This is a genomic window from Fictibacillus sp. Mic-4 (assembly GCF_049843615.1).
Taxonomy (GTDB): Bacteria; Bacillota; Bacilli; order Bacillales; family Fictibacillaceae; genus Fictibacillus_A; species Fictibacillus_A gelatini.
The window spans coordinates 1-44,879 of record NZ_JBBHZM010000030.1; the positions used below are offsets into that span (position 1 = coordinate 1).

Consider the following 44,879-nt stretch of genomic DNA (forward strand, 5'->3'; position numbering starts at 1 on the left):
GGATTTATTTTCCGAAATACTAAAATCCGTAAATGGTTCGTGCGTATATGGAACTGTCATAAGTGTATACCTCCAAATTGTTTTTTCACCAATAAAACTAATGCAAGTTTAATGCCAAAATCAAAAATAACCCGGTAGAAATAGATTTTAGGAATTGCGTGCAAAATAAATTTGCATTCAACATCTTATTTTTGCATAACACAGGCAAAATAAATTGGCAGTTATCCTCCGAAAACGAAGGTTCGGTTACGAAAAATTATTTCAATGAAAGAAGGTTTTTTCATACATCTTCTATTGTAGGAGAAACTAAAATGGTGTATAAATGATTTATTCAAATTTAATCATGATCCAGGAGTTTGATTATGTATAGTAAAATAAAACGGCTTTTAATCGGTAAACCATTAAAGTCCAATGAATTGCACGATCAAAAACTGAATAAATTAAAGGCACTCGCCATTCTTTCTTCGGATGCCTTATCTTCAGTGGCCTACGGTCCTGAACAAATTTTGATTGTTCTGGCTACCGTCAGTGCTATCGCATTTTGGTATTCGTTGCCGATTGCCATTGGTGTTCTTATTTTATTAGCCGCGCTCATTTTATCGTATCGCCAAATTATTTACTCTTACCCTCATGGCGGCGGCGCGTATATGGTCGCTAAAGAAAATTTAGGGATGAACTTTGGCCTCATCGCCGGAGGATCACTATTAGTCGATTATATATTAACGGTTGCGGTTAGCGTTTCAGCCGGTACGGATGCGATTACGTCGGCTTTTCCAACACTTCATCCATACAGTGTGATTATTGCGGTTTGCATCGTCATTATCATTACCCTTCTTAATTTAAGAGGATTGACCGAATCAGCAACCGTCCTGGCTTATCCCGTTTACTTGTTTGTGATTGCACTTGCAATTTTAATTGTTGCCGGCATTTATCAAGTAGCAACCGGACATGCCCCGGCTCATGCGCACACTGCGGTAGGAACGCCGGTTGCGGGTGTCGGTTTATTCCTTTTATTAAAGGCTTTTAGTTCAGGCTGTTCGGCATTAACCGGGGTAGAGGCGGTTTCAAACGCCATTCCAAACTTTAAAGATCCCGCTCCGAAAAATGCGGCGGCAACGCTAGTCATGATGGGTTGCATTTTAGCGTTTCTATTTTCCGGAATTGTCTTTTTAGCCTATTGGTATGGCATTGCGCCTTCCGCAAAAGAAACAGTCATGTCTCAGCTTGGCGCCTCGATCTTTGGACGAAATATTTTTTATTATTTCATCCAGGCAACGACTGCGCTGATTTTAGTGCTGGCCGCTAACACCGGCTTTTCAGCATTTCCATTGCTTTCGTTTAATCTCGCGAAAGATAAATTTATGCCAAGGCCGTTTACGGTAAGAGGCGATCGCTTAGGTTATTCGAACGGAATTATTACATTAGGTGTAGCATCCATTATTCTTATTCTCATTTTTAAAGGGAACACCGAAAATCTTATTCCTTTATATGCCGTTGGGGTGTTTATTCCGTTCTCGTTGTCTCAAACCGGGATGATTCTGAAATGGATCCGTGAAAAACCGTCTGGCTGGATGGTCAAATTAGCGGCGAACCTTTCCGGAGCCTTAATTTGTTATTTAATATTAATCATCTTTTTTGTTACAAAGTTTAGCAAAGTGTGGATCGCCCTTATTTTTATTCCGCTTGTCGTTTTCATCTTCCACAAAATTCACGAACATTATATAGCGGTTGGCGATCAATTAAGGGTCGATTTATCGAAAAAGCTAAAAGATACACCGATTAATGAAAATGTAGTGATCGTACCAGTCGCTGGCATTACGAAAGTCGTCGCACAATCGTTGAACTATGCGAAATCATTATCGGATAATGTCATTGCCGTTTATGTCGGGCAAAGTCCGGAAGCGATCGAAAAAATGGAGAAAGAATGGGAACAATGGGATACAGGAGTGCGGCTTGTAACCTTGCATTCCCTTTACCGAAGCATTCTTACTCCTTTAAGCAAGTTTATTGATACGGTCCAATATAAAACCGAACAAACAGGAGTAAAAACCGCGATTACCGTTGTCATGCCGCAATTTTATACCAAACGATGGTGGCAAAGCTTCCTCCACAATCAATCAGGACTGTTAATCCGTGCCTATTTGGTCCGCACGAAAGACATCGTCATCGCAACCGTTCCTTATCGGTTTAAAAAATAAAAAAGCGCCGTTGTGGCGCTTTTTTATTTTTCTTTCATACATAAGATCCCTCTGGAATTATAGAAGAACAAAATGCTTCATATCTTTGTTCGAAGTTAAGTTTTCTTTAATTTTTCGCATTACTTTCGGAAACATATTAGGGCTACAGACAATAAAGCAAAGATTTCCGACAATAAGTGAGTTCAAACGGACAATAAATTGCTTTTATCGGACAATAAAATTAGTATTATTTGCATTTATTGTCCGAAACGCAAGGGTTATTATCCAAAAAGGAGTACTTATTATCCGAATATCATTAGTTACTGTCCAAATTAGAGCACTTACTATTTTCCAAGGACAAAATAATGTAATACATTTGGATAAATCGTGGTTTGTCAGTATCGCGAATTGCTGAATCCCGTTATTCAGTGTAAAAAACTGACAAAAGCGTTTAACTTTTGTCAGCTTTTTCGTTTCATTATAGTTTTGTCCGTAAATCCCATAGTTCAGGGAAGAAGCGGTGGTCGAGGACCTTTTTCAAATATTTCACACCGGATGATCCTCCGGTTCCCATTTTAAATCCGATGATTCGTTCGACCGTTTTCATATGACGGAAACGCCATTGTTGCAGCCAGTCTTCCAGATCGACAAGCTTCTCTGCCAATTGATACAAATCCCAATACGTATCAACATCGCGGTAAACAGCAAGCCATGCCGCTTCAACTGAAGGATCTCCTTCATAAGGTTCCGTCACGTCCCGGTTTAAGACTTCCGGGTTAATTGGAAAACCTGCTTTCGCCAATGCCTGGATGGACACATCATAAAGGCTAGGAGCTTGAAGCGCCTCCGTTAGACGTTCGTGCAACACCGGATCCTTTTTGTAAATTTCAAGGACGTGGCGCGTCTTATAGCCAAGCGCGAACTCAATCATCCGGTATTGATATGATTGGAATCCTGAAGCCTGGCCCAACTTTTCGCGGAACTCCATATATTCAGAAGGGGTCATCGTTGCCAGAACATCCCATGCTTCAATAATTTGCGACTGAATTTTCGATACGCGCGCAAGCATTTTAAACGCCGGCTGAAGTTCATCTTTTTGAATGGAAGCGATCGCCGCCCCGACCTCATGCAAGATTAATTTCATCCACAATTCGCTCACTTGATGGATGATGATGAATAACATTTCATCATGGTGCCCGGACAGTCTTTTTTGGCTGTCAAGCAGGCTGTCTAACTGCAAGTACTCCCCATATGTCATTCGATTAATAAAATCGGTATGGATCCCTTTCTCCGCAACTAAATTTTCCTTATGGTGCACGTTTTTTTCCGTCATCGATGCACTTCCTTTCTATTCATCAAACGTTTGTTTAATGTGCTTGTTCCCACCTGTAACTTGCGGCAGGCGCCTATTTTAAGGATCGTTAAGCGACTACCCCTCTTTTATTTTCAAACTTTTTATATTGCTCTTCCATCATAATTTTCTTCAATATTTGTACGGTATGCCATACATCCGCATACGTATTGTAAAGGGCGACAGGCGCAAGGCGAATGCCATTTGGCGCGCGGAAATCAGGAATCACCCCATTTTCTTTTAACGCTTTGCAAATTCGCGCAGCTTCTGCATGTTCTAAATAAATATGCCCGCCCCGCCGTTCGTCGTCAAGCGGATTCCCGATCGTAAAGCCCATGCCATCGAGTTCACTCAAGATTAAATCGATCATGTAGCGTGTAATTTGGAGCGATTTTTTTCTTAAGCGCTCGATTCCTGCTTCTTGAAATATTTCAAGCGAACCGATTAGCGGCGCTACGCTTAAAATATGCGGTGTGCCCATCTGGTAAGCCCCCGCATCTTCGGCAGAAGTCAGTACGTGCTCCATGTCGAATTGTTTATCTTTCCGGGAGCTGAACCAGCCGGCAAGCCCCGGCGTGCGGTTAAAATGCTTCCGGTTTACATAAAGGCCGGCTACGCTGCCCGGGCCGGCGCTTAAATATTTGTAATTGCACCAGAACGCAAAGTCAACGTCCCATTCCTTAAAGTCGTGCGGGATCGCGCCGATTGAATGGCATAAATCAAATCCAATAAGAATGCCGCGCTTATGGGCTTCTTCCGTCAGGCGCTTCATATTTAAAATTTGTCCGCTCCGGTATAAGACGCTCGGCAGGACGATAAGGGCAATATCATCCGTCATTGCATTGATCACGTCATCCTCGTCAATCGTCCGTCCATCGCGGCTTTTCACCTGAACTAACTGCTCATCCGGGTTCAGGCCTTTTAGTTTAATCTGGCTCTGTAAGGCATAAATATCGGTTGGAAACGTCAATTCATCTGCTAAAATTTTCGTCCGCTTCCCGACCGGCTCATAAAACGTCGCCACCAATTGATGGAGGTTGACTGTCGTGGAACCGGTTACAATCACTTCTTCAGGCAGAGCACCGATGAGTGGAGCCATTAAGCTCCCTAATTGTTCCGACAAGTAGAACCATGGATGTTCTCCTTCCGTCCATCCATCAATGCCGAACTGCTTCCAAGAATCAAGTAGCTTAAGCAGAGAAGCTTCCGCCCGTTTTGACATTAAACCGAGTGAATTCCCATCAAGATAAATCGTTCCTTCTTTTACATAAAACTCATTTCGGAATGAAGCTAACTCGTCCTGTAGGTCTAATTGAAGCGCATGTTCATAAGACGAATCAAACGTTTTCACATCCATTGCAGTCCCTCCGTTCGAATTTTCAGTAAGGTCTAAATTCACTATACTACGGAAACTGACATCATGTCAATGACATCATATCATTGACTATGGATCATCATTTTTTTACAATAAATAAAAATAAGGTCGGAGGAATTTCAATGGAGAAAGAGCTTTCAACACGCAAGTTGCGTTCGATGCAAACGAGAGAGAATTTGTTAGAAGCCGGCCGCGACATATTTCTGGCGGAAGGATTTCAAAAAACAACGATTTCCCAGATCATTAAAAAAGCCAATACCGGTTATGGCACGGCATATGTTCATTTTAAAAATAAAGATGATATTTTCATTGAATTAATGGAAGATGTCATGAACAAGTTTTATGGAATTGCCGAACTATCTTTCGAGCCTCAAACAGGCGAGGAAGCCTATCAATTGATCGAACATCAAGTAGGGCGTTTTTTAGAAATGGCAAATGAAGAACGGCGGATGATGCAGGTCATTGAGGAAGCGATTAGAGCATCGGATGATGTCAGACTGAGGTGGCAAACCATTCGCGAACGGTTTATCGAGCGCATTGCGCAGGACATTACCTATTCTCAAAAAATCGGGTTGGCCCGTACTGATGTTGACAGTCATTTAGCGGCCCGTGGTTGGTTTTATGCCAATGAAATGTACTTATGGGATATCGTTCGAAATGAGCACGGATATTCCGTCAAAGACATTGCCCATCACCTAACAGCGATGTACACTGGCGGGCTTTATAAGAGGTGAGGGATTCGAATAAATTAGTAAAACCCGGCAAAAACCGGGTTTTTTATTTTTTATGCCGTTGTCTTCTCTTTTTCTTTGTTCTTTTCTTTTTTGCCGCTGAACTTTCCGATAACGACAACAAGGATCGCTAAGGCAATCGGTATGACATAATGCCCGATTGGAAATACCGTTTCAATATAGTGCCCGACCGCTTTGTCGCCTAATGCCATTTCACCGGCCGTGTAACCGAGCAAAGCGGCTCCTAAAATAACAATAATCGGAAAACGGTGCATCAAGTTCATCAACAGTTGGCTCGCCCAAATAATTAACGGAATGCTAACGGCTAGCCCAATTCCGATAAGCCAGAGGTTGCCTTCTGCCGCGCCGGCGATTGCGACCACATTATCTAAACTCATAACCAGGTCGGCAATGATAATCGTTTTAACGGCAGCAGCAATCGTTGAGCCGCCTTTTAAATCTTCATCCCCTTCATCCCCTTTAAGCAGGTGAATCGCAATCCAGACGAGCAATACCCCGCCAATTAGCTGAAGGAACGGTATGTTGAGCAACCATACAACGACAAATGTGAGAATGACGCGTAAAAGAATGGCGCCGAAGCTCCCCAGAAATACGGCTTTTTTCCGCTGGTCGATAGGAAGGTTTCGGCATGCGAGCGCAATGACAACCGCATTGTCGCCGCTCAATACAATGTTAATTAAAATGATTTTAAGAAGGCCAACAAAAAAATCCCCATCCATAATGCAACACCCCTGAAAAAATAGTAGAGAAAAAAATAAAAGACTTTTGCTTTTTTACACAGGAAAGATACGTCTCCTCTGTAAAAAAGCAAAAGTCTCGCATAGTAAAGTCATATGATGACGGTACTTACAAAGCCGGGAACCAGATGGTCTCCGAATTGACGACTTTGTATCAAGAACCAGACGATTCTTGCCGCTACTCCCCTTTGCATATTTAATTTGTCTTTACAAATTAGAAATTATACCATAAGAATACTCCTAAATGCCAATTTTGTCTATAATTAATTTTCAAAACACGCCTGGATGCTTATTCCTGCTTTCATAAGAGTTTGATGTATGTTTCGTGCAAATTCGAGTGCATGAACACCGTCTCCATGAATGCAAATCGTGTCCGCGTGAATCTCGACGTCAGTTCCTTGCAATGAGCGGACGTGGCCTTCTTTGACCATTCGAATTACCTGGCTCACAGCCTGTTCTTCATCGGTAATAAGCGAATTTTTTTGCCTCCTCGGTGTAAGCGTTCCGTCCATTTGATATGTGCGATCAGCAAACACTTCATTGGCCGTGCGAAGCCCGACCTTTTCTCCAGCGCGAACAAGCTCGCTTCCGGATAGCCCGAATAAAACCAGCTCCGGATTGACGTTGTAGACGGCCCTGGCGATTGCTTCTGCAAGTTCCGGGCTTTTCGAGGCCATATTGTATAATGCCCCGTGCGGTTTTACATGGCACATCTTTCCGCCTTCTGCCTGAACAAAAGCATGTAAAGCCCCAATCTGATAGACAACAAGACAATACGCTTCATCTGGGGAAATATCCATATTTCTGCGCCCAAAACCGGCCAAATCCGGAAGCCCGGGGTGTGCCCCGACCGCCACACCTTTTTCAAGCGCCATTTTCACGGTTTTTTTCATCGTCGCCGGATCTCCCGCATGAAAACCGCAGGCAATATTCGCAGACGTCACAAAGTCTAATAGGTCGTGATCGTTCCCTTTTTGATAAGGGCCGAAACTTTCACCCATATCGCAATTCAAATCCACTTTAAACACGCTTAAAGCCTCCCGTCTTCATTAATTCAATGCTGCATTTCAGCTGATTGATCGCTCTTTCTCTTAAGAGAAGCGCGTAATGGGCTTCCTTTACGGTTGTGTTTTGAAAACGGAGCGTATCACCCGGCTTTTTCTGGGCGAGAATCGGAAGGTCAATTGTCGCCACATAGCCGATTTTCGGATAGCCACCCGTTGTTTGCCTGTCCGCTAAAAGAATGATGGGGCTTCCTCCGGGCGGAACCTGGATCGTTCCTGCTGATACAGCTTCTGAAACTTGCTCTTTCGGCTTTTTTAATTGCAAATCCGGACCGGAAAGCCTGTATCCCATTCGGTCGGACTGGGGGGCAATTTGAAACTCATCTTCAAAAAAACGTGTTCGGCTTTCTTCCGTAAAGTCTTTAAATTCCGGACCACCAATCGTTCTAACAGATCGGTTATCATACGAAGGAATGGCATTTTCGCCAATCGACCAGTTGGCTGTCGAGAAAGGGGCGTCTCCTTTTTTATCGAGGCTGAAACAATCTACACTCGTTTTTCCTATTGGAAGCCGGTCACCGGTCTTTAATGCTCGCCCTTCCAATCCTCCCAGCTTTGCCCGGACATACGTGCTCCGGCTTCCCATAACAATAGGCACATCGATTCCACCGGCAATCGCAACATATGCGCGGCACCCTTTTTTGGCATGACCGAACGCTAGCACACTTCCTGCCTTCACCCATACGGGACGCCACGATAGCACCGGCTTGCCGTTTATTTTCGGGGATAAATCACCGCCGCTGATGGCGATAAGGTGGTCTTCATGAAATAGAAGCTTCGGTCCGATAAGTGTTGCCTCAATTACTGCCGCCCCTTCTTCATTGCCGACGAGCAAATTGCCCATTCTTAAAGCAAAAGGATCCATCGCACCGCCGACAACAACACCGTGCTTTTGATAGCCGGTTCTTCCTGAGTCTTGAATCGTTGTCGATAAGCCGGACTGGAGTATTTCAATGCTCATCTAGTCGCCCACCTCCAAGCGTTCAAACTCTTCACGTGAAATCGGCTGAAACCGGACGACATCACCCGCACGCAATAGACTTGGCTGATCTTCTTCCGGGCGGAATAATTTTATAGGTGTTTTCCCAATGAGCTGCCAGCCGCCAGGACTTTCAATCGGATAGACGCCTGTTTGTTTTCCGCCAATTCCAACACTGCCAACAGGAATAGAAACTCTCGGAGACGGACGCCTTGGGACAGCGAGACGTTCATCCATCCCCCCTAAATAAGGGAACCCGGGCGCAAATCCGATCATATAGACCATGTATTCCGTTCCGGAGTGGATTCTGACCACCTCTTCTGGCGTTAACCCGGCATGGTTTGCAACTTCTTTTAAATCCGGGCCGAACTCCCCGCCATAGCAAACCGGAATGTCAACCACTCGTGATTCGCTTTGCTTTCTGGTTGAAAGTTTAGATAGAATTTGTTTCAACGTTTTCACAACAGCTTCATAAGGGAATTCATTTATTGACTGATTGTAAATCTTGAGCGGGTCATAAAAAACGGCCACCGTCGTAAAGCCCGGCACATATTCGGTCATTCCGTCAAAAGGGTGTTCTTCCAGATAGGCGGATAAAGCCGTTACTTTCTCATGCGTCTTTCGGTCGATTTCTTCTCCCATATTGACAATCATGCCGGAATCCCCGAGCGGTGTAAATTCGTAGTGCTCCATTTTTTGACCCTCCTTTTCTTGTTCTTTATGCCTTCATCATAGCTTTGGAAAATAAAAAACGATGGTTGGAAAATAAATCAGCATGATCGGAAAGTAAATTTCAATGTTTGGAAAATAAATCATGATTTTCGGACAATAAACAATTGATTTCGGACAATAAACGGCTTCCCAGACTAAAACTTATGCTTCATTCAGGCGATTCAGAGCCAAAAATGTGTGAATTTTTGAATTTTAACTTTATTTTCGAACAATTTTAGTGAGTTTGCCCTCCGATTTCAACTATATCGCGCTCATATGTTACAGCAGCGCGAATTGCGGCCTTTAGCCCTTTTACGATCGTCTCCAGCGCCATGCTTGGCTGCCCCGGATGGTGCACTGCTTGCTCGGGCAATAGCGGGATATGGATAAAACCGCCGCGAATCGGATGTTTTGCCTTTGCGACATAATTCATTAACCCATAAAAAAGATGGTTGCAGACAAATGTGCCCGCCGTTTGAGAGACGGAAGCCGGGACGCCCTGCTTCTTCATTTCTTTGACCATTGCTTTAATTGGCAATGTGGACCAATATCCGACAGGCCCGCCTTCTACAACTGGCGTATCGATCGGCTGATTGCCTTCATTATCTGGAATCTGGGCGTCATTTACATTGATGGCCACACGTTCGACTGTAAGATCAGGGCGGCCACCTGCCTGTCCGACACAAATGACAATATCCGGATTTGTTTCTTCAATGGATTTATACAAAACATCAAGCGATTTTGCGAAAACAGTCGGTATTTCCCGCACCTCGATTTGATATTCTTTTGCGAAAGACCCTTCTAATTGTTTGACCGCTTCTAAAGCCGGATTAACCGGTTCTCCGCCAAACGGATCGAATCCTGTCACTAAAACTGTCTTCATCGTGAATGCCCCTTTCAATCCGAATCCAAATAGTTTTTCCGCCATCCGAGCCGTACGGAGATTTCTTCCGCCGCTCCTTTTACCTGGCGAACCAATTCAGGAATCCGTTCGTCGTTCAATCGGGATTCGGGACCGGCAATGCTGAGCCCTGCAGCGAGGTGGCCCGTATGATCAAATACGGGAGCAGCAATCGCGACGGTATCATTCTCTAATTCTGAATAGCTGATCGTATACCCTTCTTCTCTAGCATCCTGTAATGCTTGCTGCAATCTTTTTTTATCCGTAATCGTCCCGGCACCGACCGGCTTTAGCTCCGTCTCGTTTAAATAGGTTTCACGCTCTTCTCTTTCAGAAAATGCGAGGATGATTCTCGAGCACGCTCCTGCATATAAGGGCGACCTTCTTCCGATCTTCGTATAAAGGCGAACAGGGTGCGGAGTGTCCACTTTTTCAATGTACATCGCCTCGGTTCCGTCTTTGACGATTAAGTTGACCGCTTCCTGCACCTCATCACGCAATTTTTTCATAACGGGCAAGGCGATTTGCCGGATATCCAAACGATCGGCAACTAATTGGCCAAACTGTAAAAACAATAATCCAAGTGAATAGTTTCCTTCTTCATCTTTTTGCAATAATCCCATGCTCTCTAGCGAACCCGCCATTCGATGAACGGACGTTTTCGGCATGCCGGACAATTCAACCATTTCATTGAGATTCAATGTTGCGTGGCGGACGAAAAGATTGAGCAGGTCCATCGATTTAACGACCGTTTTGTTTTTATTTTGCATCTTGCATTCTCCCAACAGCCTGAAATTTTATAGTGAAAATAAATACATTAAGACAATATTGACTCCTAAAATAATGAGCGCAGTCGGAGTTTGAACTTTTATCACCCGGTTTTTATCCTTTAAATCAAGCAATGCCGCCGGAACGATGTTAAAGTTTGCGGCCATCGGCGTCATCAATGTCCCGCAATAACCGGCAAACATCCCGATCGCGGCTACATGGTTGGCGTTAACCCCAAATTGATGGATCAAAAGAGGAATCGCAATTCCCGCTGTCATGACTGGAAAAGCCGCAAAAGCATTGCCCATGATCATCGTAAATAGCGCCATTCCGATACAATACGCGACCACGACCCAGAAAAGGGAGTGAGTTGGAATAACGTGGCCTACTAGCTTTGAAACAACCGTCCCGACCCCGGCGCTGGCAAAAATCGTCCCCAATGTCGCAAGCATTTGCGGAAGGACAGCGGCCCAACCGATCGACTCCAATAGACGTCTCGATTCTTTAATCGCAACAGCCGGCTTGCTCTTTGTCATCAGCAGCCCGACGATCAGCGCCACAACCGTTGCCGCACCTAACGAAACTAATGTCAAATTCTTCTGGTCAAATAAAAAGGTTCCGAATACTTTCACCCCTTTTAATCCTGTCGTTCCCGCAACGGTTAAAATCGGAATCAACAATGCAGGGACAAACAGCCATTTCCCCAGACGTTTTTGATTTTGCTTTCTTTCCTCAAGGCTCGCTTCACCGTAACTCCCCTTGCCTAATCCTCCAAATCCGACAAGCACTACTAGAACGATGGCGAGAAGCCCCATATAAAACGACGGAATGACCTTTCCAAGTAAAAGCGATATCCCGTATAACAAATAGAATAGCCCGGATGTGAGGCGACGCGGATTGTTCCGGTCAAAAAACGTGTAAATGCTGCCCGCTATGGCAATGATCCCTAAAAATATATAAACAAGTTCAATTGAAATAAACAACGGTTACGCCTCCTTCTTTTTCGAAACTTCAGAGCTTTCGTAGTTTCGAAGTTTCCGGTCTAATGAACGGTCAAGCAAGAATAAGCGAATGAAGTGCACAATAAGGGCGCAAATCGCGGTAGGAATGGCCCATAATGCCATTTTCAATGGATCAGACGCGATGTGGTTTTGAGCAAAAAATCCTTGCATTAACAAAATCGCGCCAACTGCGACAAAGACATCCTCTCCGAAAAATACGCCGATATTGTCCGCAGCAGCGGCATGCGCGCGAATGTTTTCCTTCACATCTTCAGGCACTTTTTTATACTTTGCTTCCGCCGCTCCCTCTGCCATCGGAGCGATGAGCGGGCGAACCATCTGGGCATGGCCGCCGATGGAAGTAAGGCCGAATGCAGCCGCTACTTCACGAATGAAAAAATAGAGCATAAGAATGCGTCCGGCCGTTGCCGCCTTGATTTTGGAAACGACTGATTCCGCCTGTTCACGCAATCCGAATCGTTCAAGCAGCCCGATCACCGGCAGCGTGGCAATAAAGACGGCCATATAGCGGTTGACCGTAAACGCCTCGCCAAACTGCGAAATGATTTCGTATAACGATTGATGAGCGACAAGCCCTGTCACAAGCCCAGCCACTGTTACAACCAATAGCGGGTTTAAGCGAATAATGAAGCCAATAATGACAATTGCGACCCCGATAAGTACCAATCTAGATCTTCCTTCCTTTATTGGTGTTCCGAAATTCGGAACACCAATTCCAAATTATTAATTTAATGATAATATTCGCAAAACTAAAAATCAATTACATTCTTTCGGAATTTGCAGAAAAATGTTGGAAAATGAAAAAAGGCAGATTAGCTAATCCACCTTTTCAAAAAAATTTCTTTTTATAATGAACAAGCGCAAGCAACGGCCAGATGTAGTCGTAGCTATGGTAGTGAATGTAAAATGCACCCGCCATTCCCTTTCCTTTCGGATACTGCCTGATCCATTTTTCTTGTCCTTCTCCACCGGCTAAAAAACGGATTCCGCGTTCGATTTCAGGCGTCGTATCCCCTGAGGCGGCAATTAATGCATCAAGTGCCCACGCCGTATGGGTCCGCGTGCTAACTCCTAGTGGAATATATCTTTTTTCAATATCGCTCCTGCAAGATTCCCCCCATCCACCATCCGGATTTTGAGTTTTCTTTAACCATGTAACCGCTTTTTGAATCGATGGATGATCATGTGGCACACCGACTGCCCGCATTCCCGTGACAGCCGCCCACGTACCGTACAAATAACAAATCCCCCAGCGACCGAACCATGAACCGTCTTCCCTTTGAGAATCGAGCAGCCACTTTATTCCGCGCTTAATCATTGGATAGTGCCGATTTAAATACGTGCAATCTCCTAAAAAGCCAAGCGTCCTTCCCGTTAAATCGGGTGTTGACGGATCAATCAATATATCCTGTCCTTCTTCAATTGGCAGCAATGTAAGAAATTCTTTATCTACATTTCTCTCAAAAGCCGGCCAGCCGCCGTCACTGTTTTGCATCGAGAGCACCCAGTCCATTCCCCTCTCCCATGCCCGCCGATAAATGGCATTCTCCGGCGCTAATCGGCGAATCGCTCTTAATGCGGCGGTCGAGTCATCGACATCAGGATTGATTGTATTCATGTCGGAAAATCCCCAGCCCCCCGGCTTCGCATGAGGATTGTGTACGGCCCAGTCCCCATATTTATTCTGCTGCCGGGAAAGAATATATTGATTTGCCTTTTGAATGACCTTTGTTGAAGGAGAAAGGCCCGCTTCTTGAAGCGCATAGCTAATTAACGTTGTATTCCATACGTTTGCCGTCGTGTATTGCGCATGAAGGTTGCCACCAATTTGGCAGATCATCGATTTTAAGCCTTGAACAGCCCGGCGGATAATCGGGTCTGTTTTCGCATATCCCCGGGCAAGTAAAGCAAAAATCATTAAAAACGTTGCACTATAAAAGCATTCGAACGTTCCATCAGGCTCAATTCGTTTAAGCATGTACTCTTCGGTCCGTTTTAAAGCGGCTTCATGCGATTGATCGGGATCAACGATGCTTTGAATCCCATGTTTGATTAAATTCAAAACGGAGTGCCATTCCAAATTTTGATCGTCATTTAATCCGAAGTCCCCAAAAAAGGCCCGATTTTGCCCTATAAACAAATCAGACAAATCCGGCGATTGTTCAGACTTTATGCTGTACTTATAGTCGGCAAGAATAAGAATGGGGGCAAAGTTCACTCTCCCAAAGACGGACAAATCAAAGAAATTGACCGGAAATGAAAGTGGTAGAAGCATCACTTCAACGGGAATTGAAAAATAAGCCGGCCATTCATATTGCCCGGTGATCGCCAGCATGATTTTCGTAAATGTATGCGCCTCTTGAATGCCACCTTTTGAAAGAATAAACTGTTTCGCCCGCAGCATTTCAGGTTCATGTCTCTTTCGGTAACCGGAAAACAGAAGGGCATAATATGCTTCCACCGTCGTTGATACGTTCCCATCTCCTTCATCATAAAAAAGCTTCCACGCGCCATTAGATTCCTGTTTTTTTACTATTCGGTTGACTAATGAACGGATTAATTCTTCATCATTGATTTCCAACATCCGAAGCAAAATGATCAAATAACAATCCGAAGAAATTCCTGTCTCAAACGGATAGCCCCATGAACCATCCGGCAATTGATCTTCGTAAAACCGATTCGCAATCCGGTTGATTTCAGCCTCCACTTCTTGCCACAACAACCAATCACACCTTCCTCAAAAAATGTTCATCTTCATACATATTCCTCTAAAACTATGATCATTCTTGAAAAAATGGCATAAACTTTTTTCGGGTGAACCTATAAGCCTAATGCTACTGCCCTTTCAGCTAAGAAAGTTCTTATTTTCAAGAATCCATTTTCGCCTGTAAAAAAATAAAAAAATAGAAGCAAACTTCTCTAGTGGGTAGTGTGGTGCTATTTTCATGGCATTTGGACAATAAACAGTGGATTTCCGACAATAAATCGTTTCCATCGGACAATCAATGGCCTGTGTCGGACAATAAAATGAGTAGTTTTTTCACTTATTGTCCAAAAGTAAAATTTTATTGTCTAAACCGGATGATTTATTGTCTAAATAAGAGCACTTATTGTCCGAGAACGAAATCATGTAACGATTCGTGATCGTTTTTCCTCATTTCACAGATCTAACGAGGTGTTCTTAAAATAACGAATGTTCGATTACTGAAATCCAAACTATTTTTCTAGAAGGGGCACCAGGAACGTATCGTTTTCTACAGCAAAACTAGCCAAAACTCATTGGAAGTTTTGGCTAGTTTTCGTTTGCGTAGTTTTGCAGTTTGGCCAGGTCCTTCGGGGTATCCACATCTTCTCCCCAATACCCGTTTTCAAAATTAACCGTAATCAGCTTTTTGTGCTTTCGCGCCACAATGGAACGGCCGCCTTCATCCCCATCAATTTGGTCAAATTCAGCAAACAACTGGGAATCAAACAAAACAGGATGGCCTGCCTTCCCGTTATAACTGGGCCTTACGATCTGAATCCCCCTGCTTCGCGCTCCCTTATAGTGAGCGATTAATTGTTCGATTACTTCTACTTGAACGAGCGGCTGATCAGCCAAAACAATCACTGCCCCGTCCACCTTTCCAGCCACTTCGGCAATTCCTCGTTTTAAGGAAGACGCCATCCCGCTTGAATAGTTACGGTTGGCAATTACCTGTACCATAGGCAAATCTTTTGTAAGCCTCTTCAGCTTACCAACATTTTCTCCACCAATAAGGACAATCGGCGATAATTTTGATTGAACAACGGTTTCGACTGCATAACGAAAAAGAGGTTTGCCGCATAGATTAGCGAATAGTTTTTGCGATCCCATACGCGTAGACATACCGGCCGCCAGAATAATTGCACCTACTTTAACCATGGATTTTTACCTTGCCATGGAGTGGCGCTCCCGTGCGATTGTTTTTGAACGCCATCAATTCGGAAACGATGCTGATTGCCACCTCATCCATCGTCTCCGCGCCCAGATCAAGTCCAACGGGTGAATGAATAGGGCCACTTGTGAGATGAAAGCCAATTCTACCTAGCATCTCCTCCGTTCTTGTCATAGGACCGAGTACTCCAATGTAGCGTGGATCGCTTTGCAACGCAAGCCTGAGTGCAGATTGGTCCCGTTCCTGATGATGGTTCATGATGACCCACCAGGAACCGGCTACATATTCAGGAAGAAGATTGCCCGGCTCCTTAACGATGTGGTTAGCTCCTGGAAATCGTCTTTCATTGTTCCAATACTCCCGCGGGTCCACAATGGTGACAGAAAATCCAGTTTTCGCCGCCAACTCAGCAACCGGTTGGGCGTCTGGACCGGCACCCGCAATGATTAAACGCTCGTTTGGACGAAGCACATCTAGGACAAATCGTTGTTTTTCTGCTTCCACTACCTTTGCCCTCGTCTGTTCCCTCATCTCAAGCATTGCTCGCTTATATACTGCTTCGGGTAAATTTTCCGTCTCTCCATAGCACTCTCCATCTTTTCCGATCAACACCCGTGTGCCCTTTGAAACCTCCATAACAAGGCAAGCGACCTGTCCCGATTGCAAGACTTGACGGGCTGTACGCCAAAAGACATCGCCCTTTACTATTGGAAGTATGAATATTTCCAGCGATCCTTTACATCCAATGCCCAGGCTCCAGATTTCATCCGCACTCAAATCGTATCCATGTACCATCGGCGTTTTCTCACAAATCACTTTTTGTGCCCAACCGAAAAGGTCACTTTCCAAACAACCACCACTGATCGTTCCGAACATAGATCCATCCATCGCCATGATCATTTTTGTCCCTGGCTGTCGATAAGCCGATCCGCGAACACTTGTAACCATGAGCATAGCTGTTTCCTGCCCCCGGCCCCAGGCCAGCTCCATTTGATCCAAGATGTCGATAAACTCCTGCGCTCGTGACAAGTAGCTTCTCTCCCTTTTCTAAGCTGATTGACTTTCCCATTCATTATTCTCTAATTCCTAATCTATGAGACTCACCGCGTTCTTTATTCACCCGTGTTTGGAGGTTCTTTATAAGCAGCCGCCCTCCTAACAAAAAAAGAGGGTATCCTAAAAAGCACGCTTTCAGGACACCCTCTTCAAACGAATGAACATTTAAATTTCCAGCTCTCCTATTATTTCTTCGACCCTTTCAATAATTTCTCCGTGCAATACTTGAGAATAAATATTTTCTATATCCGGATAGAAAAAACGATCCTCCTCTACAACAGGCACTTTGCTGCGGATCAAGTCATAAACCGCCTTCGTTGCCTGGCCTGGATGCAGTGGTTTTAAAAAATCGAGCGCCTGAGTTGCACACATCAACTCTATGGCTAAAATGTAATGCAATTTTTTCGTTATAAGATAAGCTTTTTTGGCAGCAAAGTAAGCAAAACTCACTGCATCTTCTTGATTGGCACATGTTGGCACATTATCAATGGATGCGGGATGCGATAATGTTTTCATCTCTCCATAAAGACCAGCGGCTGTATACTGGGGTATCATATAGCCATTGTTCAATCCAGGATTAGCAACTAAAAAGCTAGGAAGCTCACTATGATGGTGGTTTACCAATCGATCGATTCTTCGCTCTGATACTTTGGCCAAAGTTGTTATGGCAATGCACATACTATCCGCTTGAATGCCGACATACGTCCCATCAAAATTTCCCGTCATTAAGGCTACCCCATCACCATTTTCGGGATACACAATTGGATTGTCCCCACAAGATTGCATTTCGTTTACAATGTCCTCTAACGCGTTCTTTATTGCCTTTTTGGCGGCGCCATGCATTTGCGGGAGCGCCCTTAGACTAATGGCATCTTGCAATCGGTAGTCTTTATGCTTCTCAGCGATTTCACTTTCTTCAAGAATCCTTACGATATTCCGAGCAGTTCCTGCCTGTTCTTTATGTTTTTTCGCCTTATGAATCCTTGGATCAAAAGCTTTTATCGTACCCTTTAATGCCTCTAGAGACATAGCTCCAGCTATATCAGCAACCTTTACAGATGTCATTGCATCATAAACCGCCAGCACTGAAAAAGCAGTAACAGTGGACGTTCCGTTAAGCAGGGACAATCCCTCCTTGCACCCCAAAGTAATCGGATGTAAACCGGCTCTTTCAAGCGCTTCTTTCCCTGACAAAAGTTCATTTTTATGCCATGCCCTTCCTTCACCGATTAAAACAAGAGCCATATGCGCCTCGGGGGCCAAATAAGCGACCGACCCCTCTCCAGGAACATAAGGAGTTACATGATGATTTAAAAGTCCGCGAATAAGTTCTAAAATTTGCAAGCTCACTCCGGAATAACCTTGTCCAAAACTTTGCAGCATCATCAATTGAGAAGCTCTAACGACTTCTTTTTTTAGCGGCTCTCCAACAGAAACTGCATGGGAACGAACAATATTTCGTTGCAATGTTTCGGATTGTTCAGGTGAGATAATTTTTGATACATTTTCTCCAAATCCTGTTGTTACCCCGTATATCTTTCTGTTTTCAGTTAAAAATTTTTCGATTAAATTTCTTGATTGGATTACTCTATTACAATAATTCTGTGAAAACGTTACTCTTGCCCCATATCTAGCAACAGCAACAAACTCATTAATTGAGATAAATTTATCGCCAAGAATAACCTCTTTAATTTTTTTAGGGTGGCACGGAATTTCTCCATTCATTTTTTAACACCTTCCTCTTTTAAAGGAGATCCTTCCACATACAAAGGGTGGCTAGCATCATTTAAAGGGTCACTTGCTTCAGTTAACGAAAGGGACTTTGTCTCCGGTGCCCAGGCTACAGATATGATCGTGCCGATTAACAAAACAACGGTCATTCCAATCATTGATGAACCTAACCCGAAAGAGTCCATGCTGATGGGCAAGAGAAAGGTTCCTATAGCAGATCCGATTCGGCTAATCGCTGTAACCGCTCCCACTCCCGTCCCGCGAATTTCAGTTGGAAAGAGTTCAGCCGGATAAACTAATGTAAGATTTGAAGCCGCAGCCATTACAAATGTAAAGACGATAAAGGCAATCATTGCCAACATTTGCGATGAGTGATGAGTGACGCTTAATACAAGTAAAGAAATCGTGAGTATAGCAAAAGTATTGATCGTAAAACCTCTTCGTGTGAATTTCTCCATAAACCAGAGTCCAGCAACTGTGCCAATTAACAAAAATAGGTTTAAGAATAGGTCCGCGAGAAAGTTTTCTGTAAAACCCATATCATTTAAGATAATAGGCAAAAATGTATAAATTGCGTAGTAGGGAAGAACCTGACAGGCATAGAAAAGCCCTCCAAAAGCAGTTCGTCTCCACATTTTTTTGGTGAAAAGGGCCTTAAAACCTGCTGATGTTTCGGCCGAAATGGCCGGTATATTGATTTCGGCATTTGCTCCAATATATTTTTTCACAATTTGTCTCGCTTCTTCCAATCGCCCTTTGCTAATCAGCCACCCCGGCGATTCAGGTGTTCCGATTCGGAGCAGTAGAACAATAAAAGCAGGAATAGCCGAACTGACAAGCATCCACCGCCAGGATTCGGGACCTGTCTTTTCTAAGTAATATCCAACCAACGTTGAAGCAACGTAACCGACTGTCCACACCACGTTTAAAAATGCCAGCAAAAATCCTCTATATTTTCGTGGAGCAAATTCTGCTAACAACGTTGATCCTACTGCAAAGTCACCACCAAGTGCAAAACCGATCAAGAGGCGCAACATAAACAATATGGCGGGATCATTGATAAAGAATTGCAAAACCGAAGCAATGGTGGTGACCAGGAAATTAGCAAGAAAGATTTTCTGTCTGCCGATCCGGTCCGATAATCCTCCAAGCACTAAACTTCCAACAAAGAGTCCGATCAGTGCAGAACTCCCTATCAATCCTTCCCATAATGGACTCAGGTGCATTTGAGGGCTTAGAAGAGTAAGAGCGATTCCAATGATCCCAAGGGCATAGCCATCGGAGAAATTTGCTCCAAAGGTAAGTGCAGTAATTTTTAAATGAAATTTATTAAGCGGCGCATCGTCCATCTTAAATGTTTGTGCTTGTCCGTTCATTAAATGGTTCCCCCATTCTCCTATAATTTCATGCCTTGTCCCCTCTTTAATTGAAGCGATTTGCTTTTACAAATGGTATTGACTCAACCCACCTTGCATATGCCCGCTCCGCGTAAGCGAGAACATAGAAAGATCGTGTTTTGCCTTTCCTTTCGTTATCATTTCACTCAATGCCTCTCCTACTGCACTTGAAAATTTAAAACCATGCCCTGAAAAACCAGATGCAACAATCACGTGAGAATATTGTGGATGCCGATCAATAATAAAATGCTCATCCGGGGTCAATGTATAAAGGCATACTTTTCCTTGTTTAAGTCGGCCGCTTGCATTAGGCAGGAATCTTTCCAAGAAACTCCTTACATCTCCCTCATCTTCAGGATAAATGCCAAACTCGCGATTTGCATGATCAGGATCAACCTTTTGTCCTCCATCATGACGTCCAACCTTCACCCCACATCCGTTAAAGCTTGGAAATCCGTAATAATGTTCATCGCCTAAATGGAAGGTAAAAGCGGGAAAACAATTAAAATCGTATAATTTCTCATCACATTCAAACCAGGCAACGGTTTTACGTATGGGCTGCAAAGGGAGTTCTATACCGGTTCTTTTAAAAAGATCCCCAGTCCAAGCTCCCGCGCTGACAATAACGGAATCAGCTTGATAGCTTTCGTTACTTGTATGGATAGTAACCCCATCCGAATGCATATCGATCTTCTGGACAGGTGTATTAGTTAGTAGGTTCATACCGTAATCCAAACCTAGTTGGCGATAAGAGCGAATACATTCTTCACTAAAAAGGACACCAGAATCCGTCTCAAGACAACCAACAAATCCTTCTGGAAGTTTTAGACCTGGCCACCGTTCATTTATTTCATCACTTGTTAATACTTCAAGCGACAAGTTAAATTGTCTGGCGCTTTCTATCACTTCTTCGGTAAACGGCGACCCGGGTGCCCCAGCGCAGAGGACCCCTGTTTGAGAAAATAGCTTCCTGCCTGACTCCTTTTCTAGCTCACTCCATAACTCTTGTGCCCTTAGTGCGAATGGTACATATTTCCTCCCCTCTCCATAGGCGTGCCGAATGATTCGAGTGTCTCCATGATGGCTGCCAAAATGATGGGGCGGGTCATATGCATCTATGACCAATGTTTTTTTGCCCGATTTTGCTAAAAAATATCCAGCAGCCATACCCATTGAACCTGCCCCGACGATCACCGTTTCATACTGTCTATTCATCTAGTGTCCCTCACCTTCAGCTTTCATTGATCATTTCTTGACGACTTCATCACATTCAATTTAAGCCACCAAACTTCTCTATTAATGCTTTATCACACTAAAGTAACGCGATAAAAAATATATAGGATTACCCCCACATGAAAATTCATCACCAACTTTTTTAATTTTCTTTCTACTAAAGTGTAAAACGTTGAAAAGAAGAAATATAGATAACAAACTTTCGAATTTTTCTAAATTTTAACGATAATTTTGAGGTATTTTAAAACTTTCTCTTTCTAATCTATATTTTTTAAAGGTTTCTGCATTTTCTTTTGATATTGACATAAAGTTACAACACAGGCAGCGTAATGTAACTGTCGCCTGTGCTGTTAGTGGATAAAGACATGTTTACGTATAAACGCTCAGGCCAAGCTCTTTGTATTATAATTTTCCTGAGTCGCCGAGCGGCTGCCCGGTTTGACAAAGCTCATGGCGACCATTCCGATGACGACAGCTATTCCTGCTGCAGTAAACATCGCGTTGTAATTGTACTTTGCGACTAATGTACCTGTTAATGTTGGCGCGATGATCGTAGCCAGATTGGCAATAAAATGGGTCACCCCGCCAAACGTACCTGCCTGATTAGGCGCCGTGTCCAAAATGACTGTCCAATAAATCGAATTCGGCAAATAGTTAAAGGCGTTTCCGACACACATTAAAGTTAGCACTGCAGTTGGTGTTGAAACAAAAGGAATAGCCATAAAGCAAATGGCGGTAAAAAATAGCGAAACGACAGTAAACCATGACCGGGCAACTCGCAGACTTCCCGTTTTTGCACGGAGGTAATCTGAAAATCTCCCGCCAATCAATGCTGTACACACTGCCCCAATCCAGGGAATCATGCCGATATATCCTAATGAGGCAAGATCAAAATGGAATTCGTCCTGCAAATACTTCGGCGTCCATGTGAGGAGCAAGAAGTTGACATAAAGGAATGCAAAATATCCGACTGCATTTAAGACAAGGCTTGGATTTTTGAAGAAATGGTGCCATTTTACCGGCCTATCATTCTCACTTTCCAATCCTCTTTCTCCATCAAGCAAATGTTCAGTGCTGCGGATTTCTTGCAGTTCGATTTCAGATACTTTCGGATGGTCTTCCGGACGGTTTTTAAATACTTTTGACCAAATTATGGCCCATATAATTCCAAACACCCCTAGTAAAATAAAAGTCGTTCTCCAGCCGGAGACAGTAAGCAATCCAACGACGATCGGCGCAGTAATGAGAGCTCCGACCGGCGTCCCTAATAACCCGAGCGCGACCGTGAATCCTTTTTCTTTCGGGGATACCCAGTTCGCCAGCGTTTTGTTCATCGTAGATAATGTCGGCCCTTCTGACAAGCCAAATAAAATGCGGAAAATTGCGAATCCTAAAAGCGCAGAACCACCAAATAAAACGGCGCCTATATTTCCTGCAAAAGCCATGCCGATTTCAAAGACAGACCAGGCGATGCTCGCAAGGAGCCAGACAAACTTCGGTCCTTTCTTATCAGCGAGCGTCCCTCCAAAAAGTGCTCCAAAAATGTAACCGTATCCAAAATAACCTAAAATGGCACCCCAGCTAATTGGATCGAGTCCAAATTCTTTAATGATGTCCGCCTGGGCAAATGAGATCGCGCCACGGTCAACATAGTTAATGATGTTAATGACAATCATCATAAAAATGATAAAATACCGGTACTTGTGCTGCAGCATTTTTGTCTCACCTTCCATTTCCCCACTGGAATGAATATTTTTTTAAAAAGCGCGCAAGATTGCGCGCTTCCATTTCTTGTTTAATTGTGAACAGGTGCGTTGCGATAGACTACTCTTCCCTGTTCTACGACAAATTCTCCGTTTTTGATGACGCTATGCACATGGTTGACGCCAAATTTGTATTGAAGAACCATATAGTTCGGCACGTCGAAAATCGTGATGTCTGCTTTTTTGCCTTCTTCGATGCTGCCGATTTCTTTTCCTCTATTGATGGCGTGTGCAGCGTTGATTGTGGCTGCTGCCAATACTTCCGCAGGCGTCATGCCCATTTTCAAACAGCCTAAATTCATGACAAGCGGCATTGAAACGGTTGGTGATGAACCCGGGTTGCAGTCTGTTGAAAGAGCGACTGGCACGCCGGAGTCGATCATTTTCCGGCCGTTTGCCGACTCCGCCATTAAGAAGAACGCTGTGCCTGGAAGCAATACAGCGATGACCCCGTTGTCGGCGAGCGCCTGGATTCCTTTATCTGATGCTTTAAGCAAATGTTCGGCAGAAATGGCGCCAATTTCACCTGCAAGTTCCGCTCCTTCATACGGCTCGATTTCATCCGCATGGATTTTCGGGATAAGGCCATATTTTTTCCCGGCTTCTAGAATTCGTTTCGATTGCTCCGGCGTAAAGACCCCGCGTTCGCAAAAGACGTCGTTGAATTCGGCCAGGTTGCGTTTCGCCACTTCCGGTAACATTTCGTTGATGACGATATCGACAAATTGATCCGGGTTTTCTTTGTATTCTGCAGGGACGGCGTGTGCCCCCATAAATGTGCTTACGATATCAACCGGGTGAGCTTCATGAAGCTCTTTTGCCACTTCAAGTTGCTTCAATTCTACCTCGAGCGAAAGTCCGTAGCCGCTTTTTGCTTCTACGGTCGTAACGCCGTGCAATAAAAATTGATCTAGCCGTTTTTTGCTTTCTTCAAAAAGCGTTTCTTTGCTTGCTGCCCTGGTCGCCGAAGTCGTCGCATGAATGCCCCCGCCGTTATTCATAATTTCCATGTACGTTGCGCCTTGGAGCCTCATATTGAATTCATTTTCCCTTGTGCCGGCATGAACAAGGTGCGTATGAGGATCAACAAGACCCGGTGTGACGAGCTTGCCGGTCGCGTCAATAATATCTGCCTCATGCATGCGGTCTTTATAGCGCTCAGCCAGTTCTTCATCCCGTCCGACAGACTGGATGATGCCATCTTCCAACCAGACACTGCCGTTTTCAATGATTTGAAGCTTCTCCATTCCCTCTTTCGTAAGCGGGGCAACGGACGCTCCTTTAAGTGTCACCAATTGGCTTGCATTTCTGATCATTAATGGTTTTTTACCCATAATTTCTCCTTTCTCGTAAGCAAATGAACCACTTACTTTCCATATCTCTGCTGTTATTCATGATGTGAAGGGAAAACCGGAGGGTCTTATCTCCGCTCCGGTTATTTTTTAATGACTATTTCAACATCGGGATATGAACACCTTTTTCTTTCGCAGTCTTAATGGCAATCTCATAGCCGGCATCAGCGTGACGGACAACACCCATTCCCGGGTCAGTCGTGAGGACGCGCTCTAAGCGCTTCTCAGCTTCTTTCGTTCCATCTGCAACGATAACCATACCTGCATGGAGCGAGTAACCCATTCCAACACCGCCGCCATGATGAACAGATACCCAGCTTGCTCCGCCGACACTATTGATCAATGCGTTTAAGATCGGCCAGTCTGCCACAGCATCACTGCCGTCTTTCATGCTTTCCGTTTCACGGTTTGGCGATGCAACAGAACCGGAGTCTAAGTGGTCACGTCCGATGACGATCGGAGCTTTTAATTCGCCGCTTGCTACCATGTCGTTAATGATTTTTCCGAAACGCGCGCGCTCGCCATAGCCTAACCAGCAAATACGGGCAGGAAGTCCCTGGAATTGAATGCGTTCTTGCGCCATCTTAATCCAGTTGCACAAATGCTTATTGTAGCTGAATTCGCGCAAGATCACTTCGTCTGTTTTGTAAATATCTTCAGGGTCACCGGATAATGCTACCCAGCGGAATGGCCCTTTGCCTTCACAGAATTGTGGACGAATATAAGCTGGTACGAATCCAGGGAAGTTAAAGGCATTTTCTACCCCTTCATTTTTCGCTACCTGGCGGATGTTGTTGCCGTAGTCGAATGTAATTGCACCTTGTTCTTGCATTTTGAGCATTGCCCGGACGTGTTCAGCCATGCTTGCTTTTGATTTTGCTTCATACGTTTTTGGATCGCGAGCGCGAAGTTCTGCCGCTTCTTCCAGGCTCATCCCTATTGGAATGTAACCGTTGATCGGGTCGTGGGCAGATGTCTGGTCCGTTAATACATCAGGGATAAATCCTCGGTCAAGCATTTCGTTTAATACTTCTGCCGCATTGCCTAAAAGTCCGATTGAAATTCCTTTTTTATCTCGCTTTGCTTCCATCGCAAGCTTTAATGCTTCATCTAAGCTTTCTGTTTTAATATCTAAATATCTTGTGTCAAGTCGTTTTTGGATGCTTTCAGGATCAACTTCGATGTTAATGCTGACGCCTCCGTTTAAGGAAACAGCTAGAGGTTGAGCTCCGCCCATGCCGCCAAGGCCCGCCGTTACCGTAATCGTTCCTTCTAGCGTGCCGCCAAAGTGCTGGCGCGCGATTTCTGCAAACGTTTCATATGTTCCTTGCACGATCCCCTGGCTGCCGATATAAATCCAGCTTCCTGCTGTCATTTGCCCATACATCATCAAGCCTTTTTTATCAAGTTCATGGAAGTGATCCCAGTTCGCCCATGCCGGTACAAGGTTGGAGTTTGCGATTAACACTCTCGGCGCATCTGTATGCGTTTTGAAAACAGCAACCGGTTTCCCTGACTGCACTAACATCGTTTCATCATTTTCGAGATTTTTTAATGTTTCAACGATGGAATCAAAACATTCCCAGTTACGCGCTGCTTTTCCGATTCCGCCGTAAACGACGAGCTTTTCAGGGTGTTCTGCTACTTCTTTATTTAAGTTGTTGAACAACATGCGAAGGGCCGCTTCCTGGATCCAGCCTTTCGTATGAAGTTCAGTGCCTGTATAGTTTTCAATGACCCTCTTTTGACTTGTTGTCATCTATCCTCACCTGCTTTTTGAAATTTTCTTTACATTCTTATTGTAAATAGTGAGGAAAGCAAAAAACAGATAGCAGGCTTTCGAATTTTTCTAAATTCTTTTGATTCAATTTCCGTTTTGAAAACGATTCCATCATAATTCTATAATTATTTTAGTTTTCTATACTTTTTTTCGATTTCGAAAAGATCGAGGAGTAAGTCCTGTATTTTCCTTAAAAATCTTGCTAAAATAGTTTCCGTTTGCAAATCCCGTTTTTTCCGCTACCTGTTGTATGGATAGCTTCGTGTCGAGCAAGAGACGTTTTGCCTCTTTGATGCGAATGCCCGTTAATATCTGGCGGAAGGAACTCCCTTGCGTTTTTGTCACAAGCGAACTAAAGTAAGCAGGACTCCGATCCACATAATGGGCGACTTCCTCTAACTTTAAATTCGGATCATGAAAATTTTCTTCCAAATAACGGAGCGCCTGTTCAATGACATCCGTTTTGGAGTTTTCCATTTGATTCTGCGCCTGATCGAGGACTTCGTATAGAAAAAGCAAAAACTCCTGGACAATGCGGTATAATATCGGGTTATATAAAATCGTTTCAAACACTTGATGATACTTTTTCTCTAATTCTCCCTCGTCTAAATAAAACGATTTCATATAGCGGCGGACTTGCGCCAATATGCTCGTCAGGCGGGTGCGCAAAAGGCCCGGTTCGGGGTACGGCTCTTCTTTGTTTAAAAATTCTTTGTACATCCATTTTTTCAATTGTTCTTTGTCGGCATATTCAAGCATCTCAATCCATTCTCGTTGTTCAGACGGCGTTAAAAACGGATCAATCATCACCCAGTCGATTTTCTGTTCAATAACCGACAATTGCCGGTATCCTTTGAAGAAGCGAATTTCAAGCGCCTGTTTGGCATGTAAATATTTTTCATGAAGCGAAAGCGTCCTGCCGCGGCTGTCATAAATGACAAGCGAAAGCGCTTCGGAAAACTTTTCTTCCCATTCGCGAAGAAGACGATGCCCCGTCCCGGTAAGCGAGTGCTGTTGTTCTTGTTCAAAAATACAGACGATCACATCACTGAGCGGCAAGATAACAGGTTCTTTATAAAATGGAAAATCACCTAAGAAAGAAAGAAGCATGGGCTGCCTTGAAGGATCTTCAAGTTGAAGCAGCATCAATTGATAATCCCCGACCGATGAAGCTTGTTGAACAAATAAAGATCGGTACGAAATGGAACTTTTGTTAGACTCGGCGGAAGAATCATTTGCTTCTGCCAGATGAAGCCGCTCTTTTGTGCACTCCAATAAAATCCGCCGAATATGGTCCGGGGAATGAGGCTTCACCCACAGGTCGTAGGCGTGAAGCTCAATTCCCTCGAGCGCCCGCTCAAACGTCGCTTCCGCGGTCATCACGATCACTGTTTCGCCATAACGCTTCGTTAATTGTTTAAAAGACTCCCACGAATCTTTCGGAATCATATCCAATTCTATGCAGACGACATCGGGAATCTCTGCTTCGATGAGTTGAAACACTTCTTGAATGGTCCCGGCAAGCCATACATGATCAAACGGGATGGCGTATGATTTGACAAGCCAGCTAATGCCTGTTCTTTCATTATGATCCCTGTCGGCGATTAATAACTTCATGAGATATACTCCTTAACTTATGATGTGCTTCAATTTTACATCACAAATTGCGTTAAAGGAAAAACACCGCTTCCAGCGTTGTGGAAGCGGTGTTCCTTAATGGTTTTCAGTATTTTTCACGGAATGTTTTCTTAGCAATTCATTAATTCTTTCGGCGTCGCCGATGCTCTCGTTCCTCCAGGCGCTTTTTACACCCCAGAAGTAGAAGATCAGTGAGGAGATGGCAATGATGACCATATCCCATCCGTACTTAATGATATCAAGTCCGCCAAATTTCTCGCTGCCTAAATAAGAAACTAGTGTCATAAACGCGAGATAGACGACCATCCAAATACCGGCTTTAAAATTGCGCAGAAAACCTTTCCACTGATTTTTCGCCTGGTAATAGAAGTAAATCGGAAACCCAATCAACATGATAATCATTACTTCACCCGTCAGTGGCCAGCGTGCCCAATATAATATCATCGATGAAAAGATAAAGGCTAATGGCGCAATAATGTTCATCGTTTTTAAATGGAGCGGCCGGTAAAGATCACTGGCAATCCTTCTGAGTGACATGGCCGAAATAGGGCCTGTCACATAAGAAATAACGGTAGCAACTGAAATAATTTCCGCTAACGAACCCCAGCCACGAAACATGAATAAGAAGATAAAACTGACAACTAAGTTGAAAAACATGGCCGGACGCGGAACGCCATAAATGGGATGGATTTTCCCAAACACCTTCGGAAAATAGCCATTTCCTTCCATTCCATAAATCATTCGCGCCGTTGTTGCCGTATACGTCGTTCCTGTACCCGAAGGCGAAACAAAGGCATCAATATATAGCACAAGAACGAGCCAGTTCAATCCTAAGGCGATCGCCAGGTCCGCAAACGGCGAGGAGAAGTTAAGATGCGACCATCCTTTCGCCACATCTTTCAAACTGACGGAGCCAATGAAGGCGATTTGCAATAGTACGTAAATCACACCTGCAATTAAAATGGAGCCGATGACGGCAAACGGAACCGATTTGCTCGGGCGTTTCGCTTCACCTGCCATATTGATCGGGCTCTGAAATCCGTTAAATGCGAACACACAGCCGCTTGTCGCCACTGCCGTCAGTACAGCAGCCCAACCGTAAGGCGCAAATCCTTCGCCACCTGAGGTAAAATTGCTTGAATGAAAACCGGCAAAGAGGAGCCCGCCTACCGTTAATGCCGGAATAATAATTTTAAATACGGAAATGATGGAGTTCGCACTTGAAAACAATTTAACGGTCCAGAAGTTTAATAAAAAGTAAATGATAATCAAAACCGCTGCAAGGAACAGACCAGGCATCGTCAATTCTTCTTTATGGACGAGCCCGTGGGTCCATTTCGCCCAATCCCACGGCCATGAGCTCATATATTGAATCGATGCAACCGCTTCAACCGGGATAACCGATACAATCGCGATCCAGTTTGCCCATGCCGCAATGAAACCGACAAAGGAGCCATGGGAATATTGAGCGTATCGCACCATCCCTCCGGCTTCCGGAAACATCGTTCCAAGCTCCGCGTAAGTTAAAGCAATAAACATAATAATGACCATGCCAATAACCCATGAAAAAATAGCGGCCGGCCCTGCCGTTTTCGCCGCTTTCCAGGCACCGAACAACCAGCCTGAGCCGATGATGGATCCAAGACCGGTCATCGTAAGGGCAAACATACCGATATTTCGTTTCATACTGCCCATTCTATTCCACTCCCTGCTTAACCGATTAGGAAATACCTTGCTCCGAATTAAATGAATTTGAATTAGAATTCAGACGTCAGATCTCCTTATTTACATATACCCTTTTTTTATGATTCGTTATCATCCAGCCTATTTTTTAAAAAATACTTAAATCCCATTCATGAGAAATGTGCCTGAGCAACATCCCTCCAGCCACGCTGTTTCCGAATTTATCGATAGCGGGGCCATATATGCCGATTCCACATCCGTCCTTAAACGGCGTATCTTCCTTTCGAACGCGTGGTGGAACGGTTCCCATAATGCCGCCGGACACGCCGCTTTTTGCCGGAATGCCGGTAAAAGCCGCAAACTTCCCTGATTCGTTGTACATTCCGCACGTTGTCATTAAAGCTTTTGTCAATCTCGCAATTTCTTTTGGAAAAACCCGCATTCTGCGAACAGGATCGTAGCCGTCCTGTGAAAGAATTAATCCCATATACGCGATATCCTCTGTATGGATTTCAATCGAGCATTGTTTTAAATAGACTTCTAGCGCTTCTTCCACTTCCGTCTCTAAATATCCCATTTCCTTTAAATAATGGGCAATCGCCCGGTTGCGGTGGGCTGTTTTCCACTCAGAGCAAAATACTTCTTCATTAATGGGGGGCCGCTTATTCCATATCTTTTCGAACAGCTCATATAAAACGTTTAATTTATCCTCTGGCGTCTTTCCCGGAAGCATAGAAGCGACTGTAATCGCCCCCGCGTTAATCAACGGATTAAACGGTTTGCCGGGCTTGTTGATTTCCAAACGAATCATTGAATTAAATGGATCTCCGGTCGGCTCTACATCGACTTTTTCCAATATTTCCGGCAATCCGCGGCTTAAACAAACGGCAATAAAACTAAACACTTTTGAAATGCTTTGAAGTGTAAAAGGAACGTCCCAATCACCTGATTTCTCGATGGTTCCATCAGCACCTATGATGCAAATTCCTAATTGAAACGGATCTAGTTTTCCTAATACGGGTATGTAATCAGCGCATTGACCATTTGTCGTATAAGGTCGATAATGGTCGATCCATTCATCTAAATATACTTTCGTTTGATTTGCCATTATTGAATCCGTCCTTTTAGAATTCTAACTGTTTCCAAATATTTTGTGCATATTCCGCCAGGATATGCGGAAGTTAATTCCTCGTTCTTCATGAAAGTTTCGGGAAAATAAACAAATAAAAAACTGCCTGAAAATTCCTCAGGCAGCCTTGAGATGCAGGAAAGCTATTAAACGAGTATATCCGGGCGGATGCGGTAAATCTTTCCGTCCGTGGAAGCTCACCGCATTCTTCTTCGACGCCCCTTCGTTCTTCCATTTTCGTTGTCACTAATAAATTTCATTCTCCATGACAAGCATATCCGCTACTCCGAGTAGATCGGATAAGACGATATAATTGTTCCGTCCTTGTGTCAGCCATGAAAATTGTTGCATTTCCGAATAAGAACCCCATCATAGTCGTTATAGTCGTTCTTTCGCAAAAAGTTTTTTTGCAATTTTTCAATCCGGCATCATTTCCCGTTACCCCTTAAAACCAGACGGGTGTTGGTGATGCCACTTCCACGCATGCTCTACCATCTGTTCCAATAAAGGATAGTCCGGAACCCAGCCAAGCTCATCTCTCGCTTTTTCCGAGGAAGCGATTAACACCGCAGGATCGCCCGCCCGCCGCGGTGAAGTTTCGGCAGGAATCGGGTGTCCCGTTATGTTCCGGCATGTTTCGATCACTTCTTTTACGGAGAAACCGGTTCCGTTCCCGAGATTATAGACGTTGCTCTCGTGCCCTTCTCTTAATCTCTTTAATGCGAGGTAATGGGCCTGTGCCAAATCCATGACATGGATATAATCGCGGATACATGTACCATCGCTTGTTGGATAATCATCGCCAAAAATCGCCACTTTCTCTCTTTGGCCGAGCGCCACCTGCAAGACAATCGGGATTAAATGGGTTTCGGGTGTATGATCTTCTCCAATTCTTCCATACGGGTCAGCGCCGGCAGCATTAAAGTAGCGCAAACAAATCGATTTCAATCCGTAAGCCCCTTCGCACCATTTCAACATTCGCTCAATGGCAAGCTTCGTTTCTCCATAGGGGTTTGTCGGAATCGTCGGGTCGTTTTCATTGATGGGTAGATTCACCGGATCTCCGTATGTAGCCGCCGTCGATGAGAAAACGAGATACTGCACTTGATGTTCAGCCATTTTTTTCACAAGATGAAATGTTCCAAGCATATTATTTTCATAGTAATCCAGCGGTTTTTCCACACTTTCCCCAACTAATGAATTCGCGGCAAAATGGATGACTGCATCGATTGGATGGTTAAAGAAAATCGTATCTAAAAGCTTGCTGTCGGAAAGATTCCCCTCATAAAATTTGTCCGCAAACAGCGCCTTTTTATGCCCCTTTTGCAAATTGTCTAATACGATGACTTCTTCATTTTTCTCCTTTAAGTAAAGAACGGTATGGCTTCCGATATATCCCGCTCCACCTGTCACTAAAATCGGCATCGCTCTTACTCCCCTTTCCATTCCCGGACCCCATCTCCAATATCACTACTATAAAAAGAAGGGGTTAAACCGATCATCTGTTCATATCGTTCTGTAACAAATTTCTTGAATTTCTCGATTTCTTCTTCTTTCACAATACTGACCGTACAACCTCCAAATCCGGCACCTGTCATGCGTGAGCCGATACATCCGTCGATGCTGTTTTGAATTTCAAACAATGCGTCAAGCTCTTTCCCCGTCACTTCGTAATCATCCCTAAGTGAAACATGGGACGCGATCATCTCTCGTCCGACAGCAAGCAAGTCGCCTCGTTCAAGCGCTTTCACTGTTTGAAGAACCCGGTTGTTTTCACTGACGACATGTCGGATCCGTCTGCATACTACAGAATCAAAAATGGCGGATTCGACTTTTTCAAATTCGGCTAACGTAAGATCTCCAAGAACCTCTTTATCGGGGAAAAACGATTGAATGGCTTTTAGCCCCTCTTCGCATTCCTTGCAGCGCTCATTATATTTGGAATCGGCAAGGTCCCGCCTTTTGTTCGTATTCGTAATGACAAGTTTATACCCCGGCAACTGAAGCAGAACCTGATCAATTTCAGTCGTTTTACAGTTCATAAAAACCGCATGATCCTTTTTTCCAAATCCGACTGCCACTTGATCCATTAACCCGGAATTCACCCCGATAAAATGATTTTCCATTCGTTTGCATAAATAGGCCAGTTCCTTCATGGACAAATCGATGTCGTTCATTGAAGCCAATCCGAACGCGGTGACCATCCCAATCGAAGCAGACGAAGATAGGCCGGCACCATTTGGAAGATTTCCATAATAAAAAATATCTGCTCCCTTTATCGTTTGACTATAGCATAAAAGTTCACGAATAACGCCTTTCGGATAATTCCCCCAATCATCCTTCCTATCATAATGAAGGGATTGAAGCGAAAAATGAATATCTCCTTTAAAGTTGGCGCTCCTTAAATGAAACTCTTGATCGGCCCGTTCTCTCACCGCCATATATGTTCCGATCGTCAGTGCAGCAGGAAATACATAACCTCCGTTGTAATCGGTATGCTCACCAATTAAATTCACACGGCCCGGAGCGAAGAAAAGTCGAATGCCCTCAGCATTTCCCGGAAAATAGTGTTGAAATAAAGATGCGATTTTGTCGTTATTCATCTACTACTCTCCGTTTCTCTTGATACTTTTGAACCGAATCTCTTAAAAAATGGGCGTTATCCTCTACTTTTGTCGGATTGGCCGCCGCCCATCCCGCAGTTTCTGACGAAGCATTGTATTTCAATTTGTCTTTATTTCGTAACGGTGGATAAAATTCGATATGAAACCGATAATAATCGTTAACATTTTCACCATTGGAAGGCCGCACATGGGCCGCCATCATATACGGAAATAACCTGCTAAACATCATATCCATACCGCCGACAATATCTTGAATCATTGTTCCTAATGCTGTTTTTTCCTCTTCCGTAAAATCCGAAAACGCTAACTTATTTTCTTTGCTTACAATAAAAACACCATATGGATAATCCGTAAAAAATGGAATGAATGCAATAAAATGCTCGTTTTCAAGTATGACACGCTCTTTGAAACGCTGTTCTTCGGCAATCATGTCATCAAATAAATTCCGTCCGCTTTGCTCGTAATATTTTCGGCAATTGTCAAGTTCTGTCCGCACTTTTAAAGGAATAAACGGATAGGCGTAAATTTGCCCATGCGGGTGCGGCATCGTCACTCCGACTTCTTCGCCTCTATTTTCAAAAACCATGACATATTGGTGATCCGGATACTTGTCGAGTTCGATAAATGTTTCGGTCCATAGATCAACGAGCTTTCTCATATGGGATTTGCTTAAATCGGGAATGGTCGCCTGATGGTCAGGAGAATAAAGGACAACTTCACACTTTCCTATCGCTGCTCTCGTTTTATACAGTCCCCCGCCAACATGATCGGGCTCTGGAGGTGAGGCAGATAGGACCGGAAAATCGTTATGGTATAAATATACATCGTACGTATCCGGAACTTTACCTGAACCGGGGCAAAACGGACAGTCATTTTTCGGCATATGCGGCCTGTTTTGCCGATTTGCCGAGACCATCGTCCAATCATCCAACAGCGGGTTGTATCGCAATTCCGCCACTTTGCTCACTCCTTATCCTAACTTTGTTAATTAATTTAATTTATAGACTGAGTGTAAAACAGTCCCTCAATTCTGTAAATGGATTTTTCAGAAAATAAACAAAACTGGCAATGGAAAAGAACTAATGCCCCTTCTAGAAAAATAGCATTCGTTATTTTAAGAACACCTCGTTAGATCTGTGAACTGAGGAAAAACGATCACGAATCGTTACATAATGTAAAATTTTTTCGTTCTCGGACAATAAATGCTCTTATTTAGACAATAAGTCATCCGGTTTAGACAATAACATCTTACTTTTGGACAATTAGTGAAAAAACTACTCATTTTATTGTCCGACACAGGCCATTTATTTTCCGATGGAAATGATTTATTGTCGGAAATCAACTGTTTATTGTCCAAATGCCATGAAAATAGCTCCACACTACCACACTAGAGAAGTTTGCTTCTATTTTTTTATTTTTTACAGGCAAAAATGGATCCTTGAAAATAAGAACTTTCTTTGCTGAAAGGGCACTAGTCAATATGCCGTCTTTAACAGTAGAATAGTAACAGCCACTATTTAATGCTAGAATACTAGTAACAATTACTGGCACATAATTTTAAACTTGGAGTCTATTTGGAAAAATGGAGGAAATACATGTTGCGTGGCAGCTTTCAACTCATGAAATCGTTAAATCGTTCCATGATTTTAAATAAAATCCGGCTGGAAGGCCCTATCTCAAGGGCCCAAATTGCAAAAGATACAAAACTGACGCCGCCAACGGTCTCTAGCATCGTGAAAGAGTTGATTGAAGCGGGGTTGGTTCTGGAAAGCGCCCAGGGGGAATCCAATGGAGGCCGAAAACCGACGATGCTCGTCATTCACGCAAAAAATTTCAATATTATCGGTCTCGATGTCGGTCCAAAGCATATTCGAACGGTTTTAACCGATTTAAATGGACAAGTATTGGCGGCCAATAAAAATGCGATTAGCCTGCCAATCACAGAAGAAAAGCTTCTCTCGCTCATGAAGAAAGAAATCGAGTATATGCTTGACTCGCATGTTCCCAATTTGGATAAAATGATCGGAATCGGTGTCGGGATGCATGGTGTTGTAGATGTTCATAAAGGAATCTCCCTTTTTGCCACCAACTTGCAGCTTCGCGAAATTCCGATTAAAGAAGAGCTTGAACGCCATTTTAACATGATCGTTAAAGTGGAAAATGATGCGAGAACGATGGCCTTAGGAGAAGCATGGTTCGGCAATGGAAATGGGATTAATACTCTCGTTGCGGTTAATGTTGGCAATGGGATTGGCGCAGGCATGGTCGTCGATGGGAAACTGTACCATGGCGTTCATTCGATCGCCGGGGAAATCGGGCATATGACAATTGCTATTGGCGGCAAGCGCTGCAGCTGCGGCAATGACGGCTGCTTGCAAACGTTAGCGGCAGGCCCGGCGATCGCTGAACTAATGGAGGAAGAGCTGAAAGCCGGGAAAGAAAGCTTGTTGTCTGGTTTTGAGCAGACGAACAGAGAGATCGATGCTGAACTTGTCCATCAAGCTGCACTTCAAGGGGATGAGCTGTCCATCCGCGTGTTAGAAAAAGCCGGAACCTATTTAGGTATCGGTTTGACGAATTTAATCCATACAGCCAATCCTGAACGGATCATCATTGGCGGTGGCGTCTCAAAAGCAGGCGACTTTATCCTGAAAAGTGTAAAAGAAACCATTCAAAAACGAGCCTTAACCGATAGCGCAAAACAAACAGAAATCATGCTATCCAAGCTCGGGGATAACGCTACAGCCATTGGCGCTGCCTCCCTTCTTCTTGTTGAGCTGTTCTCTCCCGAAACATTAGACTAAAACCATCTCCGTTCCGAGTATTGGGACGGGGATGGTTTCAATTTTATTTTTTTCTAAATGGGATCATTTGCCCGCGGATTTCGCCTTCAGGATTTTGTTCGGTATGGGCGTTGACGTAAGTGTTCCCGCTCTCCATCAACCGGACAAGCGACTTAATAGATCGCCCTTTGAGCGGGCCGACGATATCGTCTTTCATGATGGTTCCTGTAATGATGCCGTTTTTTACGGAAATGCCGTGCTTGCTTTTGCCGAAAAGATAAACGATAACGGGGCCGTTTTGCCCTACTTTTCCGACGTGAATGTGGGCTTCCGTCAATTTGCTTATGTTTCTAACGATTAAGCGAAACTGGATCTTTGTTCCGCATTCACTTGCAACAAATTCAGCCGTCCCAAATGCATCCGTGTTTTTAGGCGGAACTTCATTTGCATCGGATAGTCTGGCGAAAAATCGATTATCCATTTAATCCTCTCCTATAATCGTTATGATAAAACAGTATATTCAACGAAAATAAAAGAAGCGCTTTTACCTATAATTATTTTTCCGCAAAAAAAATAGCCCGTTTATGAAACGGACATAAAAGCAAGTCTTCTTATGTTGTAAAGCGGAGGCCGATGACGCCGATAAGGACGAGGGCTAAAAACGCATATTGTTTTCGCGAAAATTTTTCTTTGAAGAAAATGGCATCAACAAGTGTGATTCCAGTGGCCCCAACACCCGTCCAAACGGCATAGGCAACGCCTGTCGGAATAACTTGCATTGATTTTGATAATAAATAAAATGAAAGTGCAAATCCCAACACCATTACAATAATGGGGAGCTTGCGGCGGAACCCGTCTACGTACTTCATCATGACCGTGCTAATAATTTCTTCACATCCAGCTAAAATTAACATTGCCCAGACCATCATGCATCACCTTCCTTTGTTTTTTCTTTCGTTGTCATCTTTAGCCCCAAGATGCCAAATAGTAAGCAGCCTAAAAAAATCGATTGCCCTATTGAAAATTCTTCTCCTAATATAGTGCCTACGATATAAGTCCCGACCGTTCCAATTCCAACAAATACAGAATAAGCAGCGGCAACAGGGATCGTCCTATAGGCTCGGATCAGCATAATAAAACTAATCGTGATCAAACAGGCAATACCGATCCAATCGAGCAGCGAATCTGCATGTTTCAAGCCGGAAGCCCAGATCACTTCGAGTACACCCGCTACAAAAATAAGTAGCCAATTCATTTTTACCACCTCAGTAAAATTCTAAAATGAATGATATTCAGTCATTTTAGTTCTTTAAGAAATGATAATCATTCCTATTGAACAATTACCATTTACGGAAATTACTTTAAGCCTTTTTGAATAAATGAAAATAAATGTTCTTTCACTTCTTCTGCTTCTTCTTGCACGTTCGATAAATACAATTGTTCAGCTGTATGTTCAATCAATAAAACAATTGTCCTGACCGTTCTTTTCACATTGATCGTTTCAGGAATTTCACCCTGATTGATCGCCGTATGGAGCTGATCTTCAAACCATTTATAATAAGGTTCATAAATTTTTTCCCAAATTTCAAATGTATTTTCGATCGCCAAGCCGGAATAACAAAGCACAAGTACATCTTTATATGACTTTGTAACTGAAAACGAGACTTCAATGACCGTATGCAAAATGTCCCAAATAGTGTTTTGAGAAGCTGTTTTTTCTTTTATTTCAATAAGCAATGTGTCAAATAGGTCACTGGCAATTGCCGGAATTAACGCATTTTTTGATGAAAAGTATAAATAAAACGTCCCCTGGGCGACTCCTGCTTCTTTTACAATGTCTGAAATGGTTGTTTTATCAAGCCCTTTCTCCGAAATAACGGTTCTGGCCGCTTGAAGTATTTTTTGATATTTATCATTTTGCGCTTTTTTTATCGTAAACACCTCCATCACCCGTTCGGTGAATGACAGTCATTCATTATTATATGCCATGTGCTTCCATTTTGTCAAGCAGCTAATAAATAAAAGATGTTGCTTTAACTTTTGCATTAAAACAACATCTTTACTCATGGCGCTACTCTTTCACTTTTTTCGCAAGCCCGGTAATGTATGCAAAGAAACGGTCTGCATCAACGTCATATACGACATGAACAGGGCGGCCTTCTTCCGCTTCCACCGTCCGTCCCTGACTTGGCCCATCAGGGTAAACGATGCTTTTCACCATTTTCTTCTGAACTAATGAAGGATCGCCCACTGATGCGGTAGTCAGCACGTCCCATAAATAATACGTTGAGTTGGTTGCAAAATGAACTAGTGGCGGGCACATCGCATAACATTGGCCGAGGAAGTCCACCCCGAGATGTCTCCTCTCTTTTGCCCAGCGATTGCGTACATCCTGGGTCAATGGCACTTTATTCGTACTTTCGAGGGCAACCATATCGATGTCGATCCCGCTCTTCCATACACGGCTGACGGCTTCCGGATCCCAGAACGCATTCCATTCTGCTGTCCCATCATGTTCAGGCTCTTCAACATTTCCGACATCAAGAAATGTTCCGCCCATCCAGAAAAGCTTTTCAATCTTTTCCTCAATATCAGGCGCCTCATCCAGAGCCCGTGCCAAATCGGTTAACGGACCTGTGAATAATAAAGTCGTTTTCTCATCCTGTTTGCGAATTTGATCGATCATATGTTGATGGGCGGGCTTTGCCGCAACGGGTGTTACTACCTTTCCCGATTCGTTTAAAATCGGCAGCGCATCCACGAAGAAAGCATGCATCCGCCATTCTTTCGGAAATGGATTTTTCCCGCGCGAATTGGACTTTGCCACCTCAATCGTCCTGCCGCCTCCAAAACGATCGATGATCTTTTGGCTGGCAATCGTAGCCGGTTCAATATAACAGTCGCCATCAATGACCGATACGCCTGTTAGCTCAATTGAATCCATTTGCAGCAATAGAAAAAGCGAAACAAGATCGTCAACGCCGCCGTCATGATTAAAATAAACTTTCTTCTTCTCCATCATCATTTTTCCTTCCGCTTCTTTTTTTGTCAGACCTTAACCAATTGAACTATAACTTATTCTTTGCGCAAAAGTAAAGAAACGACATTTTTCCAGAAAATATTTATCTATATATTGTTTCTAAATATAGACAACACACTATATGTAGTGTAAAATAAAAATAATAGAATGCTAGAAGCGATAATCAGATCGTTCTGATAGGAGGAATTGAAATGATTCATCAAAATCTAGTAACCCTTGAACAAGAAATTGATAAAATTCGTGTTGCAATGTACGAAATGAGTAAAAAGGTAAAGTGTTTGACCGATCCGATTCTCGTTGAGCTTAGCCAGCAATTGGATCAAAAATTGAATGAATTGTCACGGTGTGCTTAAAAGTTGCCTTCCTATTAATTGTTGCTATGGGAGGCAACTTTTAATTTATTGTTTGTAATTTTTTAAATTGTTTTGTAATTTTTTTTATATTTGTTTAGAGCCCCCATAAATGTTTAGTATAATAACGAAAAATATTTGAAAGTGAAATCGCCAACTCTTGCCAACCAGGGATAATTATAGTAAGATTTCGCTTTTTTAAACGCTTTGCCACAGATAAAAAACTTTTTAAAAATAGTTTTTAATTTAGCAAATGAGAGGAGAATGATGATGAAAGCGACTGGTGTTGTACGAAAAGTGGATGAACTGGGACGAATTGTGTTGCCTATCGAGTTAAGAAGAATTATGGATATTAATATTAAAGACCCGATTGAAATTTTCGTAGATGATGACCAAATTATTCTTCAAAAGTTTTCGTCCAATATGGCCTGTCAAATTACAGGAGAAGTTTCCAATGACAACTTCGCGGTTGCCGGCGGGAAAATCGTACTGAGCCGGGAAGGCGCAAAAATTCTTTTAGAAGAACTTGAAGCAAAAATGGCTGCAAATAAATAAGCAAAAACCGAAGCAGGGAATACTCCCGCTTCGGTTTTTTAGTAAAAATGAGATCAATTGGGGGATCGCTAATTTAGCCTAATCTTCCTTCCTTTTCTCTTCTCTAATGAGACATTTTCTTATTCAATAGACAGCTGATGGCTCAGGTTTACAGAATAGACCCGTTCTCCGTTTTCTTTAAGAAATGTTTCTGCAAGTCCATTTCCGAGTGGCGAGCAAAAGTGTAAATTGCCTCCGTCTAACGTCAAACTGATGCATTTCGCACTGAGCTTCTCATCCACATACTCCTTTGCCTGTTGCAACCCAAACAACTGGCCCCACTTATTTGCCGCCTTTTTCGCATCATGAACGATGATTTTAACATGCTCAACTGTAATTTCGCCAAGTGGATGATCAGCAATGTTCTTTCTTCTTTTTAACTCTTCCAGCCGATCATCATCCCTTTGCTCCCAATCGATGAAAAAAGGATACGGAAGATTCTCAAAACCGCCTTGAATGAAAAGCAGCTTCCATTCAAGAAGCGTTCCGTCAGGCAGTTTCCTTGCGCCCGGCACGATTGTTGTCTTTAATCCCTTTTCAATCAAACGTTTGTTTAATTCTTTAATCGCATTCGTGCGAATCGCGATTTGCCCTGGCCCCTCCCTTTTTGGCAAATCATGAAGAAGCTGGCGGATAAGAAGGTTGTCCGTTTCTTGTTCTGCCATTTCGCGATTTTCAAGCCCTAAAAACTCGACATACGTTAATCCGAAATAACAAAGCCCGTTGTACGTCCCCCATGTTTCATGGCGGCCGCCCATTGCCGCATGGAGCCCTCTCTCCCGCATTTCTTCTATTTTCTTTTCTGCATCATTTGTAAAATAAACGATATGATCCAGTGCCAGTTTCATCGATCTCCCCCTCATTTTAAAGTCGTTCTGTTACACAGCCTCTTCGCTTTTAGTCGCTTTTTTCACGGTGAATGGACGAGTTAAGAAACTGACAAGAAAAAGCAGTACAACATTCACAATCAAAGCGACAATCCCGATGTTTAAGTCTTTCACAGCCTGCGGAAGGGTTGGGAACATCGTACCAAGCGTGTTCTCTGATATGGTCGTGTAAGCGACGACCACTACTCCTGCAATCATTCCGGCAAATGCGCCTTGCTTCGTTACAAATGGCTTTTTCGCAAGGCTAAAGAGAAGCGCCGGAAAGAGCTGCGTAACAAGGCTATACCCCATAAGAAGGAGCGTCACAATCGTATTTCCACCTTTAAAAGAGAAATAAACAGCAACCAGAGCAACGAGCGGCACGAAATACTTCGCCAAAACGGCAACTTGTTTTTCAGAAGCTGATGGAACTACTGCTTTGTACACATTTTTCGCAAGCAATGTGGAAGCCGCCATCAAAATCATCGATCCCGGCACGAGAGCCGTCAAAAGACCAGCCGCCCCAATGAGCCCGATCACCCACGGATCAAACGTGGCGACCGATAGTTTAAATAAAGAAAGGTCCGCATCTGCACCCTCAAGCCCCGGAACTTTTAAGATGGCCGCAAATCCGACAAACATAACGAGCAGGAGGACGATCGAATAAAGCGGCATGACCATCGCATTTTTCCGGAATACTCTTGCGCTTTTGGCAGAGTAAGCAGAGGCAAACGTATGCGGCCACATATAAAAGCCAAATACCGTTAACAAAACCGTTGAAATAAACCAGGAAATGCTCATTCCTTTTTCAGGCAGAGTGAGAAAACCGGGTTTTGCCGCATCAATTGCCTCAAACATCGGCTGGAACCCGCCATAATAATGGATCGGCAAATAGATGCCTAAAAACATGACGACGGCAAGAATCATAATATCTTTCAAAACGGAAGTCCATGCCGAGCCATGGATTCCGGAAACCATCACATAGATCGTAATGGTGAGAACGCCAACCCAGACCGCCGCCACGGGTGAGATTTTGCCATAGGAAGCCTGGGATACGATGATGCCCAGGCCTTTTAATTGAAGAACAAGGTATGGAATCAAGGCAACAGCACCGACGAGCGAAACAAAAATACCTAAATTCGGACTGTCATACTTTTTTACGAAAAAATCCGGCTGTGACATTAATTGATGCTTTTTGGCATAGTGCCAAACAGGTGGAAGGAGCCAGTACGATAGGATGTAGCCGAGCGTGCTATAGGCAAGAATGTATAATGCCGGACCGCCTTTTCCATACGCCCAACCGCTTCCGCCTAAAAACGTGAACGTCGTATACAGCTCCCCTGCCATTAGCAAAAAGACGAACAGCGCGCCAAAGCCCCTGCCTCCGACCGTCCATTGTTCAAGGTTCATGTCTTTCCCTTTTTTCGCTTGAATGCCAAGATATAAGGAAACGATTAAAAAGACGGCTAATATGGCTAAAGAAACATTCATTCAGCCCCCTCCTTGTTTACAGGATCAATTTTAAAAACAATAGCCATGATCATCGACGTTAAGATGAGCCAGAGTAAAATCCAAAAGAACATAAACGGCAACCCGAGTACATACGGCGTTACCCGGTTCGCAAAAAAGATGCCGCCAAGGACGCCAATAAACGGGATGATCGATAATACATGCGTCAGTTTCATCTGTTTCCTTCCCCTTTCCATCATTTCATTCGCTTGCCCATTGTCTATTTCCAGCCATTATAATCCAGACTGAATTATTTGAAAAGAAAGAATACACCCCCTTTTTAGGATTCACTGCAAAATGGTGCTTATCGCCTAATTTTTTAATCGCACATCACCCACGTTAGTGGACAAAAGTACTATTGACAAAACACATTTAAATCAAGATAATGAGAATGATTATCATTATTGTTTAGGAGGGCACTTATGTTTCTTTCATTTTTAAGAACGAATCTCTATTGTTCCTATTTTTTAACCGTGGTGCGTTTGTATCTCGGATTTCAATGGCTTGAGGCCGGATGGGGGAAAATATCAGGAGGATCGTTCGACGCAGCCGGTTTTCTAAAAGGGGCATTGCAGAACACCTCCGGTGATCACCCCGCTGTTCAGCCATGGTGGGCCGAGTTTGTGGAGCATGTCGCGCTTCCGAATGTCGCCGTTTTTAACATGCTCGTGCCATGGGGCGAATTTCTCGTCGGGCTCGGGCTGATTTTGGGGACATTCACAACGTTTGCGGCACTAATGGGGGCGGTCATGAATTTAGCTTACCTCTTATCTGGGGCAATAAGCACAAATCCACAAATGATGGTCCTTGAATTTTTGATTCTAGTTGCTGGATTTAATGCTGCTAGAGTGGGCATCGACTATTGGCTCATTCCTTTCGTTCGTACAAAATTAACGGCCGGCAAAAAGAAAAGTCTGTTGCCTAAAAGCGCTTAACCCGATGAACTTGCATGGATTTCGTCCGCTCAGTAAACAATATAGCTACGTTTGTACATAAGGAGGGAATTCATCTTGAAAGAAGACAAAAAGCGCCGAGAAGAAACAACAGGTGAATTTAACGATGACGAGCTGTACGCGGAAGTCGAATTGTCCGACCAAGCAGTTATCCAGGGAATCGCCGAACACCTCGCCCATCAGGAAGACGAGAAAGGAAAATAAAGTCAGGCAGTTAGCTTAAGCGCTAACTGCCGTTGCAAAAAAAGCTAGTTGCAATATCTAGTTCCCCTTCTAAAAAAAGTTTGGATTTAAGTAATAAGATATTCTAATTTTAGAACACCTCGTTAGATCTGTGAAATGAGGAAAAACGCTCACGAATTTTTACATCAATTAAAATGATTTCGTTATCGGACAATAAATGCTCTTATTTGGACAATAAGTCATCCGGTTTAGACAATAAAATCTTACTTTTGGACAATAAGTGAAAAAAATACTAAACTTATTGTCCGACTGAGGTCATTTATTGTCCGATAGTATCTATTTATTATCGGAAATCCACTGTTTATTGTCCAAATGCCATGAAAATAGAACCACACTAGGAAGTTTGATCCTGTTTTTGCTTCCAGCCTCTTATCTTTTTTACAGGTGAAAATTTATTCTTGAAAAATAAGAACTTTCTTCGCTAAAAAGGGATTAGTTACAATATTTAATATTATTTGTTAATATACGCGGTCCTATTTTTTTGGTTTTTGAATTCGAAACCCGAATTTGAACTTGTACATTTTCCATTTTTGCTGTAATCAAATCAAATCTTCCAGCCCAAGTTGGACTATTCTCTTCTGGTGTAGGGTAAAGTTTAAACCGCCAACTTATTTCATTCGGTTTAAATACAAATCCTTCATAACTATCATAATTTCCATAGGATGATGGTTCCGGAAGATGAACGGCAAGAATACTCACATTAGTCCGTGAAAAAGATGGTGGGTTTAATTGTACTTTGTAAACCAGTGCTGTTCCCATTGCATTTTTTAAATTCTTATCAACTGGCTTTAAAACCATACTACAAGGCATTGTAATCGCATTTGTTTGGGACGGATATATTGCAAAAACTGTGGTTAATAAACTAACCAAAACAAATTGTCTCATAAAGCACCTCTTACAGTTCTTTTGGTTAGTTTGCCCGACTTTATTTTCAACTAAACTGATCCCAAAAATGTCATACAAAACCACCTAATTTGACAATTAAAATCAAAGTATTTTGGACTCGCTATTTGAATAATGTTAGTTAGTCTCTCTTTCTATCAGTATTTGTTATCGAGTTAGTCTTTGTTCTATATACCCCAAGTCAAATTTACTCTTTTTTAAAAAAGAAGCCTTGTCCATTTTCTTGTTCCATAAATCCTGATAAAGTTGATGAGTTTTCTACTATATTTTGTTCTTCTGCTGTTATAACTGTTTTTTGGTCTTCCGTTTTTGGAGACAACATCCTTTCTCTATTTTCTTGTTCTTCTTTTGTTACAACTCTGAAAACATCTCCTGTCAACCTCAGTTGAAAATTCCCCAAAAATGCCGTTTTAAAATTCCCCATTATTAACACAAAAAGCTCTATCTTTCTATGGTATCACTTCCTTTCAATCGTGTTTGGGATTCCTTTTCCCCCTC

At 43.3% G+C, this 44,879-nt stretch carries 42 protein-coding genes; 7 read left to right on the forward strand and 35 right to left on the reverse strand.

The annotated features are described in order from the left end of the window. The first annotated feature begins 362 nt into the window (after positions 1-362). Entirely contained in the window at positions 363-2,198 is a 1,836-nt protein-coding gene (locus WD019_RS16545; protein ID WP_425712212.1) for an APC family permease, read from the forward strand. Positions 2,199-2,655: 457 nt separating this feature from the next. Here WD019_RS16545 and kynA read toward each other — a convergent pair whose 3' ends face one another. Next, positions 2,656-3,510 carry a tryptophan 2,3-dioxygenase gene (gene kynA / locus WD019_RS16550; protein ID WP_425712213.1) on the reverse strand — a complete coding sequence of 285 codons (855 nt, stop codon included), beginning with the start codon at positions 3,508-3,510 and terminating at the stop codon, positions 2,656-2,658. 88 nt (positions 3,511-3,598) lie between these two features. Then, positions 3,599-4,885 carry a kynureninase gene (gene kynU / locus WD019_RS16555; protein ID WP_425712214.1) on the reverse strand — a complete coding sequence of 429 codons (1,287 nt, stop codon included), beginning with the start codon at positions 4,883-4,885 and terminating at the stop codon, positions 3,599-3,601. A gap of 140 nt (positions 4,886-5,025) precedes the next feature. Here kynU and WD019_RS16560 point away from each other — a divergent pair, with 140 nt between their 5' ends. Then, positions 5,026-5,637: a TetR/AcrR family transcriptional regulator gene (locus WD019_RS16560; protein ID WP_026677376.1), complete on the forward strand. Its 612-nt coding sequence runs from the start codon at positions 5,026-5,028 to the stop codon at positions 5,635-5,637. Between the two features lie 50 nt (positions 5,638-5,687). Here the strand turns inward: WD019_RS16560 and WD019_RS16565 are convergent, their stop codons facing one another. From WD019_RS16565 to galT, 23 genes are all read right to left on the reverse strand, one after another. Continuing rightward, positions 5,688-6,374 carry a TerC family protein gene (locus WD019_RS16565; RefSeq protein WP_425712215.1) on the reverse strand — a complete coding sequence of 229 codons (687 nt, stop codon included), beginning with the start codon at positions 6,372-6,374 and terminating at the stop codon, positions 5,688-5,690. 281 nt (positions 6,375-6,655) lie between these two features. Then, positions 6,656-7,420, reverse strand: coding sequence for a LamB/YcsF family protein (locus WD019_RS16570; RefSeq protein WP_425712216.1), 765 nt, complete (start codon positions 7,418-7,420; stop codon positions 6,656-6,658). After that, entirely contained in the window at positions 7,413-8,417 is a 1,005-nt protein-coding gene (locus WD019_RS16575) for a biotin-dependent carboxyltransferase family protein (RefSeq protein WP_425712217.1), read from the reverse strand. Before WD019_RS16575 ends, WD019_RS16570 begins: the two co-directional genes overlap by 8 nt. Next, entirely contained in the window at positions 8,418-9,128 is a 711-nt protein-coding gene (gene pxpB / locus WD019_RS16580) for a 5-oxoprolinase subunit PxpB (protein WP_425712218.1), read from the reverse strand. A gap of 253 nt (positions 9,129-9,381) precedes the next feature. After that, positions 9,382-10,029, reverse strand: a complete 648-nt coding sequence (gene pcp, locus WD019_RS16585) for a pyroglutamyl-peptidase I (RefSeq protein WP_425712219.1) — start codon at positions 10,027-10,029, stop codon at positions 9,382-9,384. A gap of 14 nt (positions 10,030-10,043) precedes the next feature. After that, positions 10,044-10,817: an IclR family transcriptional regulator gene (locus tag WD019_RS16590; RefSeq protein WP_425712220.1), complete on the reverse strand. Its 774-nt coding sequence runs from the start codon at positions 10,815-10,817 to the stop codon at positions 10,044-10,046. Between the two features lie 27 nt (positions 10,818-10,844). Continuing rightward, positions 10,845-11,798 carry a DUF979 domain-containing protein gene (locus WD019_RS16595; protein WP_425712221.1) on the reverse strand — a complete coding sequence of 318 codons (954 nt, stop codon included), beginning with the start codon at positions 11,796-11,798 and terminating at the stop codon, positions 10,845-10,847. 3 nt (positions 11,799-11,801) lie between these two features. Beyond that, positions 11,802-12,503, reverse strand: a complete 702-nt coding sequence (locus WD019_RS16600; protein WP_425712222.1) for a DUF969 domain-containing protein — start codon at positions 12,501-12,503, stop codon at positions 11,802-11,804. A gap of 163 nt (positions 12,504-12,666) precedes the next feature. After that, positions 12,667-14,559 (reverse strand): squalene--hopene cyclase, encoded by a 1,893-nt coding sequence (gene shc, locus WD019_RS16605; RefSeq protein ID WP_425712223.1) that lies wholly within the window; start codon positions 14,557-14,559, stop codon positions 12,667-12,669. Between the two features lie 570 nt (positions 14,560-15,129). Next, entirely contained in the window at positions 15,130-15,741 is a 612-nt protein-coding gene (locus WD019_RS16610) for a nucleotidyltransferase family protein (RefSeq protein ID WP_026677365.1), read from the reverse strand. Beyond that, the gene (locus tag WD019_RS16615; RefSeq protein ID WP_425712224.1) at positions 15,734-16,783 is read right to left on the reverse strand and encodes an XdhC family protein; all 1,050 of its coding nucleotides are present in this window, start codon (positions 16,781-16,783) and stop codon (positions 15,734-15,736) included. Before WD019_RS16615 ends, WD019_RS16610 begins: the two co-directional genes overlap by 8 nt. Before the next feature lie 192 nt (positions 16,784-16,975). Beyond that, positions 16,976-18,535 carry a histidine ammonia-lyase gene (gene hutH / locus WD019_RS16620; protein WP_425712225.1) on the reverse strand — a complete coding sequence of 520 codons (1,560 nt, stop codon included), beginning with the start codon at positions 18,533-18,535 and terminating at the stop codon, positions 16,976-16,978. Further along, positions 18,532-19,917: an MFS transporter gene (locus WD019_RS16625; RefSeq protein ID WP_425712226.1), complete on the reverse strand. Its 1,386-nt coding sequence runs from the start codon at positions 19,915-19,917 to the stop codon at positions 18,532-18,534. Before WD019_RS16625 ends, hutH begins: the two co-directional genes overlap by 4 nt. Positions 19,918-19,983: 66 nt before the next feature. Beyond that, on the reverse strand, positions 19,984-21,153 hold the full coding sequence (gene solA / locus WD019_RS16630) for an N-methyl-L-tryptophan oxidase (RefSeq protein ID WP_425712227.1): 1,170 nt from the start codon (positions 21,151-21,153) through the stop codon (positions 19,984-19,986). A gap of 401 nt (positions 21,154-21,554) precedes the next feature. Next, positions 21,555-22,886: an MFS transporter gene (locus WD019_RS16635; RefSeq protein WP_425712228.1), complete on the reverse strand. Its 1,332-nt coding sequence runs from the start codon at positions 22,884-22,886 to the stop codon at positions 21,555-21,557. Between the two features lie 80 nt (positions 22,887-22,966). Next, positions 22,967-24,268: an imidazolonepropionase gene (gene hutI, locus WD019_RS16640; protein ID WP_425712229.1), complete on the reverse strand. Its 1,302-nt coding sequence runs from the start codon at positions 24,266-24,268 to the stop codon at positions 22,967-22,969. Between the two features lie 115 nt (positions 24,269-24,383). After that, a complete protein-coding gene (gene hutU / locus WD019_RS16645) occupies positions 24,384-26,045 on the reverse strand; it encodes a urocanate hydratase (protein ID WP_425712230.1) in 1,662 nt (553 codons plus the stop codon). Between the two features lie 159 nt (positions 26,046-26,204). Continuing rightward, positions 26,205-27,683, reverse strand: a complete 1,479-nt coding sequence (locus tag WD019_RS16650; protein ID WP_026677358.1) for a helix-turn-helix domain-containing protein — start codon at positions 27,681-27,683, stop codon at positions 26,205-26,207. Between the two features lie 96 nt (positions 27,684-27,779). Continuing rightward, on the reverse strand, positions 27,780-29,399 hold the full coding sequence (locus WD019_RS16655) for an APC family permease (protein WP_425712231.1): 1,620 nt from the start codon (positions 29,397-29,399) through the stop codon (positions 27,780-27,782). A 136-nt stretch (positions 29,400-29,535) separates the two neighbouring features. Continuing rightward, complete coding sequence (locus tag WD019_RS16660) at positions 29,536-30,495, reverse strand: glutaminase (protein WP_026677356.1); 960 nt, start codon at positions 30,493-30,495, stop codon at positions 29,536-29,538. Positions 30,496-30,954: 459 nt separating this feature from the next. Then, positions 30,955-31,941: a UDP-glucose 4-epimerase GalE gene (gene galE / locus WD019_RS16665; protein ID WP_425712241.1), complete on the reverse strand. Its 987-nt coding sequence runs from the start codon at positions 31,939-31,941 to the stop codon at positions 30,955-30,957. A 5-nt stretch (positions 31,942-31,946) separates the two neighbouring features. Beyond that, positions 31,947-33,119, reverse strand: coding sequence for a galactokinase (locus WD019_RS16670; protein ID WP_425712232.1), 1,173 nt, complete (start codon positions 33,117-33,119; stop codon positions 31,947-31,949). Beyond that, complete coding sequence (galT, locus tag WD019_RS16675) at positions 33,112-34,098, reverse strand: galactose-1-phosphate uridylyltransferase (protein ID WP_425712233.1); 987 nt, start codon at positions 34,096-34,098, stop codon at positions 33,112-33,114. Before galT ends, WD019_RS16670 begins: the two co-directional genes overlap by 8 nt. A gap of 637 nt (positions 34,099-34,735) precedes the next feature. Between galT and WD019_RS16680 the strand changes: the two genes are divergently transcribed. Beyond that, positions 34,736-35,944 (forward strand): ROK family transcriptional regulator, encoded by a 1,209-nt coding sequence (locus tag WD019_RS16680; protein ID WP_425712234.1) that lies wholly within the window; start codon positions 34,736-34,738, stop codon positions 35,942-35,944. A gap of 43 nt (positions 35,945-35,987) precedes the next feature. Here WD019_RS16680 and WD019_RS16685 read toward each other — a convergent pair whose 3' ends face one another. The 5 genes from WD019_RS16685 to WD019_RS16705 all read right to left on the reverse strand — a co-directional run bounded on the left by WD019_RS16685 (position 35,988) and on the right by WD019_RS16705 (position 38,942). Continuing rightward, positions 35,988-36,404 carry a CHRD domain-containing protein gene (locus tag WD019_RS16685; protein ID WP_425712235.1) on the reverse strand — a complete coding sequence of 139 codons (417 nt, stop codon included), beginning with the start codon at positions 36,402-36,404 and terminating at the stop codon, positions 35,988-35,990. 130 nt (positions 36,405-36,534) lie between these two features. After that, the gene (locus WD019_RS16690; protein WP_026677349.1) at positions 36,535-36,849 is read right to left on the reverse strand and encodes a DMT family transporter; all 315 of its coding nucleotides are present in this window, start codon (positions 36,847-36,849) and stop codon (positions 36,535-36,537) included. Beyond that, positions 36,849-37,178 carry a DMT family transporter gene (locus tag WD019_RS16695; RefSeq protein WP_425712236.1) on the reverse strand — a complete coding sequence of 110 codons (330 nt, stop codon included), beginning with the start codon at positions 37,176-37,178 and terminating at the stop codon, positions 36,849-36,851. The genes WD019_RS16690 and WD019_RS16695 overlap by 1 nt, the downstream gene beginning before the upstream one ends. A 101-nt stretch (positions 37,179-37,279) precedes the next feature. Then, entirely contained in the window at positions 37,280-37,855 is a 576-nt protein-coding gene (locus WD019_RS16700) for a TetR family transcriptional regulator (RefSeq protein WP_026677347.1), read from the reverse strand. A 139-nt stretch (positions 37,856-37,994) separates the two neighbouring features. After that, positions 37,995-38,942, reverse strand: coding sequence for a nucleoside hydrolase (locus WD019_RS16705; protein ID WP_425712242.1), 948 nt, complete (start codon positions 38,940-38,942; stop codon positions 37,995-37,997). 212 nt (positions 38,943-39,154) lie between these two features. On the opposite strand from WD019_RS16705, the gene WD019_RS16710 reads away from it, so the two are divergent. Continuing rightward, positions 39,155-39,316, forward strand: a complete 162-nt coding sequence (locus WD019_RS16710) for an aspartyl-phosphate phosphatase Spo0E family protein (protein WP_081412617.1) — start codon at positions 39,155-39,157, stop codon at positions 39,314-39,316. Positions 39,317-39,583: 267 nt separating this feature from the next. Continuing rightward, complete coding sequence (locus WD019_RS16715; protein ID WP_026677345.1) at positions 39,584-39,868, forward strand: AbrB/MazE/SpoVT family DNA-binding domain-containing protein; 285 nt, start codon at positions 39,584-39,586, stop codon at positions 39,866-39,868. 119 nt (positions 39,869-39,987) lie between these two features. Here the strand turns inward: WD019_RS16715 and WD019_RS16720 are convergent, their stop codons facing one another. From WD019_RS16720 to WD019_RS16730, 3 genes are read right to left on the reverse strand one after another with little or no spacing between them, the layout of a single operon-like run. Then, positions 39,988-40,755, reverse strand: a complete 768-nt coding sequence (locus WD019_RS16720; protein WP_425712237.1) for a VOC family protein — start codon at positions 40,753-40,755, stop codon at positions 39,988-39,990. Between the two features lie 30 nt (positions 40,756-40,785). Continuing rightward, positions 40,786-42,264: a sodium:solute symporter family protein gene (locus tag WD019_RS16725; RefSeq protein ID WP_425712238.1), complete on the reverse strand. Its 1,479-nt coding sequence runs from the start codon at positions 42,262-42,264 to the stop codon at positions 40,786-40,788. Continuing rightward, positions 42,261-42,458: a DUF3311 domain-containing protein gene (locus WD019_RS16730; RefSeq protein WP_026677343.1), complete on the reverse strand. Its 198-nt coding sequence runs from the start codon at positions 42,456-42,458 to the stop codon at positions 42,261-42,263. Before WD019_RS16730 ends, WD019_RS16725 begins: the two co-directional genes overlap by 4 nt. Positions 42,459-42,704: 246 nt before the next feature. Between WD019_RS16730 and WD019_RS16735 the strand changes: the two genes are divergently transcribed. Beyond that, on the forward strand, positions 42,705-43,217 hold the full coding sequence (locus tag WD019_RS16735; protein ID WP_026677342.1) for a DoxX family membrane protein: 513 nt from the start codon (positions 42,705-42,707) through the stop codon (positions 43,215-43,217). A 75-nt stretch (positions 43,218-43,292) separates the two neighbouring features. Next, complete coding sequence (locus tag WD019_RS16740) at positions 43,293-43,439, forward strand: hypothetical protein (RefSeq protein ID WP_154657937.1); 147 nt, start codon at positions 43,293-43,295, stop codon at positions 43,437-43,439. Positions 43,440-43,910: 471 nt separating this feature from the next. On the opposite strand, the gene WD019_RS16745 is transcribed toward WD019_RS16740, so the two are convergent. Beyond that, positions 43,911-44,363, reverse strand: coding sequence for a hypothetical protein (locus WD019_RS16745; protein WP_425712239.1), 453 nt, complete (start codon positions 44,361-44,363; stop codon positions 43,911-43,913). A gap of 205 nt (positions 44,364-44,568) precedes the next feature. Then, positions 44,569-44,805: a hypothetical protein gene (locus WD019_RS16750; RefSeq protein ID WP_425712240.1), complete on the reverse strand. Its 237-nt coding sequence runs from the start codon at positions 44,803-44,805 to the stop codon at positions 44,569-44,571. Between the last annotated feature and the right edge of the window lie 74 nt (positions 44,806-44,879).

What these genes read in the sequence shown, in the direction of transcription:
- WD019_RS16545 (WP_425712212.1), top strand. Translation starts at nt 363, where the DNA reads ATGTATAGTAAAATAAAACGGCTTTTAATCGGTAAACCATTAAAGTCC.
- kynA (WP_425712213.1), bottom strand. Translation starts at nt 3,510, where the DNA reads ATGACGGAAAAAAACGTGCACCATAAGGAAAATTTAGTTGCGGAGAAA.
- kynU (WP_425712214.1), bottom strand. Translation starts at nt 4,885, where the DNA reads ATGGATGTGAAAACGTTTGATTCGTCTTATGAACATGCGCTTCAATTA.
- WD019_RS16560 (WP_026677376.1), top strand. Translation starts at nt 5,026, where the DNA reads ATGGAGAAAGAGCTTTCAACACGCAAGTTGCGTTCGATGCAAACGAGA.
- WD019_RS16565 (WP_425712215.1), bottom strand. Translation starts at nt 6,374, where the DNA reads ATGGATGGGGATTTTTTTGTTGGCCTTCTTAAAATCATTTTAATTAAC.
- WD019_RS16575 (WP_425712217.1), bottom strand. Translation starts at nt 8,417, where the DNA reads ATGAGCATTGAAATACTCCAGTCCGGCTTATCGACAACGATTCAAGAC.
- pxpB (WP_425712218.1), bottom strand. Translation starts at nt 9,128, where the DNA reads ATGGAGCACTACGAATTTACACCGCTCGGGGATTCCGGCATGATTGTC.
- pcp (WP_425712219.1), bottom strand. Translation starts at nt 10,029, where the DNA reads ATGAAGACAGTTTTAGTGACAGGATTCGATCCGTTTGGCGGAGAACCG.
- WD019_RS16590 (WP_425712220.1), bottom strand. Translation starts at nt 10,817, where the DNA reads ATGCAAAATAAAAACAAAACGGTCGTTAAATCGATGGACCTGCTCAAT.
- WD019_RS16610 (WP_026677365.1), bottom strand. Translation starts at nt 15,741, where the DNA reads ATGGTTAAAGTAGGTGCAATTATTCTGGCGGCCGGTATGTCTACGCGT.
- hutH (WP_425712225.1), bottom strand. Translation starts at nt 18,535, where the DNA reads ATGAATGGAGAAATTCCGTGCCACCCTAAAAAAATTAAAGAGGTTATT.
- WD019_RS16625 (WP_425712226.1), bottom strand. Translation starts at nt 19,917, where the DNA reads ATGAACGGACAAGCACAAACATTTAAGATGGACGATGCGCCGCTTAAT.
- solA (WP_425712227.1), bottom strand. Translation starts at nt 21,153, where the DNA reads ATGAATAGACAGTATGAAACGGTGATCGTCGGGGCAGGTTCAATGGGT.
- WD019_RS16635 (WP_425712228.1), bottom strand. Translation starts at nt 22,886, where the DNA reads ATGCTGCAGCACAAGTACCGGTATTTTATCATTTTTATGATGATTGTC.
- hutI (WP_425712229.1), bottom strand. Translation starts at nt 24,268, where the DNA reads ATGGGTAAAAAACCATTAATGATCAGAAATGCAAGCCAATTGGTGACA.
- hutU (WP_425712230.1), bottom strand. Translation starts at nt 26,045, where the DNA reads ATGACAACAAGTCAAAAGAGGGTCATTGAAAACTATACAGGCACTGAA.
- WD019_RS16650 (WP_026677358.1), bottom strand. Translation starts at nt 27,683, where the DNA reads ATGAAGTTATTAATCGCCGACAGGGATCATAATGAAAGAACAGGCATT.
- WD019_RS16655 (WP_425712231.1), bottom strand. Translation starts at nt 29,399, where the DNA reads ATGGGCAGTATGAAACGAAATATCGGTATGTTTGCCCTTACGATGACC.
- WD019_RS16660 (WP_026677356.1), bottom strand. Translation starts at nt 30,495, where the DNA reads ATGGCAAATCAAACGAAAGTATATTTAGATGAATGGATCGACCATTAT.
- galE (WP_425712241.1), bottom strand. Translation starts at nt 31,941, where the DNA reads ATGCCGATTTTAGTGACAGGTGGAGCGGGATATATCGGAAGCCATACC.
- WD019_RS16670 (WP_425712232.1), bottom strand. Translation starts at nt 33,119, where the DNA reads ATGAATAACGACAAAATCGCATCTTTATTTCAACACTATTTTCCGGGA.
- WD019_RS16680 (WP_425712234.1), top strand. Translation starts at nt 34,736, where the DNA reads ATGTTGCGTGGCAGCTTTCAACTCATGAAATCGTTAAATCGTTCCATG.
- WD019_RS16685 (WP_425712235.1), bottom strand. Translation starts at nt 36,404, where the DNA reads ATGGATAATCGATTTTTCGCCAGACTATCCGATGCAAATGAAGTTCCG.
- WD019_RS16690 (WP_026677349.1), bottom strand. Translation starts at nt 36,849, where the DNA reads ATGGTCTGGGCAATGTTAATTTTAGCTGGATGTGAAGAAATTATTAGC.
- WD019_RS16695 (WP_425712236.1), bottom strand. Translation starts at nt 37,178, where the DNA reads ATGAATTGGCTACTTATTTTTGTAGCGGGTGTACTCGAAGTGATCTGG.
- WD019_RS16705 (WP_425712242.1), bottom strand. Translation starts at nt 38,942, where the DNA reads ATGGAGAAGAAGAAAGTTTATTTTAATCATGACGGCGGCGTTGACGAT.
- WD019_RS16710 (WP_081412617.1), top strand. Translation starts at nt 39,155, where the DNA reads ATGATTCATCAAAATCTAGTAACCCTTGAACAAGAAATTGATAAAATT.
- WD019_RS16715 (WP_026677345.1), top strand. Translation starts at nt 39,584, where the DNA reads ATGAAAGCGACTGGTGTTGTACGAAAAGTGGATGAACTGGGACGAATT.
- WD019_RS16720 (WP_425712237.1), bottom strand. Translation starts at nt 40,755, where the DNA reads ATGAAACTGGCACTGGATCATATCGTTTATTTTACAAATGATGCAGAA.
- WD019_RS16725 (WP_425712238.1), bottom strand. Translation starts at nt 42,264, where the DNA reads ATGAATGTTTCTTTAGCCATATTAGCCGTCTTTTTAATCGTTTCCTTA.
- WD019_RS16730 (WP_026677343.1), bottom strand. Translation starts at nt 42,458, where the DNA reads ATGAAACTGACGCATGTATTATCGATCATCCCGTTTATTGGCGTCCTT.
- WD019_RS16735 (WP_026677342.1), top strand. Translation starts at nt 42,705, where the DNA reads ATGTTTCTTTCATTTTTAAGAACGAATCTCTATTGTTCCTATTTTTTA.
- WD019_RS16745 (WP_425712239.1), bottom strand. Translation starts at nt 44,363, where the DNA reads ATGAGACAATTTGTTTTGGTTAGTTTATTAACCACAGTTTTTGCAATA.
- WD019_RS16750 (WP_425712240.1), bottom strand. Translation starts at nt 44,805, where the DNA reads ATGGGGAATTTTAAAACGGCATTTTTGGGGAATTTTCAACTGAGGTTG.